The organism is Bradyrhizobium sp. 14AA (assembly GCF_054185205.1).
This window is the reverse complement of the sequence record NZ_JAVAYM010000017.1, coordinates 57,166-113,156: the sequence shown is the minus strand read 5'-3', so window position 1 is coordinate 113,156 and position 55,991 is coordinate 57,166. Positions and strand designations below refer to the sequence as shown.

The 55,991-nt window shown below is 65.0% G+C and carries 53 protein-coding genes and 1 pseudogene (1 of these 54 running past the window's edge); 9 read left to right on the top strand and 45 right to left on the bottom strand.

Translation table 11 applies throughout. The annotated features are described in order from the left end of the window. Positions 1 to 176: 176 nt before the first annotated feature. From RAD15_RS27465 to RAD15_RS27435, 7 genes are all read right to left on the bottom strand, one after another. Positions 177 to 407, bottom strand: a complete 231-nt coding sequence (locus RAD15_RS27465; RefSeq protein WP_458181340.1) for a hypothetical protein — start codon at positions 405 to 407, stop codon at positions 177 to 179. 404 nt (positions 408 to 811) lie between these two features. Next, complete coding sequence (locus RAD15_RS27460) at positions 812 to 2,305, bottom strand: ABC transporter substrate-binding protein (RefSeq protein ID WP_458181339.1); 1,494 nt, start codon at positions 2,303 to 2,305, stop codon at positions 812 to 814. A 56-nt stretch (positions 2,306 to 2,361) separates the two neighbouring features. Continuing rightward, positions 2,362 to 3,366: an ABC transporter ATP-binding protein gene (locus tag RAD15_RS27455; protein WP_458181338.1), complete on the bottom strand. Its 1,005-nt coding sequence runs from the start codon at positions 3,364 to 3,366 to the stop codon at positions 2,362 to 2,364. Continuing rightward, positions 3,363 to 4,376 carry an ABC transporter ATP-binding protein gene (locus tag RAD15_RS27450; protein WP_458181337.1) on the bottom strand — a complete coding sequence of 338 codons (1,014 nt, stop codon included), beginning with the start codon at positions 4,374 to 4,376 and terminating at the stop codon, positions 3,363 to 3,365. The genes RAD15_RS27455 and RAD15_RS27450 overlap by 4 nt, the downstream gene beginning before the upstream one ends. Before the next feature lie 2 nt (positions 4,377 to 4,378). Beyond that, positions 4,379 to 5,272 (bottom strand): ABC transporter permease, encoded by an 894-nt coding sequence (locus tag RAD15_RS27445; RefSeq protein WP_458181336.1) that lies wholly within the window; start codon positions 5,270 to 5,272, stop codon positions 4,379 to 4,381. Beyond that, complete coding sequence (locus tag RAD15_RS27440) at positions 5,269 to 6,219, bottom strand: ABC transporter permease (RefSeq protein ID WP_458181335.1); 951 nt, start codon at positions 6,217 to 6,219, stop codon at positions 5,269 to 5,271. The genes RAD15_RS27445 and RAD15_RS27440 overlap by 4 nt, the downstream gene beginning before the upstream one ends. Positions 6,220 to 6,318: 99 nt before the next feature. Continuing rightward, positions 6,319 to 7,740, bottom strand: a complete 1,422-nt coding sequence (locus RAD15_RS27435; protein WP_458181402.1) for an amidase — start codon at positions 7,738 to 7,740, stop codon at positions 6,319 to 6,321. Between the two features lie 127 nt (positions 7,741 to 7,867). Between RAD15_RS27435 and RAD15_RS27430 the strand changes: the two genes are divergently transcribed. Beyond that, the gene (locus tag RAD15_RS27430; protein ID WP_458181334.1) at positions 7,868 to 8,755 is read left to right on the top strand and encodes a LysR family transcriptional regulator; all 888 of its coding nucleotides are present in this window, start codon (positions 7,868 to 7,870) and stop codon (positions 8,753 to 8,755) included. Between the two features lie 7 nt (positions 8,756 to 8,762). Here RAD15_RS27430 and RAD15_RS27425 read toward each other — a convergent pair whose 3' ends face one another. From RAD15_RS27425 to RAD15_RS27355, 15 genes and pseudogenes are all read right to left on the bottom strand, one after another. Next, a complete protein-coding gene (locus RAD15_RS27425; protein ID WP_458181333.1) occupies positions 8,763 to 9,698 on the bottom strand; it encodes a carbohydrate kinase family protein in 936 nt (311 codons plus the stop codon). Between the two features lie 5 nt (positions 9,699 to 9,703). Next, a complete protein-coding gene (locus tag RAD15_RS27420; protein WP_458181332.1) occupies positions 9,704 to 11,350 on the bottom strand; it encodes an FGGY-family carbohydrate kinase in 1,647 nt (548 codons plus the stop codon). A gap of 39 nt (positions 11,351 to 11,389) precedes the next feature. Then, entirely contained in the window at positions 11,390 to 12,163 is a 774-nt protein-coding gene (locus RAD15_RS27415) for an SDR family NAD(P)-dependent oxidoreductase (RefSeq protein ID WP_458181331.1), read from the bottom strand. 20 nt (positions 12,164 to 12,183) lie between these two features. Further along, the gene (locus RAD15_RS27410; RefSeq protein WP_458181330.1) at positions 12,184 to 13,191 is read right to left on the bottom strand and encodes an ABC transporter ATP-binding protein; all 1,008 of its coding nucleotides are present in this window, start codon (positions 13,189 to 13,191) and stop codon (positions 12,184 to 12,186) included. Positions 13,192 to 13,205: 14 nt separating this feature from the next. Further along, a complete protein-coding gene (locus RAD15_RS27405; RefSeq protein WP_458181329.1) occupies positions 13,206 to 14,036 on the bottom strand; it encodes a carbohydrate ABC transporter permease in 831 nt (276 codons plus the stop codon). A 3-nt stretch (positions 14,037 to 14,039) separates the two neighbouring features. Then, positions 14,040 to 14,912 carry a carbohydrate ABC transporter permease gene (locus RAD15_RS27400; protein ID WP_458181328.1) on the bottom strand — a complete coding sequence of 291 codons (873 nt, stop codon included), beginning with the start codon at positions 14,910 to 14,912 and terminating at the stop codon, positions 14,040 to 14,042. A 96-nt stretch (positions 14,913 to 15,008) separates the two neighbouring features. Beyond that, a pseudogene (locus tag RAD15_RS27395) lies at positions 15,009 to 16,320 on the bottom strand (ABC transporter substrate-binding protein). 304 nt (positions 16,321 to 16,624) lie between these two features. After that, positions 16,625 to 17,575 (bottom strand): sugar-binding transcriptional regulator, encoded by a 951-nt coding sequence (locus RAD15_RS27390; protein WP_458181327.1) that lies wholly within the window; start codon positions 17,573 to 17,575, stop codon positions 16,625 to 16,627. An 8-nt stretch (positions 17,576 to 17,583) separates the two neighbouring features. Next, positions 17,584 to 18,249 (bottom strand): HAD family hydrolase, encoded by a 666-nt coding sequence (locus RAD15_RS27385; protein WP_458181326.1) that lies wholly within the window; start codon positions 18,247 to 18,249, stop codon positions 17,584 to 17,586. Positions 18,250 to 18,433: 184 nt separating this feature from the next. Continuing rightward, on the bottom strand, positions 18,434 to 20,350 hold the full coding sequence (locus RAD15_RS27380; RefSeq protein ID WP_458181325.1) for a VWA domain-containing protein: 1,917 nt from the start codon (positions 20,348 to 20,350) through the stop codon (positions 18,434 to 18,436). 10 nt (positions 20,351 to 20,360) lie between these two features. Next, positions 20,361 to 21,170 carry an AAA family ATPase gene (locus tag RAD15_RS27375; protein ID WP_458181324.1) on the bottom strand — a complete coding sequence of 270 codons (810 nt, stop codon included), beginning with the start codon at positions 21,168 to 21,170 and terminating at the stop codon, positions 20,361 to 20,363. A gap of 63 nt (positions 21,171 to 21,233) precedes the next feature. Next, entirely contained in the window at positions 21,234 to 22,580 is a 1,347-nt protein-coding gene (locus tag RAD15_RS27370; RefSeq protein ID WP_458181323.1) for a cbb3-type cytochrome c oxidase subunit I, read from the bottom strand. A gap of 52 nt (positions 22,581 to 22,632) precedes the next feature. Next, positions 22,633 to 23,085 (bottom strand): c-type cytochrome, encoded by a 453-nt coding sequence (locus tag RAD15_RS27365; protein ID WP_458181322.1) that lies wholly within the window; start codon positions 23,083 to 23,085, stop codon positions 22,633 to 22,635. A 95-nt stretch (positions 23,086 to 23,180) separates the two neighbouring features. Next, positions 23,181 to 23,441, bottom strand: a complete 261-nt coding sequence (locus tag RAD15_RS27360; RefSeq protein ID WP_458181321.1) for a cytochrome C oxidase subunit IV family protein — start codon at positions 23,439 to 23,441, stop codon at positions 23,181 to 23,183. Further along, positions 23,441 to 24,016 (bottom strand): cytochrome c oxidase subunit 3 family protein, encoded by a 576-nt coding sequence (locus tag RAD15_RS27355; protein ID WP_458181320.1) that lies wholly within the window; start codon positions 24,014 to 24,016, stop codon positions 23,441 to 23,443. Before RAD15_RS27355 ends, RAD15_RS27360 begins: the two co-directional genes overlap by 1 nt. Positions 24,017 to 24,143: 127 nt before the next feature. Here RAD15_RS27355 and RAD15_RS27350 point away from each other — a divergent pair, with 127 nt between their 5' ends. Further along, on the top strand, positions 24,144 to 24,299 hold the full coding sequence (locus RAD15_RS27350; protein ID WP_458181318.1) for a hypothetical protein: 156 nt from the start codon (positions 24,144 to 24,146) through the stop codon (positions 24,297 to 24,299). Between the two features lie 121 nt (positions 24,300 to 24,420). On the opposite strand, the gene mmsB is transcribed toward RAD15_RS27350, so the two are convergent. The 16 genes from mmsB to RAD15_RS27270 all read right to left on the bottom strand — a co-directional run bounded on the left by mmsB (position 24,421) and on the right by RAD15_RS27270 (position 42,318). Then, a complete protein-coding gene (gene mmsB, locus RAD15_RS27345) occupies positions 24,421 to 25,611 on the bottom strand; it encodes a multiple monosaccharide ABC transporter permease (protein ID WP_458181317.1) in 1,191 nt (396 codons plus the stop codon). Then, positions 25,608 to 27,185 carry a multiple monosaccharide ABC transporter ATP-binding protein gene (mmsA, locus tag RAD15_RS27340; RefSeq protein WP_458181316.1) on the bottom strand — a complete coding sequence of 526 codons (1,578 nt, stop codon included), beginning with the start codon at positions 27,183 to 27,185 and terminating at the stop codon, positions 25,608 to 25,610. Before mmsA ends, mmsB begins: the two co-directional genes overlap by 4 nt. Positions 27,186 to 27,337: 152 nt before the next feature. Continuing rightward, complete coding sequence (gene chvE / locus RAD15_RS27335) at positions 27,338 to 28,411, bottom strand: multiple monosaccharide ABC transporter substrate-binding protein (protein WP_458181315.1); 1,074 nt, start codon at positions 28,409 to 28,411, stop codon at positions 27,338 to 27,340. A gap of 72 nt (positions 28,412 to 28,483) precedes the next feature. Next, the gene (locus tag RAD15_RS27330; RefSeq protein WP_458181401.1) at positions 28,484 to 29,362 is read right to left on the bottom strand and encodes an SMP-30/gluconolactonase/LRE family protein; all 879 of its coding nucleotides are present in this window, start codon (positions 29,360 to 29,362) and stop codon (positions 28,484 to 28,486) included. Next, complete coding sequence (locus RAD15_RS27325) at positions 29,362 to 30,438, bottom strand: aldose epimerase family protein (RefSeq protein WP_458181314.1); 1,077 nt, start codon at positions 30,436 to 30,438, stop codon at positions 29,362 to 29,364. Before RAD15_RS27325 ends, RAD15_RS27330 begins: the two co-directional genes overlap by 1 nt. Positions 30,439 to 30,440: 2 nt before the next feature. After that, positions 30,441 to 31,367: a Gfo/Idh/MocA family protein gene (locus RAD15_RS27320; protein ID WP_458181313.1), complete on the bottom strand. Its 927-nt coding sequence runs from the start codon at positions 31,365 to 31,367 to the stop codon at positions 30,441 to 30,443. After that, on the bottom strand, positions 31,364 to 32,140 hold the full coding sequence (locus tag RAD15_RS27315; RefSeq protein ID WP_458181312.1) for a FadR/GntR family transcriptional regulator: 777 nt from the start codon (positions 32,138 to 32,140) through the stop codon (positions 31,364 to 31,366). The genes RAD15_RS27320 and RAD15_RS27315 overlap by 4 nt, the downstream gene beginning before the upstream one ends. Beyond that, positions 32,137 to 33,117: a galactofuranose ABC transporter, permease protein YjfF gene (gene yjfF, locus RAD15_RS27310; RefSeq protein ID WP_458181311.1), complete on the bottom strand. Its 981-nt coding sequence runs from the start codon at positions 33,115 to 33,117 to the stop codon at positions 32,137 to 32,139. The genes RAD15_RS27315 and yjfF overlap by 4 nt, the downstream gene beginning before the upstream one ends. Then, positions 33,114 to 34,106, bottom strand: a complete 993-nt coding sequence (locus tag RAD15_RS27305) for an ABC transporter permease (RefSeq protein WP_458181310.1) — start codon at positions 34,104 to 34,106, stop codon at positions 33,114 to 33,116. Before RAD15_RS27305 ends, yjfF begins: the two co-directional genes overlap by 4 nt. Next, complete coding sequence (locus tag RAD15_RS27300) at positions 34,103 to 35,647, bottom strand: sugar ABC transporter ATP-binding protein (protein WP_458181309.1); 1,545 nt, start codon at positions 35,645 to 35,647, stop codon at positions 34,103 to 34,105. Before RAD15_RS27300 ends, RAD15_RS27305 begins: the two co-directional genes overlap by 4 nt. A 117-nt stretch (positions 35,648 to 35,764) precedes the next feature. Next, positions 35,765 to 36,730 carry a galactofuranose ABC transporter, galactofuranose-binding protein YtfQ gene (gene ytfQ / locus RAD15_RS27295; protein ID WP_458181308.1) on the bottom strand — a complete coding sequence of 322 codons (966 nt, stop codon included), beginning with the start codon at positions 36,728 to 36,730 and terminating at the stop codon, positions 35,765 to 35,767. 414 nt (positions 36,731 to 37,144) lie between these two features. Next, entirely contained in the window at positions 37,145 to 38,317 is a 1,173-nt protein-coding gene (locus tag RAD15_RS27290; RefSeq protein WP_458181307.1) for a fumarylacetoacetate hydrolase family protein, read from the bottom strand. A gap of 137 nt (positions 38,318 to 38,454) precedes the next feature. Next, positions 38,455 to 39,432, bottom strand: coding sequence for a HEAT repeat domain-containing protein (locus RAD15_RS27285; protein WP_458181306.1), 978 nt, complete (start codon positions 39,430 to 39,432; stop codon positions 38,455 to 38,457). Between the two features lie 2 nt (positions 39,433 to 39,434). Then, positions 39,435 to 39,668 (bottom strand): 4Fe-4S dicluster domain-containing protein, encoded by a 234-nt coding sequence (locus RAD15_RS27280; protein ID WP_008141081.1) that lies wholly within the window; start codon positions 39,666 to 39,668, stop codon positions 39,435 to 39,437. A 31-nt stretch (positions 39,669 to 39,699) separates the two neighbouring features. Next, positions 39,700 to 41,442 carry a fumarate reductase/succinate dehydrogenase flavoprotein subunit gene (locus RAD15_RS27275; RefSeq protein WP_458181305.1) on the bottom strand — a complete coding sequence of 581 codons (1,743 nt, stop codon included), beginning with the start codon at positions 41,440 to 41,442 and terminating at the stop codon, positions 39,700 to 39,702. Positions 41,443 to 41,544: 102 nt separating this feature from the next. Then, positions 41,545 to 42,318, bottom strand: a complete 774-nt coding sequence (locus tag RAD15_RS27270) for a ferredoxin--NADP reductase (protein WP_458181303.1) — start codon at positions 42,316 to 42,318, stop codon at positions 41,545 to 41,547. Positions 42,319 to 42,522: 204 nt separating this feature from the next. Between RAD15_RS27270 and RAD15_RS27265 the strand changes: the two genes are divergently transcribed. The 5 genes from RAD15_RS27265 (at position 42,523) to RAD15_RS27245 (ending at position 47,364) form a co-directional block, all read left to right on the top strand. Continuing rightward, the gene (locus RAD15_RS27265) at positions 42,523 to 42,819 is read left to right on the top strand and encodes a gamma-butyrobetaine hydroxylase-like domain-containing protein (protein ID WP_458181400.1); all 297 of its coding nucleotides are present in this window, start codon (positions 42,523 to 42,525) and stop codon (positions 42,817 to 42,819) included. A gap of 397 nt (positions 42,820 to 43,216) precedes the next feature. Next, the gene (locus RAD15_RS27260; RefSeq protein ID WP_458181302.1) at positions 43,217 to 43,993 is read left to right on the top strand and encodes a Crp/Fnr family transcriptional regulator; all 777 of its coding nucleotides are present in this window, start codon (positions 43,217 to 43,219) and stop codon (positions 43,991 to 43,993) included. Between the two features lie 181 nt (positions 43,994 to 44,174). Then, entirely contained in the window at positions 44,175 to 45,596 is a 1,422-nt protein-coding gene (locus tag RAD15_RS27255; protein ID WP_458181301.1) for an ABC transporter substrate-binding protein, read from the top strand. Continuing rightward, positions 45,593 to 46,495, top strand: coding sequence for an ABC transporter permease (locus RAD15_RS27250; protein ID WP_458181300.1), 903 nt, complete (start codon positions 45,593 to 45,595; stop codon positions 46,493 to 46,495). The genes RAD15_RS27255 and RAD15_RS27250 overlap by 4 nt, the downstream gene beginning before the upstream one ends. Beyond that, on the top strand, positions 46,492 to 47,364 hold the full coding sequence (locus tag RAD15_RS27245) for an ABC transporter ATP-binding protein (protein WP_458181299.1): 873 nt from the start codon (positions 46,492 to 46,494) through the stop codon (positions 47,362 to 47,364). Before RAD15_RS27250 ends, RAD15_RS27245 begins: the two co-directional genes overlap by 4 nt. Positions 47,365 to 47,568: 204 nt before the next feature. Here RAD15_RS27245 and RAD15_RS27240 read toward each other — a convergent pair whose 3' ends face one another. The 7 genes from RAD15_RS27240 to RAD15_RS27210 form a co-directional block, all read right to left on the bottom strand. Beyond that, positions 47,569 to 48,627 (bottom strand): YeiH family protein, encoded by a 1,059-nt coding sequence (locus RAD15_RS27240; protein WP_458181298.1) that lies wholly within the window; start codon positions 48,625 to 48,627, stop codon positions 47,569 to 47,571. 111 nt (positions 48,628 to 48,738) lie between these two features. Beyond that, positions 48,739 to 48,957, bottom strand: a complete 219-nt coding sequence (locus tag RAD15_RS27235) for a hypothetical protein (protein ID WP_458181297.1) — start codon at positions 48,955 to 48,957, stop codon at positions 48,739 to 48,741. A gap of 163 nt (positions 48,958 to 49,120) precedes the next feature. Further along, positions 49,121 to 49,834, bottom strand: coding sequence for an ABC transporter ATP-binding protein (locus RAD15_RS27230; protein ID WP_458181296.1), 714 nt, complete (start codon positions 49,832 to 49,834; stop codon positions 49,121 to 49,123). Continuing rightward, positions 49,831 to 50,586: an ABC transporter ATP-binding protein gene (locus tag RAD15_RS27225; protein WP_458181295.1), complete on the bottom strand. Its 756-nt coding sequence runs from the start codon at positions 50,584 to 50,586 to the stop codon at positions 49,831 to 49,833. The genes RAD15_RS27230 and RAD15_RS27225 overlap by 4 nt, the downstream gene beginning before the upstream one ends. A gap of 2 nt (positions 50,587 to 50,588) precedes the next feature. Next, the gene (locus tag RAD15_RS27220; protein WP_458181294.1) at positions 50,589 to 51,608 is read right to left on the bottom strand and encodes a branched-chain amino acid ABC transporter permease; all 1,020 of its coding nucleotides are present in this window, start codon (positions 51,606 to 51,608) and stop codon (positions 50,589 to 50,591) included. After that, positions 51,605 to 52,507 carry a branched-chain amino acid ABC transporter permease gene (locus tag RAD15_RS27215; RefSeq protein WP_458181292.1) on the bottom strand — a complete coding sequence of 301 codons (903 nt, stop codon included), beginning with the start codon at positions 52,505 to 52,507 and terminating at the stop codon, positions 51,605 to 51,607. Before RAD15_RS27215 ends, RAD15_RS27220 begins: the two co-directional genes overlap by 4 nt. A 90-nt stretch (positions 52,508 to 52,597) precedes the next feature. After that, positions 52,598 to 53,857, bottom strand: a complete 1,260-nt coding sequence (locus RAD15_RS27210) for an ABC transporter substrate-binding protein (protein ID WP_458181291.1) — start codon at positions 53,855 to 53,857, stop codon at positions 52,598 to 52,600. 171 nt (positions 53,858 to 54,028) lie between these two features. On the opposite strand from RAD15_RS27210, the gene RAD15_RS27205 reads away from it, so the two are divergent. Next, positions 54,029 to 55,522: an AMP-binding protein gene (locus tag RAD15_RS27205; RefSeq protein WP_458181290.1), complete on the top strand. Its 1,494-nt coding sequence runs from the start codon at positions 54,029 to 54,031 to the stop codon at positions 55,520 to 55,522. Next, positions 55,519 to 55,991 carry the 5' portion of a TetR/AcrR family transcriptional regulator gene (locus tag RAD15_RS27200; RefSeq protein ID WP_458181289.1) on the top strand. Its footprint extends 169 nt past the window's final position, so only the first 473 of its 642 coding nucleotides appear in the window; the start codon lies at positions 55,519 to 55,521; its stop codon lies beyond the right edge, outside the window. The genes RAD15_RS27205 and RAD15_RS27200 overlap by 4 nt, the downstream gene beginning before the upstream one ends.

Below are 55,991 nucleotides of genomic sequence, written 5' to 3'. Positions count from 1 at the left end.
GCACTTGGCATTTCGTTGTCTCGTGCTTGATCTAAATCAAGCGGCCAGCGCGCAGCGACAATTGATCGCGTAGGTTCCCGACAGGAACCGAAAGCATCTGGCTGGCGCGGCGCCGCCGGATGAAAGGTTGTCCCCGCGAATTCAACTCGCGGGATTCGCGCACCGACACGCACGTTTCATTTGTCTTTAGGGCGCTGCGGCTTTCCCCTTCCAGCAGCCTGCGAGGTTCGGCTTGTGGGGGCCTCAAACACCGCGATTCGGCGGTCGAGCTGCCATAGCTCAACGTCGTTGACATCAACCAGTTGCGCAGCACGTTCTCGTGCTTCCTGCTCGTCGGCACACTGCAACTTGGCCACGCTTATGACGCGGTGGTGCTGATCCAAAAGGTAAGCTCGGTAGTGCGTCATCCCCACGCCTCCCCAACCGGCTGTTCTTAATTGTTGGGGAATTGGAACGGAGCGGGCTTTCTCCGTCTGTTCGAAAAGCGACAAACGGATGCTCTTTTGCTCGCAAGTGTGGGAATCGAGATACAGGCGCGCATCGCGAGCCGTGTCTACCGGCGTCGCGGCCCTCTCCCCAACAAGGCAGGGCTATCGCATATGAAAAGAGGAGTTACGGATAGCTCGCGCACAACGCATCCTTTGAGACGCCCGCCGATGGCGGGCCCTCAGGATGAGGGCGGCGTGCGCGGCAGCTATTTCAAACGGGGCCAATGCTGCTCAGCCTCATCCTGAGGAGACCGCTGGAAGCGGTCGTCTCGAAGGACGAGGCGCTTGCGCAGGCCGCCACCAAGACGCCATCTGCGATAGCCCTACTCCCAATACCAGGTCGAGAAATCGTTCTCGAACTGCGGGACTTCCTTCCAGACGCCCTTCAGCTTCTTGTTGGTGACAGTCGGCCATTGCGGCTGGAACAGGTAGGCGGAGGCGGCGTCGGTGGCCAGCATGCGCTGGGCATCGCCGAGCAGTTTTGCGCGGGCGGCTTCATCCGGCGTCGAGACGATCTGCTTGTAGAGCGCGTTGAACTTCTCGTTGTTGTAGCCGAGATAGTAGTCCGGCTCGGTGATCTTGACGAGGTCGAACGGCTCGACATGGCTGACGATCGTGAGGTCGAAATTGTGCGGACCCGTGGGCCCGAACACCTGCGACAGCCACTGCGCCCATTCGACGTTCTCGATCTTGGCGACGATGCCGACCTTGGCGAGCTGGGCTGCGACGATCTCACCGCCCTGCCGCGCATAGGGCGGCGGCGGCAGCTTCAGCGACAGCTCGAGCGGCGTGGTGACACCGGCCTCGGCCAGAAGCTTCTTGGCCTTCTCGGGATCGTAGGGGTTGATGGCGGTGGTGTCGACATAACCGACCGATCCCGGCGTGTAGAAGCTGCCGATCGGCGTGCCGAACCCCTCGACGGCGCCGTCGATCAATGCCTTGCGATCGATCGCAGCGAGGATGGCGCGGCGAACGCGGACGTCATCCAGCGGCTTCTTGCGGTGGTTGATCGCGACGATGGTCTTGGCCCTGGAACCGCCGATCAGCACCGTGAAGCGCGGGTCAGCCTTGAACTGAGCAACGACGCGGGTCGCGATGCGCGGAAACGCGTCCACATCATTCGAGAGCAGCGCCGCGGCCTGGGCGGCCGGATCGGAGATGAAACGGATCGTCACCTTCGAGAGCTTGACCGCGGCGGCGTTGCGGTAGTCGGCCCATTTGGTCAGCGTGATCGAGGAGCCCTTGGCCCAGGCACTGAGCTGATAAGGCCCGGTCCCGACCGGCTGCGTGACGTTCGTCGCCGCGCTCTTCGGCTCGACGATCGAGCCGCTCGCCTGTCCGAGCAGGAACGGCAGGTTCGGCTCGGAGTTCTTCGAGGTGATCACGATCGTGTCGGCGTCGGGCGCGGCAACGGACTCGAAGCTCTGGAACAGGCTCTTGTCCTTGTTGGTGCTGGTGGCGACCGCGTTGCGCTCGAACGAGAACTTCACCGCGGCCGAATCGAACGCCTCGCCATTGTGGAATTTGACGCCCTTGCGCAGCTTGAACGTATAGGTCTTCAGGTCGGGCGAAGCCGTCCAGCTTTCCGCGAGGAGCGGCGAGACCGAGCCGTCCTCGCTGATCTTGGTCAGGGTCTCGTAGATGTTGTAGAGCGTGACCTCGGCAATCGCGGCGGCCGCGGCGTTGGTGGGATCGAGTCCCGGCGGCTCCAGCGTCATGGCCATGACGACGCTGTCCTTCTTGCTCTGCGCCAGCACCGGCAACGGTGCCGCAGCAAGGGCGGCGGCAAATGCGACGATCGATAGCTTCCTGAACATCTCGTAACTCCCCGGCCTGCTGTCTTCGTGAGCCTACGCCAATCCTGCTCCGGACACTAACCTTCCATGGCCGCCTGCGGCAACGCCATCACGGCCTCCGCCTTGTGGCAGGCGGCAAGGTGCCCCTCGCCGACCTTGCGTAGCTCAGGCAGGACCTCGCGGCAATGCTGGTCGGCAAGCGGACAACGCGCCACATAGGGGCATCCGGCAGCCGCCGCCGATTGCGAGGCGATCGCCTGGGCCCCGCGCCGCCGCCGGCCGCCGCCGGCGCGCGCCCGCGGCACGGCGTCCAGCAGCGCCCTTGTATAGGGATGAGCGCAATGTTCGAACAGGTCCTCGGGACGGCCCTGCTCGACGATCCGGCCAAGATACATCACCGCGACCTCGTCGCAGAGATAGTCGACGACGGCGAGGTCATGGCTGATCAGGATGTAGCTTAGGCCGAACTGCTCCTGGAGGTCCTGCATCAGGTTCAGAACCTGGGCCTGCACGGAGACGTCGAGCGCGGAGACCGGCTCGTCGGCGACGATCAGTTTTGGTTGCGTGATCAGCGCGCGCGCAATGGCGATGCGCTGGCGCTGGCCGCCGGAGAATTCGTGCGGGTATTTGTCCATGTCGGCTTCGCGCAAGCCGACCTGCTTCAGCACCGCGGAGACGCGTTCGCGGAATGTCGCGCGATCGGCGCCCTCCAGAACGGTCAAGGGCTCGGCGACGATGCGCGCGATGGTCTGGCGCGGATCAAGCGATCCATAGGGATCCTGGAACACCATCTGGAAATCGCGGCGCGCGCGACGCAATTCGTCCGCCGGGATGCGGTTGAGATCGCGCCCGAGCAGCGCGACCTGGCCCGAGGTCGGTCGCTCCAGCGCCATCACGACCCGCGCGAAGGTCGACTTGCCCGAGCCGGACTCGCCGACGATGCCGAGGCTCTTGCCGGCCTGGACCTGCACGCTGACGCCGTTGAGCGCGCGCACCTGGCCGGGCGGGCGAAACAGGCTTTCGCGCGGCAGCGTGTAGCGCTGCTCGAGGTCCTTCACGTCGAGAAGAGGTTCGGCGCTCATGCGGACAGCGCTCCGACATTCGCGGCCATCGAGACATCGGTGCGAACACAGCGCACGACGTGACCGCCGCCGACCTCGACCATCTGCGGCAGCGCGGCGCGGCATCTGTCCTCGACCAGCGGACAGCGATCGCCGAAGGTGCAGCCGGCCGGCAAATCCGCGAGCTCCGGCACCGTGCCCGAGATCGTCTTCAGCCGTGTTCCCTTGCGCGCACCGAGCTTCGGGCGGGCGCGGAAGAGCCCTTGCGTGTAGGGATGGCCCATGCGGCGGAACACCTCTTCGGTCGGGCCGCTCTCGACGACGGTGCCGCCATACATCACCATCATGCGCTGCACGTTCTCGGCGATGACGCCGAGATCGTGCGAGATCAGGATCATCGACATGCCGCGCTCCTCGACGAGATCGGCGATGAGATCGAGGATCTGGCCCTGAATGGTGACGTCGAGCGCCGTGGTCGGCTCGTCCGCGATCAACAGATCGGGCTCGCAGGCGAGCGCCATCGCGATGGTGATGCGCTGGCGCTGGCCGCCGGAAAACTGGTGCGGATAGGCATCGACGCGCCTGGCCGGATCGGGCAGCCCGACGCGGTCGAGCAAGGCGATCGTTTCTCGCCGGGCCTGCGAGGCCGAGTATTTCTTGTGACGCCGCAGCGGCTCGGCGACCTGATCGCCGATCGTGTGCATCGGATTGAGCGCGGTCATCGGCTCCTGGAAGATCATGCTGATGCGATTGCCGCGCAGGCGGCAGTAGTCCGCATCGGGCAATCCCGCGAGCTCGCTGCCGTCAAGCTTGATACTGCCGGTGACGAGCGCGCTATCAGGCAAGAGCCCCATCAGTGACAGCGCGGTGACCGACTTGCCGCAGCCGGATTCGCCGACGAGCCCCAGCGTCTCGCCGCGCTTGAGCGCAAAGCTGACGCCATGCACGGCCTGTGCCGGTCCGCGGCTGGTGTTGAGACGGACGCCGAGATTGCTAACCTCGATCAGCGGCATGGTCTGTCGCTCGCCCATCGTCATCGCTCCCGCGCCAGGCGTGGATCGAGCAGATCGCGCAAGCCATCGCCGAGCAGATTGAGGCCGAGCACGGCGATCGCGATCGCAGCCCCCGGATAGACCGCAAGCATCGGCGACTGGAACAGCAGCGTCTGCGCATCGTTCAGCATCCGCCCCCAGGACGGCTGCGGCGGCTGCGTGCCGAGGCCGAGATAGGACAGCGCGGCTTCGGCGAGGATGGCGAGCGCGAACTGGATGGTGACCTGCACGATCAGGATCGACAGGATGTTCGGCAGCACGTGCTCGATGGTGATGCGGAAGGCGCCCTTGCCGGCCGCGCGCGCGGCCAGCACGAACTCGCGCGCCCAGATCGCATTGGCCGAGCCGCGGGTCAGCCGGGTCAGCGTCGGGATCTGGAAAATGCCGATCGCGATGATCGAGGTCACCATGCCGGGACCCGCGACCGCCGCGAGCATGATCGCGGACAGCACGGCCGGAAAGGCGAAGGTGAAGTCGGAGAAACGCATGATGATCTCTTCGGTCCAGCCGCGCCGGGCCGAGGCGATCAGGCCCAGCGTGACGCCGAAGGTGAGGCCGATGCTGACCGCGATGACACCGACCATGATGGTGGAGCGGGCGCCGGCGAGCAGCAGCGAGACGATGTCGCGGCCGAAGGAATCGGTGCCGAGCCAATGCGCCGCCGATGGCGGCCGGAGTTTCGAGGCGATGTCGATCTCGTAAGGCGACCACGGCGTCCACACCAGCGACAGCAGCGCCGAGGCAAGGACGAGCAGGCTCAGCCCGCCGCCCAGCACGAAACTGCGGTGGCGTAGCGCGCGGCCCCAGAAGGTTTTGGCCGGCAGACGGCGCGTGGCGACCGGTGCGTCAATGGAAGTGGTCAAGGGCGCGCTCACAGGTCGTGAACCTTGATGCGGGGATCGATGGAGGCATAGAGCACGTCGACCACGAAATTGACGATGACGACCATGGTCGCCAGCAGCATCACGCAGTTGCGCACCACGATCAGGTCGCGGTTGGCGATCGACTGGAAGATCAGCCGGCCGAGGCCCGGCAGATAGAACACGTTCTCGATCACGATGGTGCCGGCGAGCAGATTGGCGAATTGCAGCCCCATCACCGTCATCACGGGGATCATGGCGTTGCGCAGCACGTGGCTCCACAGCACCTCGCGCTTGCCGAGCCCTTTTGCACGCGCTGTGCGCACGAAGTCTTCGCGCAGCACCTCCAGCACCGCCGAGCGCGTGACGCGCGCGAGGATCGCGGCCTGCACCACCGCGAGCGAGACCGCCGGCAGCAGCAGCGACTTCACGGCGAGCCAGATGCCGTCCTCCCAGCCGGCAAAGCCGCCCGCCGAGAGCCATTGCAGGCGCACCGCGAACAGCAGCACCAGCAGGATCGCGAACCAGAAGTTCGGCAGCGCGATGCCAACCTGCGTCAGCGACATCACGCCGACGTCGCCGAGCTTGTTGTGGTTGGCGGCGGTGTAGATGCCGGCGGAGAGCGCCAGCGTCACCGTGATCGTCATGGCCATGATCGCGAGCGGAATGGTCAGCACCAGCCGCTCCGCGATCAGGCTGGCGACCGGCGTGCCGTAGACATAAGAGTTGCCGAGATCGCCGACGAGCAGGCCCTTGATCCATTGCAGGTAGCGAACCGCCAGCGGCTGGTCGAGCCCGAGCTTGACGGTGAGCGCGCGCACCGCGTCCGGGGAGGCATCGGCGCCCATCAGCATCTGCGCGGCGTTGCCGGGCAGCGCATCCAGCACCAGGAAAATGATCAGCGATGCGCCGACCAGCGTCGCCAGCAAGGTCAACAGACGTCGGAGGACAAATACGCTCATGCGCGCTCGGCTTCAGGGCTTGACCGCGGCACGATCAACATGTCCGGGGGCCGGAGGCAAGTCCTTTGCGCACAAGCCTTTTGCTGCGTGTGCATGTCGTCATTCCGGCCAGCGGGACAGGAGGCCCGCGGAGGCCTCGAACAACGCGCTGACGCGCAGCAATTCGGCATCGGCCCGGAAGCGGCCGACGAGCTGAAGGCCGATCGGCAGGCCGTCGCGGGCAAAGCCTGAGGGAAGGCTGACGGCGGGATGGCCGGTCATGTTGAACGGCATGGTCCAGGGGAACCAGTTTGGCCGGACGCTGTCGAAATGCGCCCCGTCGATCTCGATGCTGCCGAACAAGTCCTGCTTGATCGGCAGCGCGGTGCGCGTGAGGGTCGGCATCGCCAGGAAGTCCCCGCGCGCAAGCAGTGATTGCACGCGGCGAAACAACGCGGTGCGCGCGAACATCGCCTCCTGGTAGTCGACGCCGCTGACTTCGGTTGCGAGCGCGAGCTGCTTGAGAAAGGCCTCGCTCAGCTCGTCCTTGTGCTCGGCCGCAAGCTTTGCAAAGCGCGTGCGCCAGACGGTGTGGTTGATGGCGCGCCAGATCGGCTCGATGTCGAACCCCTCGCCGGAGAATTCCTCGAGCTCGGCGCCGAGCCCTGCCAGAAGGTCGAGGCTCGCCCTGAAATTGGCGGCGACCTCGGCGGACACCGGACGGCCCGGCGGGGTCAGGCAATACAAAATCCTCTGCCCGCGCAGATCGCCATGCGGAGCGGCGGTGCCGATGAAGTCGGGCACGGGCACGCCGATCGACCAGGGATCGATAGGATCCTCGCCGGCCATGGCCTGCATCATCAGCGCGGTGTCGGCAACGGTCCGCGTGGTCGGCGTGACATAGGTCTGGTTGCCGAACACGTCCAGCGCCTGGCTGTGTGGGATGACACCATTGCTCTGCTTCAGCCCGACCACGCCGTTGCAGGCGGCGGGAATCCGTGTCGAGCCGCCGCCGTCGGTCGCGATCGCCAGCGGCGCGATGCCGCTCGCCACCGCCACCGCCGCGCCGCCGCTGGAGCCGCCGGAGGATCGGCAGGCGTCCCAGGCATTGCGGGTGCGGCCGAACAGCGGCGAATCCGTCAGGCACTTGCTGCCGAATTCCGGCGTCGTGGTCTTGCCGATCAGGATCGCGCCTTCGGCGTGCAGCCGCGCGACCGCCACCGCATCCTCGGTCGGGACGTTGTCCTTGTAGGGAACGGCGCCGAAGGTGGTCTTGACGCCCTTGGTGTTGACGATGTCCTTGACGGTGACGGGGATGCCGTGGAGCAGGCCGAGCGCCTCGCCCGCCATCATCTTGCGCTCGGCGGCGCGGGCCTGCGCCATCGCTTCGTCGCCGCACAGCGTGATGAAGCAGTTCAATTCGCCCTGGAGCGCCTCGGCGCGCGCAATCACGGCGCTGACGATCTCGACCGGGGAGATTTTCCTTGCGGCCATGAGGCCGCGCAGCTCGGTTGCGGACAGGAGACAGGGATCGCCGTTCATCGTCACATCACGCTCCCAAGCCGGCCTTCGTTGGCCCAGCCATTGCATTGACAGCGAGAATGACAGTTTTGTTAACTCGCCGTCCAATACGTTTTTGGACGTCAACCCATACGGTTTCGGTATGCCAATGGATCTTCGCCGGCTCCGCTATTTCGTCGCCGTGGCCGAGGCGCGCAGCGTCGGCAAGGCCGCTGAACGGCTGCGCATGGCGCAGCCGCCGCTCTCGGTGCAAATCCGCAAGCTGGAGGCCGAAGTGGGCGCGCCGCTGTTCCGCCGCGGCACGCGCGGCATGGACCTGACCGAGGCCGGCCAGGCGCTGCTGGCGCGCGCCAGCGAGGCGCTGGCGCTGGCGGCCGACGGGATCGAGGCCGCGCGCGCGGTCGCGGCCGGCAAGCGCGGGCGGATCTCGGTCGGCTACATGTTCGTGCTGGCCAATGCGATCCTGCCGCGGCTCATCCCCGAGCTGCGCCGCTCGGTGCCCGGCGTCGACCTGGAGTTCGCCGAGCTCAGCGCCTCGACGCGCGAGGCCCGGGTGCTCGATCGCAGCGTCACGGTCGCGCTGTGCATGCCGGCCATCAACCATCCCGAGATCCAGGTGGCGCGGATCGGTGCGCAACGCTTCATGCTGGCGATGCCGACCAGTTCGCCGCTCGCCCGCCTGGGCTCCGTCCCGATGGCCCGGCTGCACGGCCGTCCGCTGATCGCGCTGCCGCATCCGGACCATGGTCCCGCATCGTCCGCCGTGGTCCCCCTGCTGCGCCGGCACCAGGTGGTGATGCCGATCGCGAGCCGGGTGGAGACGGTGCATTCGGCGATGAGCCTGGTTCTGGCCGGCGAAGGCCTTGCCATCCTGCCGGCCTGCGCGCAGCTCGGCGCGCCGCGCGGCATCGTGTTCAGGCCGCTGCGCGATGCCACCGACTCCCTCGACATCGCAGTGTGCTGGCGGAGGGATTCCCAGAGCCCGCTGATCGGAACCTTCATCAAATGCGCCGAGAAGGCCGTCGCGCGGATGTGAAGCGGCGCTACGGGTTCCAGCCGATCTCATGGATCCAGGGCGGATCGGCGCCCGGTCGCGTGCAGGTCATGCCGGCGCAGTTGGCGGCAAAGGACAGTGCGCGGCGGAGTTCGTCCGCGCCGATGTCCTTCAGCGTCGCGCGGGCGAGACGTCCCTGCTTGTGCAGGGCAAACAGCAGCGCCGCCTGAAAGCTGTCGCCGGCGCCGATGGTGTCGGCGACATCGACCTTGGGCGCGGCAACCTCGATCTGCCCTGCCCCGGCGTGCCAGGCAATGGCGCCATTGTTGCCGCGGGTGATGACGACGAGGCGCGTGCCCTGCCCCAGCAGCGCGCTCGCGCGTTGCGCATAGGGCTCGTCGCCGAAGAGATAGGCGAAGTCGACGTCCGACATCTTGATGAGGTCGGCGCTGCCGGCGAATTCCGCCATGCGCGCGAGATAGGCCGGCTTGTCCTTGACGAGGTTGGGGCGGCAGTTCGGATCGAAGGAGATCGTCGATGAGGCCCGCGCATCCGCGATCAGCGCCTTGGTCTCGGCGGCGCCCTGGTCATTGACCAGCGTGGTCGAGCCGACATGGACGGCCTCGACCGTATCGAACGAAATGGTGCCGCGCCGGTAGCTCCAATTCCGCGTCGCGGTCTCGGCATCGTAGAACGCGTAGTGCGACTCGCCCGCGACGATGCGGACGAAGGCGAGCGTGGTCTGGTGATCGCTGCGCGTGGCGAGATCGAGCCCGACGTGCGAGGCAGCGGCGTGATCTGCGATCATGCGGCCGAACAAATCAGTCGAGATGCCGCCGACGAAGCCGGTCGGCGCGCCCAGGCGCGCCATGCCGATCGCGACGTTGAGGCAGGAGCCACCGACGGCGGGCATCACCGCCTCGCGTCCCTCCGTATTTCGGGTCGGGACGAAATCGATCAGCGCATCGCCGCAGGCAATCAGCATGTCTTTCAACCTCTCGCGCTATCACGCATCGCCGCGCGGCTGCCGCGATCGACCTCGCGCAGCAGCTTGTACACGTCGCGCTTACGGGCGTGAAACGCGGCCATGTCCGGCGCGGTCGGCTCGCTCTTGCGTCCCAGCGCCGACATCCTTGCCATGGTCTCGCCGATCGAAGCATAGGCACCGCCGGCGACGGCTCCCAGCATCGCCGCGCCCAGCAGCACCGGTTCCTTCGTCTGCGGCAGCGCGACGGTGAGACCCGTCGTATCCGCCATGATCTGCCGCACCAACGGGCTGCGGCTGGCACCGCCACCCATGATCATGAGGCTGGAGCGGACGCCATGCGCGGCAAACACCTCGATCACCTCGGCAAGCCCATAGGCCAGCCCGCACAGGCCGGCAACGAACAGCCGCTCCATCGAGGCGATGTCGGTGTCGAGATCGAGGCCGGCGATCACGGCGCGCGTGTCGGGGTCGGCGTAGGGCGAGCGATTGCCGATGAACTCCGGTAGAACATGGATGTCGCGCGCGAGCAGCGCGGCGCGGCTGGCATCGCCGGCGCGCGCGATGATGCGGCGCTCCAGGAAGTCGATGAGGTCGAGGCCCTCGCCGCGTGCGGCCGCGCTCGCCTCGGCGAAGCCGGGATGCGATTTGAGGAGATGGTCGATCGCGGCGCCCGCAGCCGACTGCCCGCCCTCGTTGAGCCAGACGTCCGGCACCATGCCGGAATAATAAGGACCCCACACGCCCGGCACGAAGCACGGCTCCTTCGTCGTCGCCATGATGCAGGCCGAGGTTCCCATGATGTAGGCGAGACGATCGCTGACATCGCTCGCGCCGCCCGAGCCGTCACGTCCGCCGATCGCGCCGATGCCGCCGGCATGGGCATCGATCAGCGCCGCACCGACCGGCGTGCCCGGTGACAGGCCAAGCTCGGCCGCGGCTGCGCGGGTGAGACCGGCGCCGAGCCGCGTGCCGGGCGCGACGATCTCGGTGCCGATGCGCGCGTAATTCTCGGCGACGAAGTCGGAGAGACCAATGCGCTTGAAGAACTGCGCGCTCCAGCCGCCGCCGTCATGGGCGAGATAGTTCCACTTGCAGGTGACGGTGCAGGTCGAACGCTGGAACGCGCCGGTCGCGCGCCAGGTCAGATAGTCCGCCAGATCGAAGAAGTGACCGGCGGCGTCGAAGCTCGCGCGCAGATGCCGCTTCAGCCACAATAGCTTCGGCATCTCCATCTCGGGCGAGATCGAGCCGCCGACATAGCGCAGCACGGCATCCTCGGTCTCGTTGATGAGACGCGCCTCAGCGGTGGCGCGGTGGTCCATCCAGACGATGACGTTGCGCTGCGCCTCGCCGGAGGCGCTGACGGTGAGCGGCTCGCCTTGCCTGTCGAGGACCACGAGCGAACAGGTGGCGTCGAAGCCGATGCCGCCGATGCTGTCGGGCGCGATGGCTGCTTCCGCCATCGCCGCACGCACCGATTTGACGCAGGCCTCCCAGATATCCTGGGATGACTGCTCGACGATGTCGCCGGCCTCGTGCCAGATTCTGATCGGATGCCGCGCGGTCGCAAGCAGCGTGCCGGCCTCGTCAAACACTCCTGCCCGCGTGCTCGTGGTCCCCACGTCGACGCCGATATACGCTCGCGGCATTGTTGCTCCCGGTCGCTTTCCGTCAGTTTTGACGCAAGCCTACCAGCAAGTGTAGCCGCCATCCACCAGCACGATGCTGCCAGTCATCAGGCTCGCGGCCTCGGAAGACAGGAACAGCACGACGGAAGCAATCTCCTCGACCTGCCCCATCCGCGCCATCGGGGTTCCACCGATCCAGGCGTCATACATCTTGGCGTTGCTCTTCACGAAAGCGTTGAGCGGCGTCTCGATATAGGTCGGCGCCACCGCATTGACGCGAATGCCGCGCGCGCCCCATTCGGCGGCCAGCGACTTGGTCAGATGGTGCACGCCGGCCTTGGAGGCGTTGTAGAAGCACTGCTCCTGCGGCTTGTTGACGATGAAGCCGGACATCGAGCCGACATTGACGATGGCCCCGCTCCCGGCCTTCAGCATGTGCTTGCCGAATTCGCGGCAGCACCAGAAGGTGCCGTTGAGATTGACGTCGATGACGTTGAGCCAGTGCTCGTCGGTGACGGTCTCCGCCGGGGTCTCGCTGCGCGCGATGCCGGCATTGTTGACGAGGATGTCGACCTTGCCATGGCGGGCGACGAGGTCGTTCGCGACTTCGGCCACGCGTTTGGTGTCGGTGACGTCCATGATCGCGGTCTCGACGTCAAAACCCTTCGCCTTCAGGCTGGCCTTTGCGCTGTCGGCGACCTTGCTGTCGCGGTCGCCGATGATGACTTTGGCGCCCGCTTCGGCCAGCGCTTCCGCGCAACCAAGGCCAATGCCCTGCCCGCCGCCGGTGATGAACGCGGTCTTGCCGTTCAGCTTGAACTTTTCCAGGTACATGGTGGTATTCCCGTTTCTTGTTAGTTCCGAAGCGCGTTGCCGCGCTCATCGAAGCGATGGATGCGCGCGGGATCCGGCACCAGCGACACGCGGTCGCCGGCGTGAAGGCTCAGCTCGCCGATGTAACGCGCCGTCAGCATGCCGAGCGGACCGGCATCGACATAAAGAAAGGTGTCGCTGCCGAGATGCTCCGCCACCGCGATCGTTCCTTGCCAGCCGCCGGCGCCGTCGCGCTCGATTTTCAGATGCTCCGGACGTACGCCGATCGTTGCCGCACCCTTCTGCAAGGCGTGCTCGCCGGTGACGAAATTCATCTTGGGTGAGCCGATGAAGCCGGCGACGAAGAGGTTGGCGGGCTTCTCGTAGAGCTCCAGCGGCGAACCATATTGCTCGATCTTGCCGCCGTTGAGCACCACGATCTTGTCGGCCATGGTCATGGCCTCGACCTGGTCGTGGGTGACGTAGATCGCCGTGGTGCCGAGCTGCTTCTGGAGCCGCGTCACCTCGATGCGCATCTGCACGCGCAATGCTGCGTCGAGGTTGGAGAGCGGCTCGTCGAACAGGAACGCCTTTGGCTCGCGCACGATGGCGCGGCCGATCGCGACGCGCTGGCGCTGGCCGCCGGAGAGCTCGCGCGGCTTGCGGTCGAGATAGGGCGTGAGATTCAGCGTCGCGGCGGCCGCCTCGACCTTGCGGTTGATCTCGTCCCTGGCAAGGCCCGCCAGCTTCAGGCCGAATCCGATATTGCCGCGCACGCTCATATGCGGATAGAGCGCGTAGGACTGGAACACCATGGAGAGCCCGCGCTTGGCCGGCGGCGTGTCGACGACGTTCTTGCCGTCGATCAGAATCTTGCCGCCGGAGACGTCCTCGAGGCCAGCGATCAGCCGCAGCAGCGTGGTCTTGCCGCAGCCGGAGGGGCCGACGAACACGACAAAGGAGCCGTCGGCGATTTCGAGATCGGCGCCCTTGATGATGTGCACGGGACCGAAGGATTTCTGCACGCCCTGAAGTGTGATCTGACCCATGATCCGGCAGCCCTTTACTTCACCGCGCCGAAGGTGAGCCCGCGCACGAGCTGCTTCTGGCTGAACCAACCGAGGACGAGAATGGGCGCGATCGCCAGCGTCGAGGCCGCCGACAACTTGGCCCAGAACAGCCCTTCCGGGCTCGAATAGGACGCGATGAACGTGGTGAGCGGCGCGGCGTTCGAGGTCGACAGGTTGAGCGTCCAGAACGCCTCGTTCCACGCCAGGATCAGATTGAGCAGCATGGTCGATGCGAGCCCCGGGATCGCCATCGGCGTCAGCACGTAGACGAGCTCGCGGCCGATGGTGGCGCCATCCATGCGCGCGGCTTCCAGGATATCGCGCGGGATCTCCTTGAAATAGGTGAACAGCATCCAGATCACGATCGGCAAATTGCCGAGGCACAGGATGAAGACGAGGCCGATGCGGGAATCGAGCAGGCCGAAAGTCTTGAAGATCAGGTAGATCGGCACCAGCACGCCGACTGGCGGCATCATCTTGGTCGAGAGCATCCAGAGCAGGATGTCCTTGGTGCGCTTGGTCGGCGAGAACGCCATCGACCACGCCGCCGGGATCGCGATCAAGAGCGCAATCAGCGTCGAGCCGCCGGCGATGATGATCGAGTTCATCGCGTGGTGGAAATAGTCGCTGCGCTCCTGCACCGTGGCGTAGTTCTCCGTGGTCCAGTGGAAGAACAGGAAGGACGGAGGGATGGCGAAGGCCTCCAGCTCGGTCTTGAAGCTCGCCAGCACCATCCAGAGGATCGGGAAGAAGATCAGGAAGCCAAAGAACCACGCCCCGATCGTCGAGACCACCACCTGCCGTGTCGTCGCCATCCGTGCCATGTGTCACGCCTCCAGATTGCGGCCGACGATGCGGACGAGGAAGAAGGCCACGACATTGGCGATCACCACCGCGACGAGACCACCCGCGGAGGCACTGCCGACGTCGAACTGGATCAGCGCCTGCGAATAGATCAGGAAGGCGATGTTGGTGGTCGACAGTCCCGGGCCACCGCCCGTGGTGACATAAATTTCCGCGAAGACCGTGAGCAGGAAGATGGTCTCGATCAGGATCACCACCGTGATGGGCCGCGCGAGGTGCGGCAGGGTGATGTAGATGAAGGTCGAGACGGCACTGGCGCCGTCCATCTCGGCGGCCTCCTTCTGCTCCTCGTCGAGCGATTGCAGCGCGGTGAGCAGGATCAGCGTCGCGAAGGGCAGCCATTGCCACGTCACGATCAGGATGACGGCAAACAGCGGCACGTCGTTGAACCAGTCGATCGGCGTCAAATGGAATAGCGAGGCGAGCCAGGCGAACAGGCCGGACACCGGATGCATCAGCAGATTCTTCCAGACCAGTGCGCTCACCGTCGGCATCACGAAGAACGGCGCGATCACCATCAGCCGCACGAAATTGCGCCCGATCACCGGCTGGTCCATCAACAGCGCCAGGGGAATGCCGAGCAGGATGGTCAGCGCCAGCACCGAGCCGACCAGCACCAGCGTGTTCTGGAGCGAAGCAAGGAAGGCGGGATCGGTGAGGAAGTAGCGGAAGTTCTCGAGGCCAACGAACGTCTCGGAGCCGGGATCGAGCAGGCTGTAATGCAGCGTCGAGAAATAGATCGTCAGCGCGAGCGGGACGATCATCCAGATGAACAGCAGCCCGACCGCAGGCGTCAGGAGCGAGCGCGCAAGGAACTGCGTCTGTCGGGTGGCCATCCCTGACTTCTCCGCTTGACGGAAGAAGGCGGCCATCCATCCGGGGCTGACTGAGTGGATGGCCGCCAGTTTGAGCTCAGGAGGAAGAGCTCGGGTTCACTTGATGTAGCCGGCGCGCTTCATCTCGCGCTCGGTCGCCGATTGCGCCGCGGTGAGCGCGGCATCGACCGTCATCGATCCCGCGAGCGCGGCGGAGAATTGCTGGCCGACCTGGGTGCCGATGCCCTGGAATTCGGGAATCGCAGCATATTGCACGCCGACATAGGGCACCGGCTTCACCGTCGGCTTGTTCGGATCGGCCGCGTCGATCGAGGCCAGCGTCAGCTTCGCGAACGGCGCAACCTTGAGATATTCTTCGTTCTGGTAGAGCGAGGCGCGCGTGCCCGGCGGCACGTTGGCCCAGCCCTCCTTCGACGCCACGAGCTTGGTGTAGTCCTTGCTCGTCGCCCAGGCGATGAACTTCTCGGCCGCTTCCGTCTTCTTGGAGCCGGCGGGGATCGCGAGATTCCAGGCCCACAACCAGTTGGCGTTCTTGCCGAGCCCGGTGTTGGGCGCGAGTGCGAAGCCGACCTTGTCGGCCACCTTGGAGTCCTTCGGGTTGGTGACAAAGGACGCGGCGACGGTGGCGTCGATCCACATCGCGCATTTGCCGGCGTTGAACAGCGCCAGATTTTCATTGAAGCCGTTCGAGCTCGCGCCGGGAGGGCCCGCTTCCTTCATCAGATTGACGTAGGTCGTGAGCGTCGCCTTCCATTCCGGCGTGTTGAACTGCGGCTCCCACTTCTCGTCGAACCAGCGCGCCATAAGAATTGGCCATGGCCGAGAGGAACGCCATGTTCTCGCCCCAGCCGGCCTTGCCGCGCAGGCAGATGCCGTAGGTGCCGGCGCTCTTGTCGGTCAGCTTTTTGGCCGCGTCGATCACGAAGTCCCAGGTCGGCTTTTCCGGCATCTTCAGGCCGGCCTTCTCGAACAGGTCAGTGCGGTACATCACCATCGAGCTCTCGCCATAGAACGGCGCGGCGTAGAGTTTGCCGTCGGCGGAGACCGCATCCTTGATCTTTGGCAGGAGGTCGGCGACGTCGTAATCGGCACCGAGATTGGCGAGCGGCACCAGCCAGCCCTTCTTGGCCCAGATCGGCACCTCATAGGTGCCGATGGTGAGGACGTCGAACTGGCCGCCCTTGGTGGCGATGTCGGTGGTGACGCGCTGGCGCAGCACGTTCTCTTCCAGCGTCACCCATTTCACGGAAATGTCCGGGTTCTTCTTGGTGAATTCAGCCGTCAGCCCCTGCATGCGGATCATGTCGCCATTGTTGACGGTGGCGATCGTCAGGGTGGTTTCGGCCATCACGGGGACGGCCAGCAACAGGACGGACGCGCCGCAGACGGCGCCGAGGAATTGTTTCACGGTGACCTCCCTCAATTCGCGTTTTGAGCATATGCCCACGCGTTGGGCGTATGTTCAACGGAGGGGCGGTGCTTGTCAAGCAGGCGCGCGGGCGTTTGCGCAACTTATGAGTGCTGCGGTGCGGGAGTGATGGGGATGCTGCCTCGCCCACGGCTGTCATGCCCCGCGAAAGCGCGGCATCCAGTACTCCGTGTCGTCCATTGGTTTGCCCCAAGCGGGGCCGCGGCGTACTGGATCGTCCGCCCCAGTGCGCAATTGCGCACAAGGCGGACGATGACAGCGGAGCAAGTCGCGAGTTTGCGCTCTACCGCTCCAAAATCGCCGTTGCGGTCGTCTCGTCCGTGATCAGCCCGTTGATCAGGCCGCCGTTGAGCGCCGCAGCGATGGCCGGAACCTTGGCCGCGCCGACCGCGGCGGCGATCGTCGTGGTCTTCGCCGGCACCTCCGGCGGGATGCTGGTGAGGCGCTTGTTGGTGCCTGATTTGAGCAGGCGGCCCTTGGCATCATAGGCCCAGCCGGTGATCTCGCCGATGGCACCTAACCGCATCATCTCGAACAATTCGTCGCGGGTGACGAAGCCGTCGATGTGGACCTGGGCCTTCTGATCCATCTGGCCGATGCCGACGAGGCGCAAATCCGCCTTGGCCGCAACGGCCTTCACCTTGGCGATCGGCTCGATCCGCACCATCTTGTTGCGCTCGTCCTCCGACGACATCAGGAACGGCAGCGGCATCGGATAATGCCGCGCGCCGGTGCGGTCGGCGAGCCGACCGACGGTGTCGTAGAAGCTCGCCGAACCGTCGGCGGAGATGTTGCCGACCAGTGAGACGATCTGGTGGTTGGGCCGGTCGATCGGCGTGACGCGTTCCACGGCGGCGCGCACCGCCCGCCCCGTGCCGAGCGCAACGATGACCGGCGTCTCCGAACGCAGCGTGGAATCGAGCAGATTGGCGCAGCGTTCGGCAATGCCCGCGGTGGCCTGCGGCGCGGCGGGATCGGCCGGCACGACTTCGCAATGGACGAGATCGAACCGCTCCTTCAGGCGCCCGGCCAGCTCCATGCAGGCGGCAATGGGATGTTCGAGCCGGAACGTGATGAGACGCTCGGCGAGGCACAGCGAGACCAGCCGCTGCGCGGATGCGCGCGAGACCTGAAGCATCTTTGCGATCTCGTCCTGGGTGTGGCCGGCAATGAAATAGAGCCAGCCGGCGCGCGCGGCATCGTCGAGCCTTGATTTGTCGTTCTCGGCGGCCATGGCGGGCCTCACGCGTCCTTCCAGAAATCGGTCATGCGCGCGAAGACCCGGTCGGCCCCCGCGGCGGACAATATAGCCTGCCCGTCGCGTCCGCGATAATGGCTGCCGCCGACAAATCCCCAGGCCATCATGCCAGCAGCTTTCGCCGCTTGCACACCGCTGACGCTGTCCTCGATCACCAGCGTGCGCGCGGGCGAGACGCCCATCTTGTCGGCCGCGTACAGAAAGAGATCGGGAGCCGGCTTGCCTTGCCTGACCATCTGCGCGGTGTAGAGCCGGCCGTCGAAATGCGACGCGAGGCCGGTCACGTTGAGGGAGAGCGAGACGCGGTCGATGTCGCTGGACGAGGCGACGCAGAACGGAGCGCGTAGTTCGGATATCACGGCCGGGATGCCCGGGATCGGCTGCAGCGCCTTCGCGAACGTCGTCAGCACATGCGATTTCAGGCGCTGCAGAAAGTCGCCCGGCAAGACCTGTCCGAGATCGCGATAATGCTGCTCGACCGCCTTCGTGCTGCGCCCGAGAAAGAGCTCGAGCGCCTGCGCCTGGCTCAGCGCGATCCCGAATTCGGCCAGCACCTCGGACAGGCACTGGCAGCTCACCAGCTCACTGTCGACGAGCACGCCGTCGCAATCGAAGATGATCAGATCGGGTTTTGGCCGGATTTGGTCCATCGGTCCATTCGATCATATACCCATCCTGTGAGCAATAGTTCACGGACGCATGCAGCCTGACCGCCCGGGATGCAGGCTATTCCCCCGGCCATCCACGACCTTCCTTGGCGGCGCCGAAGAACGTGGATGCCCGGGACAAGCCCGGGCATGACGTTCATCGTGCGATGGCTCTCGTGTCGCTCCGTCAATGCGCCACCTGGCGGTAGATCGCCGGCAGCGCCGCGGGCAATCGCTTGATGTTGCCGACGATGGCGTAGCCGCCGCGCCCGAACAGGGTCGGGAAATAGGATTGCGCCGTCGCATCGACCGTCACGCCGAAAACCGCGAGGCCGAGCCGGCGCGCTTCCTGCACGGATTTGCGGGTATCTTCGAGCGCGAAGCGTCCCTCATAGTGATCGACGTCGTTCGGCTTGCCGTCGGTGAGGACGAGCAGCAGCTTCTTGCGCTGCGGCTGGCGGGCGAGCTCGGCCGCGGCGTGGCGCACCGCCGCGCCGATCCGCGTGTAATAGCCCGGCCGCAGCGCGCCGATGCGGCGCTCTACCGCTCCGCTCATCGGCTCGCCGAAGGCCTTGACGGTTTCGAGCCGCACCCAGGAGCGCCGGCGCGAGGTAAAGGTGAGAATGCTGTGGTGGTCGCCGCAGGCCGACAGGCCGTGGGCAAGCACCAGCAGCGCCTCCTTCTCGACGTCGAGCACGCGATAGCCATCGACCCAGGCGTCCGTCGAGAGCGAGACGTCGACCAGCAGCGTGACCGCGAGATCGTGCCCTTGCGGGCGCATCGCGACATGGATGCGATCGAGACCGCTGCTGCTGCCGGCGCGCAGATCGCACCGCGCGCGCACCAGCGCGTCGAGGTCGAGGTCGTCTCCATCGGCCTGGGCGCGCAACAATTCGTGACGCGGCCGCAGCACCTCGAAGCGGCGGCGCACCTGGCGGATGTGCCGACGCATGGCCTCGTCAGGCGTCCAGCTCTCACCCTGCTCGGAGGCCGCACCCGCGAGCACGCGGCAATGATCGGGCAGATAGGCGCCGCTGCGGTAATCCCATTCGGGATAGGTGAGGTCCGCATTCAACTGGGACGCATCGAGGGCTTCCGGCGGCAGGTCGAGATCGAACTTGAACCGGCTCGCCGGCTTGCCGCTGCGACGGCTCAGCGTGATCTCCTCGAGATCGTCGGCCGCCTTCTGCGCGTCCTCGTCGTCGCTGTCGTCGGCGGGACGGTCGACGTTGACCATCTCGGCCATCGCCAGGATCTTCTCGAAGCGGTTGAGCACGAAGGGGTCGCGGCGATTGGCATTGTCCTCGCGCTCACGCACGGCAAAACGCTTGCGATTGTCCTGGGCCGCCGGTTCCGCGCCATCAGCGCACGCGTCTTCGCCCGCATGCGCGGGCGAGAGCTCGCGCGTCCAGCATTCGCCCCAGAGCGGACATGGCAGGACCGGATGATAGCCCGGCGGCGCCTTGTCCGGCAGCGGGCCCGTTCCCATCATCGCCGGCCATAGCGTGCCCGCGGGCGCCTTGCCGGCGCCGAGCAGCGCGAGAGCGATCTGCTCGACCTCCTGCTCGACACGCGGCAAGGGACGTTGCGGCCGGGCCTCCGCAGTCGCCGCGGCAAGCTGCGCATAGTCAGCGACGAGGCCGGGAAATTGTGTGAGCACAAAGACCGCCGTCTCCGCGGCGCGGCGCAGCACGAGCAGGTCGCGCCTGAGTGGATCGGATTCGGTGATCGTCTCGATCGGCGCAACCGCGAACCATGCCGCGAGCCAGCGATAGAGCGATGCGTTCAGCGCACGATCGGGAAAAAGCGCGATGCGATCGGGCAGGAAGATGGTTGCGGCGTCGCGGCCCGGCTGCTCGAGACGTTCATCGCCGAGACCGATGCGTTGCCGCCAGCCGAGACGGTGTCCCGATTTTCGCGCACCTGCGCTCGCGATCTGCACGCCGGTCTCGCCGCCAAGCGCGCGGAACATGACCGCGAGCCGGCCTCTCACCTCGGTAAGCGAAACCGCGTGATCGTCGTGAACCGGATAGCTCGTGGTGCCGCCGACCATGCGGTGCCAGGCCCGGCCGACCGTCTCCTCCAGTTCCAGGAAGTCGAGCATGGCAGCGGCCTCACCCGATCACGGCGCGCGCGACATCCAGCAGCGCCGCCTTGACGTCGGCATCGTCGGTCAGCGGCTCGATCATGCCGGCAAGCACGGCGTCGGCGGTCGGCGTGCCGGCGGCAATCAGGGTCGCGCAATAGACCACGAGCCGGGTCGAGACGCCCTCCTCCAGATCGTGGCCCTTGAGCGCGCGCAACCGGCCGGCCAGCCCGACCAGCGGCCGCGCGCGCTCCGGCGACAGTCCGCTTTCGGCGGACACGACGGCAATCTCCTGCTCGGGTGGCAGGAAGCCGAATTCGATGGCAACGAAGCGCTGACGCGTCGAGGGCTTGAGCGCCTTGAGCAGCGTCTGGTAACCGGGATTGTAGGAGACCACGAGCATGAAGCTCTTGGGCGCGGCGAGCTCCTCGCCGGTGCGCTCCAGCGGCAGGATGCGGCGGTCGTCGGTCAGCGGATGCAGCACAACGGTGACGTCCTTGCGCGCTTCCACGACTTCGTCGAGATAGCAGATGCCGCCTTCGCGCACCGCGCGGGTCAGCGGACCGTCAGTCCATACGGTGTCGCCGCCCCGCAAAAGATAGCGGCCGGTGAGATCGGCGGCGGTGAGATCGTCATGGCAGGCGACCGTGTGCAGCGGCAGGCCCAGCCGGGCCGCCATATGCGCGACGAAGCGCGTCTTGCCGCAGCCGGTCGGGCCCTTCAGCAGCACCGGAAGCTGATTGCGCCAGGCGTGCTCGAACAGCGCGCATTCGTTGCCGCTCGCGACATAGGCCGGCAGCGCGGGCGCCGAGGTCACGGTGTGAAGGGCAGGTTTCATGATGTCTCTCCGGACTTTCCAGGGAAGCAGGCGGCCGCGGCGAACCGCGGCCGCCATTTGCGTTTACTCGGCCGGCTGCAGCGCGGCGGGAATGGCCGCCTGCTTCTCGCGGCCCGGCACCAGCACGGCCCAGACGAACATCAGTGCGGAGATCGCGACGAATACGCCGGAGCCGAGCCGGACCCAGTAGAACATCGCGAGCTGATCCTGCACGTCCATGTAGCTCTGGCCGAGCACGCGCTGGAGATGGACCTGGACCACGCCGGCGAAGGTCAGCGCGAAGGTCATCGTCATCATCGCCGTGCACATGACCCAGAAGCTCGTCATGCTGAGCCACTGGTTGTAGGGCGCGCGTCCCTTGAGCTGGGGGATCGCATAGGCCATCACCGACAGATTCAGCATCACATAGGCGCCGAAGAAGGCGAGATGGCCGTGTGCGGCGGTGACCTGGGTGCCATGGGTGTAGTAGTTCACCGAGGACAGCGTGTGCAGGAAGCCCCAGACGCCGGCGCCGAGGAACGCCATCACCGAGCACCCGACCGACCACAACAGCGCAGCGCGGTTCGGATGCTTGCGGCCGGCCTTCCAGGTCATCTGCACCGTGAAGATCACCATGGTGAAGAACGGCGCCACCTCGAGCGTGGAGAACAGCGAGCCGATCCACTGCCAGTAGCCGGGCGCGCCGATCCAGTAGAAATGGTGGCCGGTGCCGAGGATGCCGGAGAACAGGGCGAGGCCGATGATGACGTAGAGCCACTTCTCAACGACCTCGCGGTCGATGCCGTTGAGCTTGATCATGAGATAAGCGAGAATGGAGGCCATGATCAGCTCCCAGACGCCCTCGACCCAGAGATGGACGACGTACCACCAGTACATCTTGTCGACGGCGAGGTTCGCCGGATTGTAGAAGGCGAACAGGAAGAAGATCGCAACGCCCCACAGGCCGAACAACAGGATGTTGGTGACCGTGGTCTTGCGGCCCTTGAGCGCCGTCATGGTGACGTTGAAAAGGAACATCAGGCAGACCACGACGATGCCGACCTTGATGATGAAGGGCTGCTCGAGGAACTCGCGGCCCTCGTGGTAGTGGAAGAGATAGCCGACCACGGCGACGCCGGCAGCTCCGAAAAACATCCAGAACTGGATCTTTGCGAGCAACGGGCTGTACAGCTCGGTCTCGGTTTCCTCAGGCAGCAGGAAGTAGGTCGCGCCCATGAAGCCGATCAGCGACCACACGATCAGCGCGTTGGTGTGGATCATCCTGACGATGTTGAACGGCAGCAGCACCGACAACGTGTTGGGCAGGACGTAGATGGTCCCGGCGAGCAGGCCGAACACGACCTGGGCCAGGAACAGGGTCAGCGCGCCGTAGAAATACAGCATCGCGACTTTCTGGGTTTGGTATTTCATCTCGGGTTCTCTCTGTCTTGAAAGAGGCAAGGTCTTGAAGGAGGCATGCGCGTCAGCCCGCCTTGTTCGGCGGCCAGCTCTGGCGCTTGATCTTGCTGGCCCATTGCAGGAAGTCGGCGAGATCGTTGAGCTCCTGGTCGGTGAGGTTGAACTGCGGCATCTGCCGCCGTCCCTCTGCGCCCGATGGCTGCGACTGCATCCAGGCCCTCAGCGTCTCGCGCGCGGCGGCCGGATCCTCGTTGCCGCCCCAGCGATCCCAGACATTGCCGACCTCAGGGGCGAAATAGGCGCCCTCGCCGAGCAGCGTGTGGCAGTTGATGCAGGAGTTCTTCTCCCAGACGTGCTTGCCGCGGGCGACCGACGACGTCAGCGTCGTCGCGTCCGTCGAGGTCGTCGCCATGTAGTAGTGGCTGTGCGCCGTCAGCCCTATGAAAATGGCGAAGAAGAAGGCCGAGCCGCCGTAGAAGACGTTTCGAGCGGCCGACTTGGTCAGGCGTTCAGCCATTGCCAATCCTTTCCGTTTAATTCCTCAGAAAATGCGATGCGGTGATTTATTGCCGCTTTGCCCGGCCGGTTCTTTGTCAGGGCGCAATGAGCGCGTCAGATCAGGGCGACGGCGGCGGAGGCGAGCCAGGCGAACAGCAGCACGATGACGACCCAGGCGCTGACGAGGCCGCGCCAGAGCGCGGGCACGGCGCGGAGATCCATGAAGTCGAGCGCGATGCGGCGGCCCTTGATGGCGGCGAGCGCCAGCAGCACGGCGTTGCCGAGCAGCGGCCGCGGCATCAGGGGCGGCAGCAGGATGGTCGCGAGCGCGAGACCGATCAGCACGATCCAGGTGATGTCGAGGCGATCGGGCATCATTTCACCAGATAGAGAATCGGGAACATGACGATCCAGACCAGATCGACCATGTGCCAGAAGGCGGCTCCCGTCTCGACGCCTGATATCTCGGCGCGGCGGCAGACCACAGCCAGGATGATGATGCCAAGGCCGACATGCAGCAGATGGAAGCCGGTCAGGAGGAAGTAGAGCGTGAAGAACGGGCTGGTCTCCAGGCCGACGCCGCGTCCAATCTCTTCGGCATATTCCGTGAGCTTGATCGCGATGAAGAAGCCGCCGAGCGCCATGGCGATGAGAAGCCAGCGGCGCGACACCCGCTTCTCACCGGCTCGCGCGGCCCTGGTCGCCCGGGCCGCCGCCCAGCCGCTGGTCACCAGCACGACGGTATTGAGGCCGGCGAGCTGCGGATCGAGCGCCGCCTGCCCGGCCGCGAACACCGCCGGATGGATCGCACGCGCGACAGTGAAGGCCCCGAGAAACAGGCCGAAGGCGACGAGCTCGCTGAAGATCAGCACCCAGATCATGGGATCGCCGGGGAGATCTTCCAAAATTCCCCAGCCGGTTCCCTGTTGTTCGCAATCGGCCGTGGACATCGTCTTTCCGGATCAGGACACCGGCCAGCCTTAGCTCACCCGTCCAGTTCGGAATTTGTCGCAGGACAAACTGGGCGGCAGTGGAGCGCGGTAAGAACCGCTTCAGCGTTCCACGGGGTGCTATAGGATGAGCGATGCACAACTCGGACTGATGACCGCGACACCGATCATCATCGTCTTCGCGATCGCCCTGAGAAAGATGGGCGTGCTGTCAACCGTGGCAACGGTATCGGCGGTGAGCCTGTCCGTCGCCATCGCGACGGTGCTGTTCACAACGCAGTAACAGGTGCCGTAGGTGGGCAAAGCGGCCGCCGCAGGCGGACGTGTGCCCACGATCGGTCGTGATCATGGAAAGATGGTGGGCACGGCGCGTTGCGCCTTTGCCCACCCTACGAGATCGTCGACTATCGCCGCTGGTTGTACACGTCGATGCAGACTGCCCCGAGCAGCACCAGGCCCTTGATGACCTGCTGGTAGTCGATGCCGATGCCGAGGATGGACATGCCGTTGTTCATCACGCCCATGATCATGGCGCCGACCACGGCGCCACCGACGCGCCCGACGCCGCCATAGGCCGACGCGCCGCCGATGAAGCAGGCGGCGATGACGTCGAGCTCGAAGCCGAGGCCCGCCTTCGGCGTCGCGGTGTTGAGGCGCGCGGCGAAGACGAGGCCGGCGAGCGCGGCCAGCACGCCCATGTTGACGAAGGTGAAGAAGGTCAGCCGCTCGGTCTTGATGCCCGACAGGCTTGCCGCCTTGGCATTACCGCCGACCGCATAGACCTGCCGGCCGATCACGGTGCGGCGGGTGACGAAGCCGTAGAGCGCGATCAGCGCGGTCATGATCACCAGCACGTTGGGCAGGCCGCGATGCGAGGCGATCAGGTAGGTGAAGTAGAGCACCGCGCAGGCGAGCAGAACGCTCTTACCCAGGAAGAACGCATAAGGCTCGACCTCGATGCCGTGCGCCTGCTCGCGCGACCTTCCCTTGGCGCTGGCATAGACGAGACCGAGCGCGAGCACGGCACCGATCAGCATCGAGGTCGGATGCAGCGTGCCGGCCTCGGGCAGCAGTTCCGGAATGAAGCCCGATGACAACTTCTGGAACGTCGGCGGGAACGGTCCGAGCGACTGGCCCTGCAGCACCGCGAGCGCGAGGCCCTTGAACACCAGCATGCCCGCCAGCGTCACGATGAAGGACGGAATCTTGAAATAGGCCACCCAATAGCCCTGCGCCGCGCCGATCGCAGCGCCGAGCAGCAGGCAGGCGATGAAGGCGAGCGTGTAGTCGACCTTCCAGCTCACCATCAGCACGGCGGCCACCGCGCCGACGAAGCCGGCGACCGAGCCAACCGACAGGTCGATATGGCCGGTGACGATCACCAGCAGCATGCCCAGCGCCATGATGACGATGTAGCTGTTCTGGAGCACCAGATTGGTGAGGTTGAGCGGCTGCAGCAACGTACCGCCGGTCATCACCTGGAAGAACAGCATGATCGCAATCAGCGACATCAGCATGCCGTAGTTGCGCAGATTGTTCTTGATGAAGCTGCCGTGCCGGCGCTCCTCGGGCAGCGAAACCGTCTTGTCGGTCATGGCTGCGATCCTCTCATCTCCGCGGCCTCAGGCACGCTGTTTCCGTTGCTTCTCTGGTTGCGCATGATGGCACGCATGATCTTCTCCTGCGTCGCGTCCGTCCCCTTGAACTCGCCGACAAAGGCGCCGTCGTTCATGACGCAGATGCGGTCGCAGATGCCGAGCAGCTCGGGCATCTCCGAGGAGATCACCACGACGCCGCGGCCGGCTTCGGCCAGCTCGTTGATGATACAGTAAATCTCGTATTTGGCACCGACGTCGATGCCCCTGGTCGGCTCGTCCAGGATCAGCACCTTGGGGTCGGTCATCAGCCATTTCGACAGCACCACCTTCTGCTGGTTGCCGCCGGAGAGCTGGCCGGTCTCCTGATAGACGTCGGAGCAGCGGATGCGCATCCGGTTGCGGTAGTCGCTGGCGACCTTCAGCTCGGCGATGTCGTCGATCACCCTGCCCGGCGCAACCTGGTCGAGGCTCGCCAGCGTGATGTTCTTGCGGACGTCGTCGGCGAGGATCAGGCCGAGCTGCTTGCGGTCCTCGGTGACATAGGCAAGGCCGGCATCGATCGCGGCCGCGACGCTCGGCAGCACGATCTCGCTGCCTTCGAGCCGAATATGACCGCTGATATTGGTGCCCCAGGAACGGCCGAACAGGCTCATGGCGAATTCGGTGCGGCCGGCGCCCATCAGTCCGGCGATGCCCACGACCTCGCCGCGTTTCACGCTGAAGTCGACGCTCTTGATCACCTGCCGCTCGGGATGGATGGGGTGATAGACCGACCAGTTCCCGACGGTGAGCACAGGCTCGCCGATCTTCGCGCTACGCTCCGGGAAACGGTGAGCCATATCGCGATTGACCATGCTGCGGATGATGCGGTCTTCCTGGATCGGCTCGGCACGGCAATCGATGCTGTCGACGGTGCGTCCGTCGCGCAGCACGGTGATGTGGTCGGCGACCTTGGAAACCTCGTTGAGCTTGTGCGAGATCAGGATCGAGCCGATGCCCTGCTCGCGGAACGCCATCAGGCGTTCGAGCAGCGCGGCGCTGTCGGCCTCGTTGAGGCTCGCGGTCGGCTCGTCCAGGATCAGCATGCGCACCCGCTTGGAGAGTGCCTTGGCGATCTCGACCAGCTGCTGCTTGCCGACGCCGAGATCTGTGATCAGCGTATCCGGGGATTCCTTCAGGCCCACCTGCGCGAGCAGCTCGCGCGTGCGCCGGTACACCTCGTCGCGATCGATCACGCCGAATTTGGACGGCGGATGCGACAGGAAGATGTTTTCCGCGATCGACATCAGCGGGATCAGCGCCAGCTCCTGGTGGATGATGATGATGCCGAGTGCCTCGGAATCGTTGATGTCGCGGAAGCGCCGCTCCTCGCCCTCGAAGACGATGGTGCCCTCGTAGCTGCCCGCCGGATAGACGCCGCTGAGCACCTTCATCAGCGTCGACTTGCCGGCGCCGTTCTCTCCGACGAGCGCGTGTATCTGCCCGGCGTGAACCGAGAAATTGACGTCACGCAGCGCCTGCACACCGGCAAAGCTCTTGCTGACGTTGCGCATCTCCAGCATGGCGGTCATGGCACTGGTATCCTTGGAACGTTTACCCCTCCGCCGTCATTCCGGGGCGATGCAACAGGACCGCGAAGCGCGGCCTGGAGCATCGAACCCGGAATCTCGAGGTTCCGGGTTCGCCCCTTCGGGCGCCCCGGAACGACGGAGCACTCAATATCCTACTGGAACTGCGACTTCTTGTAGTAGCCGCTGTCGACCAGGGTCTTCTCCCAATTGTCCTTGTACACCACGACCGGCTTGAGCAGATAGGACGGCACCTTCTTGACGCCGTTCTCGTAGGTGTTGGTGTCGTTGACCGTGACCTGCTTGCCGGCAAGCGCGGCGTCGACCATGTCGGCGGTCACCTTGGCGAGATCGCGGGTGTCCTTGAAGATGGTCGAATACTGGTCGCCGCGCAGCATCGCCTTGATCGAGGGGACCTCGGCGTCCTGGCCCGAGATAACAGGCATCGGCTGATCGGCGCTGCCGTAGCCGACACCCTTCAGCGAGGAGATGATGCCGATCGAGAGGCCGTCATAGGGCGACAGCACGGCGTTCACTTTCTTGTTGCCGTAATAGGCGCTGAGCAGATTGTCCATGCGGGCCTGCGCAGTTGCGCCGTCCCAGCGCAGCGTCGCGACCTTGTCCATGCCCATCTGGCCGGACACGACGACGAGCTTGCCGCTGTCGATGTAGGGCTTCAGCACGCTCATCGCGCCGTTGTAGAAGAAGTAGGCGTTGTTGTCGTCGGGCGAGCCGCCGAACAGCTCGATGTTGAAGGGACCCTTGCCGTCCTTGAGGCCGAGGCCCTGCACGATCGATTCCGCCTGGAGCACGCCGACCTGGAAATTGTCGAAGGTGGCGTAATAGTCGACGTTCGGCGTGCCGCGGATCAGGCGGTCGTAGGCGATCACGGTGATGCCTTTTGCCTTCGCCTGCTTGAGCACGTCGGACAGCGTGGTGCCGTCGATGGCGGCGATCACCAGCGCCTTGGCGCCCTTGGTCACCATGTTCTCGACCTGCGAGAGCTGGTTCGGGATGTCGTCCTCGGCATATTGCAGGTCGGTGTTGTAACCGCGCTCCTTCAGCACCTTGACCATGTTGTTGCCGTCGTCGATCCAACGCGCCGACGACTTCGTCGGCATGGCGATGCCGACAGTCGCCTTGTCCTGGGCGGAGGCGGTGAGGCCCGTGGCCATCGTCGCGGCACCGGCCAGCGCCAGCGCTAGGAATGTGGTCTTCAGTTTCAGCATGTTTCACTCCCTTTGGGTGTCAGACAGTTTCTTCGTTTCGTCGCGAACGGAGGTCGGTTGCTATGAGGTCTCCTATGCGAGCTTGACGTCGGGCTCCGCACGACCGCGCGCGGAGGCCTCCAACAGAAAGGTACAGCCGGCTTGCGGATCGGCGGCGCGCGCCGTTGCATCCATGTCCTGCCAGGCGGAGGTGACAAGGAGACGCGACAGATCCGGCCCGACGAAAGCGGGGCAACTCGATTGCTTTGCCGGCACGCTCAGCGAGCGCAGGCGCTCGCCTTGCGGAGAGTAGACATCGATGCGGCTCGCGCCCCAGCACGCGTTCCAGATGTTTCCGTCGGCATCGCACACCGAGCCGTCGAGGCCGCCGATGCCGCTGTGACGCAGCAGCACCTCGGGCTCGCCACGCGGCAGGCCGGTCGCGGGATTGAGCGGCACGGCATAGAGCACGGCGCGCGGGGTATCGGTGAAGTAGCCGATCGCGCCATCCGGCGAGAAGCAGATCGAATTGGGGATGCTGATGCCGGGAAAAAGCGTCGAGATCTTGCCGCGATTGAGCGCGTAGATCGCCCCCGCCTTCGGCTCGGCCTTCTTGCCCATGGTCCCGATCCAGAACGTGCCGGACTGATGCACGCGGCAATCATTGGAGCGCGTGGCGGAATTGTCCGCTTCGAGCGGAAGGAACAGCGTCATCGCACCGTCGGCGAGCCTGCGGATGTAAAGCCCGTCCTCGGTGACGATCAACTGGCGTGCGGCATCGATGCGCCCGAGCGCGCTCGCCATCCGGCCGAGCACGTGGACGCGGATGCTGCCACTGCCGAGCTGCGCCTCGAACAGGCGTCCCTCGCGAATGTCGAACCACCAGGCGGTGTCGGTGGTCACGTCATAGGTCGGCCCCTCGCCGAGATGGCAGGGATCGTCCGAAAGAACGGACGTCGGTACCTGTTCCATCATGAGGACCTCACACCGAAGCGATAGACCGTGTGATGCCGATAAACTCCGCCGGGATCGAGGCGCGGGCTCGGAAAATCCGGTCGGTTCGGCGCATCGGGCCAGATGTGCGGCTCCAGGCACATGGCGTCCGATTGCCGGATGAGCTTGCCGCCCTTCCCCGAGATCGTGCCGTCGAGATAGTTGCCGGAATAGACTTGCAAGCCGGGCTGGTCGGTCAACAGCTCCATGACGCGGCCCGAGCGTGGCGCCTCCAGCCGCGCCGCGAGCGCAAGCTTGCCGTCGCGCGCGAGGCAGTAGGTGTGGTCGTAACCTCTGCCGTTGCGCAATTGCTCGTCGCTCTGCCGGATGCGCTGGCCCACGGGACGCGGCTCGCGGAAGTCGAACGGAGTGCCGGCCACCGCGCGCGGCGGTCCGGGCAGCGGAATGGCGGTGGGGTCGATGGCGAGGAAATGCTCGGCGGCGACCGTCAGCTTGTGATCGAGAATGGGCGTGCCTGACGTGGCGCCTTCCAGATTGAAGAAGCTGTGGTTGGTCAGGTTGACGATGGTCGGTCGATCGGTCCGCGCCTCCATGGAGAGCGACAGCTCGGTCGGGCCGGTGACGCGATAGGTCAGGCGGACGTCGAGCCGGCCGGGATAGTTCTCTTCGCCGTGCGGGCTCGTATAAGTGAGCGTCACCGCGGGTGCAGCGCCCTCGTCGATCTCCGCGATCGTCCAGAGCTTGCGGTCGAATCCGTCGAGGCCGCCATGCAGCGCGTTCGGGCCGTTGTTGACGGGAAGCTGCACCGTCTCGCCGTCTAGCGAGAACTGTCCCTTGGCGATGCGGTTGGCATAGCGGCCGACGGTGGCGCCTAGAAACTTCCGTTCGGCGAGATAACCGGCGAACGCGTCATGGCCGAGCACGACGTCGTCGTGACCGCCCTTCGCATCCGGCGCAACCAGCGCCTGGATCACCGCGCCGTGGGTGATGATGCGCGCTTCGAAGCCGCCCTCGCCGCGCAGCACGACGCGCTCGACCTTGCGACCGTCAGGCAGTGTTCCGAAGACGTCTTTTGTTGTTTTCGAGCCAGCCATGATCAATCCACAAACGGTTCGACGATCGTGCGCCTGCCGAGCAGGAAGGCGTCGGCGACCAGACGCAGCGGCGCCAGGTCGACGTCGCTCGCGCCTGTTGCGGCGAGCGCGACGAAGCGCCGGTAAAGCTCCCGATATTCCTCATCGGGCGCCTCGGCAACGGTCTTGCCGTCGATCGCCATGTGCCTGCCGCCGCCGGACAGCGTCAGCCCGCCCTGATCGGTTTCGACGAGGATATCCCAGCTCTGCGGTCCGGTCTGGCGGAAATCGAACTCGGCGGTAACAGCAAGGCCGTCGATGTCGGCGAGCTGCAGGTTCGCGGCGATCGGCGCCTGGCAATTGGCGGGAAAGGCGAGCTCGGCCGCGGTGACGAACACCGGCTTCGGCAGGATTTTGGTCAGGATCGACAGCGCATTGATGCCGGGGTCGAACACGCCGAGCCCGCCCGGCTCCCAGATCCAGCCTTGCCCGGGATGCCAGACGCGAACGTCCTCTTTCCAGTTGATGTGCACCGACTTGATACATCGCTTCGTGAGCCATTGTCGCGCCGGCTCGACCGCCGGCGCATGGCGCGAATGCCAGGTCGCAAACAGCGTGCGCTTCATCTCCGCCGCCATCGCGATCAGCGGATCGAGCTCGGCAACACCGGTACCGGGCGGCTTCTCCAGCATCACATGTTTGCCGGCGGCGAGCGCGGCCACCGCCTGGGCGCGGCGCACCTGCGGCGGCGTGCAGAGCGACACCGCATCGATCGGCGGCCCCTTCTCCAGCAACTCCTCGATGGTGGCAAAATGCGGCAATCCCGGCAACGAGGCGTTGCGGCTCGCAACGGCCGCAAGCGTCGCGCCCGGCACCGCGGCGATCGCGCCGACATGCTGGTCGCGCGCGATCTTGCCGAAACCGACGATGGCAATGCGAAGCTCAGTCACGATCTTTCTCCGGATTCCGCGGATGGCAATGTCCCGGCCGGCGCGGTCTCGATCACCGTATCATCGTGGCGGCTCATGCCGTTGTGAATGACATAGACCATCGCCTCCGAGGCGGCGTCGGCATCGCCCGCCGCGATCGCATCGACGATCTTCTGGTGCCAGAGCAGCACCGTCTCGCGGTCCTCCGCCTCGACCGGCGCGCTGAGCAGGAACGAGGCGCGAAGCGCGGCCTCGATGACGTGTCCGATCGAGCGCATGAACAGATTGCCGGAGGCGCGCGCCACGGCCACGTGCAGCGCGAGGTCGGCATCAGCAAAGCCGACGGAATCGGAGGCTTCGAGCCGCATGCGCTCCATGCTGCGGCGCAGCTCGGCGATGTCAGCTTCCGACCGCTGCTTCGCCGCGAGCGCGGCCGCGCGCGGCTCGACCGCGAGACGGATCTCGGCGAGGTCGTTGAGGAAACGCTTGTCGATGCCGGCGTCCAGGTGCCAGGCCAAGACGTCGGCGTCGAACATGTTCCAGGCGGCGCGCTCGCGCACGACGGTGCCGACCCGCGCCTTGGTGGTGAGCAGGCCCTTGGCGACCAGCGTCTTCACGCTCTCCCGCAGCACCGGCCGCGACACGCCGAACATCGCGATCATCTCGGCATCACCCGGCAGGCGCGTGCCCTCCGCGTAACGGCCGGCGATGATGTCGACGCCGATCGAGCGGGCCACTTCCGCATGATTGGAATGGGCCCGCCGCGTCGGGATGACGACGATGCGTGAGGTCATGAGGCCGCTCCCACGCTCTTCGCCACCGGCCGGCGCGCCAGCGCCACCAACCCCTGCTGCAAGGCGATGAAGGCGAAGAGCAGGACGCCGGTCGCGATCTTGGTCCACCAGCTCGACAGCGTTCCGTCGAAATTGATGTAGGTCTGGATCAGGCCCTGGATCAGCACACCGAGGAAGGTGCCGATCACCGAGCCCTGCCCGCCCGTGAGCAGCGTGCCGCCGATCACGACGGCCGCGATGGTGTCGAGCTCGACTCCGACGGCGGAGAGCGAGTAGCCGGCGCTGGTGTAGAAGGAGAACACGATGCCGGCAATGCCTGCGAGCAGGCTCGACAGCATGTAGATTTTTATCGTCATCTTGCCGACGGCAACGCCCATCAAGCTTGCGGTCGCCCGGCTGCCGCCGAGCGCATAAACGTTGGCGCCGAACCGGGTGAGATGCAGCAGCAAGGCGCCGCCGATCACGATCACCAGCATGATGATCGCAACCGCCGTCAATCGGCCCCCGCCGGGCATGCGCAAGGCAAAGTCCGATACGGTGGAATAGACCGGCGCGGTGATCGGCACCGATTCCGTCGAGAGCAGGAAGCTTGCGCCACGGGCCAGGAACATGCCGGCGAGCGTCACGATGAAAGGCGGCAGATCGAAGACATGGATGACCGCCCCCATCGCCGCGCCAAAGGCCGCCGACAGCGCCAGGACGGCGACGAAGGCGACCAGCGGCGGCACGCCCCAGCGCTCGATCGCCAGCGCCACGAACACGGTGGTGAAGCCGATCACCGAGCCGACCGAGAGATCGATACCGCCGGAAATGATGACGAAGGTCATTCCGGTCGCGACGATGCCGAGGAAGGCGTTGTCGGTGAGGAGATTGCCGACCACGCGGGTCGAGGCGATGTTGGGGAACTGCACCGCGCAGAGCGCGAAGCCCGCAACGAGCACGATGGCCGTGATGAGGACCGGCGGCAGGCCTTTCATGCTTTCGTCCTCCGCAGCCGCGCGGCGATCCCGGCGAGACCCGAGAATTTCGGCGATTGCAACAACAGCACCGCGAGCACCACCACCGCCTTGACCAGCAGGTTGAACTCGGGCGGATAGCCGGACAGCAAAATGCCGGTATTCATGGTCTGGATAATCAGCGCACCCAACACGGCGAGAACAAGGCTGAAGCGGCCGCCGAACAGCGAGGTGCCGCCGATCACCACCGCAAGGATGGCATCGAGCTCCAGCCAGAGGCCGGCATTGTTGGCATCCGCCCCCATGATGTCGGCCGCCGCAATCACGCCGGCGAGCGCGGCGCAGACACCGCACCAGACATAGACCGACAGGATCATGGCGCGGGTGCCGACGCCGGCCAGATCGCTCGCCCGCGCGTTGCCGCCGGTCGCCTCGATCAGGAGCCCGAGCGCCGAGCCGCGCACCACCGCGCCGGTGAGGATCAGCATGCCGAGCGCGATCGCGACCGGCACCGGCAGGCCGAGCACCGAGCCATTGCCGAGCCAGACCAGATCGGGCGAGGAGAAGGTCACGATGCGCCCCTCGGTGATGAGCTGGGCGATGCCCCGTCCCGCCACCATCAGGATCAGCGTCGCCACGATCGGCTGCATGCCGAGGACCGCCACGAGGAAGCCGTTCCACAAGCCGCAGACAAGACCGGCGCCAAGCGCGGCGGCCAGCACGACCGCTAGGCCGTGGCTGTCGGCGAGGCTCGCGGCGATCGCGCCCGAGATCGCCATGATCGCACCGACCGAGAGATCGATGCCGCGCGTCGCGATCACCAGCACCATGCCGAGCGAGAGCAGCGCCACCGGCGTGCCGCGGTTGAGCACGTCGATCAGGCTGCCGAACAGACGGCCGTCCTGGAGGCGCAGGTCGAAGAATTGCGGCGACACCACGCGGTCGACCGCGAGGATGACGATCAGCGCCAGGATCTGGGCGACGCCGCGGCGCGGCAACAGCGCTGTCATGTGTGGGCCTCGAGCGCAACAGCGACGCTATCGGCGGCAATGGCGGCGAGAATGTTGCCGACGTCGATCGCCTCGCCTTCGAGCTCCTCGACATGCGCGCGGTCGCGCAGCACGACGACGCGATCGGAATAGGTCACGATCTCATCGAGCTCGGAGGAGATCACGAGCAGCGAAAGCCCGTCGTCGCAGAGCTCGCGGATCAGGCGGATGATCTCGGCATGCGCGCCGACATCGATGCCGCGCGTCGGCTCGTCCAGCACGAGCAGCCGCGGCGAGGTCGCGAGCCAGCGCGCCAGCAGCACCTTCTGCTGATTGCCGCCGGACAGCAGGCCGACAGGACGCTCTGGATCGGGCGGGCGGATGTCGAGCATTTTGACGTAACGGCGCGCGATCTCGTCCTGCTCACGGCGCGACAGCGGGCGGTGCAGGCCGCGCTTGGCCTGGAGCGCGAGCACGATGTTCTCGCGCACCGTGAGCTCGGCGACGATGCCGTCGGTCTTGCGCTCCTCCGGGCAATAGCCAAAGCCGTGGCGCACGCCGTCGCGCGGCGACTGCAGCCGCACCGGCACGCCCTCCACCCTCGCCTGCCCGCGATCGGCGCGCTCGGCGCCGAACACCAGCCGCGCCGTCTCGGTGCGGCCCGAGCCGAGCAGGCCGGCGAGACCGACGACTTCGCCGTGGCGCAGCTCGAGATTGAACGGGGCGACATAGCCGGCCTTGCCGTAATTCTCGAAGCTGGCGCAGACCTCGCGCGTCTTCTGTTCGCCGGCAGAGGCCCGAACGCTGGTGCTCTCGGCCAACTCGCGGCCGAGCATCAGCCGGATCAGCTCGAGTCGCGGCAGCGAGGCGGTCTCGCGCTCGCCGACCAGGCGGCCGTTGCGCAAGACCGTGATGCGATCGGAGATCTCATAGACCTGGTCGAGGAAATGGCTGACGAAGACAATGCCGATGCCGCGCCTGGCGAGCTGGCGCATGATGCCGAAGAGAATTTCGACCTCGTGGCGGTCGAGGCTCGCGGTCGGCTCGTCCAGGATCAGCACGCGCGCGGAGAGATCCACCGCGCGCGCAATCGCGGTGACGTGCTGAATGGCCACCGAATAGTTGCCGAGCGGCGCGGCGACGTCGATGTCGAGACCGAAATCCGCAAGCAATGCCTTTGCGCGGCGGCGCATCTCTCCCTCGCGCACGATGCCGAAACGCATCGGCTGGCGGTCGAGGAACAGGTTTTGCGCCACCGAGAGGTTCGGCAGCAGATTGACCTCCTGGTAGACGGTGGCGATGCCGGCCCCAAGCGCAGCCTTGGCCGAGCGCGGCGCGATCTCCTCGCCACCGATCCTGACGACACCGGCATCGCGCGGGAACACGCCGGTGACGACCTTGATCAGCGTGGACTTGCCAGCGCCGTTCTCGCCGAGCAGCGCATGGATCTCGCCGGCGCGCAGCGTGAAGTCGACCTCCTGCAACGCGCGCACGGCGCCGAAGCTCTTGCTGATCCCGCGCACCTCAAGAAGGGGCAGAGCAGGATCGGGGCCGTTCTGCATGGCAAATTCACTCCCACCAGCGTCCGCTTATGCTGCGGACACCCAGCCTAGTCGTTCGCGCCGCGGTTTCGAAGGGGGTTGCCGGACCACAAGGCGCGGTCCGGCAATGCGCTCGCCTCAGTAACCGAGGCCCTTCTTGCTGTCGTAGATCTTCTGCGGATCGTCGGCGGCGGTGTAGAGCTTGGAGTCGGTCTGGATCCATTTCGGCGGCACCGTACCCTTGGCCTTGAAGGCCGCGATCGCATCGAGCGCGGGGCCCGCCATGTTCGGCGTCAGCTCGACGGTGGCATTGGCCTCGCCGGCGGCCATCGCCTTGAAGATGTCGGGGACTGCGTCGATCGAGACGGTGAGGATCTCCTTGCCCGGCTTGAGACCGGCTTCCTTCATCGCCTGGATCGCGCCGACCATCATGTCGTCGTTGTGCGCATAGACGGCGCAGATCGACTTGCCGCCGCCTTCGGCCTTGATGAAGCTCTCCATGACCTCCTTGCCCTTGGCGCGGGTGAAGTCGCCGGTCTGGCTGCGCGCCACCTTCAGGTTCGCATGCTTGGCGATGGCGGTGTCAAAACCCTTCTTGCGGTTGGCGGCGACGCTGGCGCCGACCGTGCCCTGCAATTCGACGATGTTGCAGGCTTTGCCGCCGACGGTCTTGGCGAGCCAGTCGCCGGCGACCTCGCCTTCATGCACGCTGTCGGAGGTGACGGCGGTGAGATAGAGCTCCTTGCCGGAGGGATCGATGTCGCGGTCGAGCAGCACCACCGGGATCTTGGCCTCCTTGGCTTCCTTCAGCACAGAATCCCACCCCGTCGAAACGACGGGCGCGAGGAAGATCGCGTCGACGTTCTGCGCGATGAAGGAGCGGATCGCCTTGATCTGGTTCTCCTGCTTCTGCTGGGCGTCGGCGATCTTGAGATTGACCTTGCGCTTGGCGGCCTCCTGCTTGGAGACCGAGGTCTCGGCCGCGCGCCAGCCGGATTCCGATCCGATCTGCGAGAAGCCGATGGTGAGCTCGGCGGCATTCGCCGGCAGCGCGAGCAGCAAGGCGGTGGTGGCGCTGGCCGCAAAGAGGGCTTTGAGGGTCATCAGGCGTGTCTCCCAAATGTTTATCTCTGGCGCCGTTCGGTAACATGGCACCTAAAGGCCGTCCTTTGAGGCGGCGGGAGGCACTATTTCACGGAAGAATGGTTCCGTATAGTCATATTATTTGACTATTTGCGGAAAGGCGCGGCTTGGCGCGATGGGCAGACAGATGACACGCCCAGAGCGATTTTGTTCCGTCGATGCAACGAGGGGATGAAGGAAATTTGTGCACCTTGGCTGGCGCCCACCCATCATGGCCGGGCTTGTCCCGGCCATCCACGCCTTGCCACGCGGCACGAAGAACGTGGATGCCCGGGCCTCCGCCTCGCCGAAGCGGCTTCGGCCGCGCAGGCGGGACAGGCCCGGGCATGACGACCTTCCACAAATTGTCTTGTTCGAATTAAAACCGAACGGGCGCTAGATCAGCTTGCGCTGCGCGAGGTTCTTCATCAGCGCACCGATGCCGAAGGTCCAGGGTTCGCACTCGTCGCTGGTGCGCATGCGGTTGACGAGCTTGCCTAGCTCCGGCGCGGCGATGGTAACGATGTCGTCGCGCTTGTGCGTAAAACCCTGCCCCGGCGCGTCGCGATCCTTGACGGGTGCGAACATCGTGCCGAGAAACAGCACGAAGCCATCAGGGTATTGATGGACCTTGCCGATGGTCTGTTCGACCAGATCGGTCGGATCGCGGCTGATCTTGCTGATCGAGGAATGGCCGTCGAGGACAAAACCGCCCGCGCCCGTCACGTTCAGGCTGATGTCGAGCTTGCGCGCATCGTCGAGCGTGAAGCTGTCATCGAACAGGCGCAGCAGCGGACCGATCGAACAGGAAGCGTTGTTGTCCTTCGCCTTCGACAGCAACAGCGCCGAACGGCCCTCGAAGTCGCGCAAATTGACGTCGTTGCCGAGCGCGCCGCCGACGATCTTGCCGCGGCTGGAGACGAACAGCACGAGCTCGGGCTCGGGATTGTTCCAGGTCGACTTCGGATGCAGCCCGGCGTCCATGCCGGTACCGACCGAGGACATGGTCGGCGCCTTGGTGAAGACCTCGGCATCGGGGCCGATGCCGACCTCGAGATACTGGCTCCAGGCGTTCTGGTCGATCAGCACCTGCTTCAGGTGCATCGCCTGATCCGAGCCCGGCTTGAGCTTGGAGAGATCGTCGCCGATCAGCCGCGTCACTTCTTGGCGGATCGCTTCGGCCGAGGCCGGATTGCCCTTCGCCCGCTCCTCGATCACGCGTTCCAGCATCGAGATCGCGAAGGTGACGCCGGCGGCCTTCAGGGTCTGGAGATCGACGGGCGCGAGCAGCCAAGGCTTCTTCGGGTCGCGGCCATCGGGCGCGGTATTGGCGACGATGGCTTCGAGATCGCCGATGCGCTCGCCCTTGACCGCGGCGAGCGCATTGGCCGGACTGTCCTCTTCGCAGAGGGCGCTGATCGTCGGGAATTTGGCGGTGACGTCGAATACGCCCTCAGTGCGCACGGCGACCACGGCTGGACCGTTCGCCTGCGGCAGCCAGACGCGGCCGACCAGCGTTCCCTTCGTTCCATCCTCGGGGAGAAGGTCTTTAACCGTCAAACTCGTCATGGCCGGCGTCCTCGCTGTTTCTTTGGGATCGGCCGCTCTCACGGCAGACCGATCCCATTGGCGAAGACCAATAAACGTCTGGCGGGGGAAGTCCAGACCGGCAGCGAAGAGCCGCTATGCCCCTGCCCGCGCCTTTTTTATGCGCCTGCGCGCGCTTTGCGGGCCGCGATCTGCTGGAGCGCCCAACGCGCGTTCTTGCGGACATCGGGATCGGCATCGTCGGCGATGACGGCCAGGAACGCCTCACCATCGGGATGGGCGATCTCGCCGAGCGCCGCGGCGGCTTCTTTCCGCAAGTTCGCCTGGTCGTGGTTGATACAATTGCCGATCGGCCGCACCGCGCGCTCGATCTTCATCCGGCCCAGGCTCCGGATCGCCTTCAGCCGCACCTGCCAGAACTCGTCTGCAAGCGAGCCGACGAGTTGATCCGCGGCGAGCGAACCGTTGACGTTGAGGCCGAGCGTTTCCGCCGCCATCTCGCGGACCATCCAGTCGGTATCCCTCAGCGCGCGCGTGATGGTCTCGGCCGCAGGTTTCATCTGCGAGAACGCCAGCGCGCTCACGGCGGCGCGGCGGACATGGGCGTCGGGATCGTTGATCAGCGCCGTCAGCGCCGGGATGGATTCTTCCAGCTTGAGGAATCCGATCACGCCGATCGCCTGCACGCGCACGGCAGCGTCCGCATCCTGCAGCGCTTCCAGCGCCGGCTTCAGCGTGTCCTTGCAGCGCAATTCCTTCAGCGCGCGTAGCGCACCCATGCGAACGAAGGCGTGGGCATGCTTGACCAGCGGCAGGATGATTGCCGCGCAGGCGGGATCCTTGAACTCGGCCATGCTGTCGGCCGCGGCGGATGCGACGATCCTTTCGGGATCGACCAGCAGCTTGACCAGCGCAGCTGCCGCCTCCGGCCCGTCGAACTCGCCGAGCGCCATCGCCACCTGCTGGCGCACGCCGGCGTCGGGATCGGCGACCATGTTGGCGAGATGCGGAACCGCGGCCGGGTCGCCGGAATGGCCGAGCGCGATGATGGCAACGCGGCGCTCCGCGGGATCGGCGGCCTGAAGCCGCTCGTCGGCGTCTTCGAGATCGTCGTAGGATTCGAACGGGCTCGACATGACTACCTCAGGAGATAGGGAATGTTGACGGTGACGGCGCCGGTCGGGCAATCGGCCTCGCAAGGCATGCAGTACCAGCACTCGTCATAGGCCATGTAGGCCTTGCCGGTCATGTCGCTGATGCGGAGCACGTCGAGCGGGCAGACGTCGACGCAGACGGTGCAGCCCTTGTCGGCGATGCATTTGGCGTCGTCGACCACCACCGGAACCGATGTCTGATAGGAAGCGAGAGGCATTTGATGTCTCCTGTTGCTATGGTGCGGTGGATCAGGCGGTGGCGCGAATGCGCTGCTTGTCGTAGAGGTCCTTCTCGTCGTCCGCGATCGGTACGACGTAAGGTTCGACCGCACGCTTCTCGCTGGTCATCTTGCCGTTCTGCTTGCTCAGCAGCGTGTGGCAGAACCAGTTCTCGTTGTCCTTCTCCGGGAAATCGGTGCGCCAGTGATAGAGGCCCCAGCGGCTCTCCTCGCGGTAGAGCGAGGCGTGCACGGCCATGTCGGCGCAGTCCATGATCGACTGCACTTCGAGCGCGCGGAGCAGCTCGTGCGCGTTGCGCGCGATCATGTGCTCCTGCATGTCCTGCCGCGTCTCGGCGAGACGGCGCATGCCGAGCTCGTATTTGCGAGTGACCTTCGGCGGCTGGAGATAGTCGTTGACGAGACGGCGCGTCTTGTACTCGACCTGGTTCGGCGGGATGCCATCCTCGCGCCTGGTCGGCGCCAGCACGCGGTCGCGCTCCAGCGCGACGTCGGCGGCGTCGAACTCCGCGAAATCGTGGCTGTCGGCGAACTCCATCGCATCAATGCCGGCGACCGAGCCGTTGGTGAAGGCGCCCAGCATGTAATTGTGCGGCACGCTCGCCATGTCGCCGGCGGCGTACAGCCCAGGCACGGTGGTGCGGGCATTGTCGTCGACGAACACGCCGGAGGCGCTGTGGCCGGAGCAGAAGCCGATCTCGGAGATGTGCATCTCGATCGACTCGCTGCGGTAGTCGACGCCGCGCCCCTGTTGGAACAGACCGCGCGTCGGACGCTCCACCTTGTGCAGCGTGGACTCGATCTCCGAGATGGTGTCGGGATGGAGATGCTTGAGCTGGAGGAACACAGGCCCCTTGCCGGACAACAGCTCGTTGTAGAACTCCAGCATCATCTGGCCGGACCAGTAGTCGCATTCGATGAAGCGGGAGCCCTCGTTGTTGGCGGTGAAGGCGCCGAAGGGACCGGCGACATAGGCGCAGGCCGGGCCGTTATAGTCCTTGATCAGCGGGTTGATCTGGTAGCATTCGAGGTTCGCGAGCGCGGCGCCCGCGTGATAGGCCATCGCATAGCCGTCGCCTGAGTTGGCGGCGTTCTCGTAGGTGCCGAACATGTAGCCGGAGGTCGGCAGGCCCAGGCGGCCGGCGGCGCCCATGCAGAGGATCACGGCCTTGGCCTTGATGACCAGGATCTCCGCGGTGCGGGTGTTGACGGAGATCGCGCCGGCAATGCGTCCGTCGGACGATTTGAGCAGCCGCGTCGCCATGTAGCGGTTCGAGATCAGGATACGGGCGCGGCGGAGCTGGCGGTAGAGCGCCTTCTTCACGGTCTCGCCGTTCGGCATCGGCAGAACGTAGGTGCCGATGTGGTGCACCTTCTTGACGGCGTAATCGCCGTTCTCGTTCTTCAGGAAGCGGATGCCGAAGCTGTCGAGTTCTTCGATGATCTTGTAGCAATTCTGGGCGTATTTATAGACCGCCTTCTGGTCGACGATGCCGTCGTTCGCGATGGTGATTTCCTTGGTGTACTGCTCCGGCGTCGCGTAACCGGGGATGACGGCGTTGTTGAGCCCGTCCATGCCCATCGAGATCGCGCCGGAGCGCTTGACGTTGGCCTTTTCGAGCAGGACGACGTTGGCCTTCGGGTTCTTCAGCTTCGCCTTCAGCGCCGCCATTGGGCCGGCCGTGCCGCCGCCGATCACCAGCACGTCGCAGGAAACCTCCGAAAGTCCGTCGACGATCTGATCTAGTGCCATCGCTTGCTCCTGGTTCGCCGATCTCCGGCGCATTTGCATCAGATTTGTTCAGGTGGGTGTCCGGCGATAGCAATTAGTTGTCGCCGGGACGCGATTTGCGCCTCAGCGCTCGACGAAGGCCTTTTCGATGACGAAATGGCCGGGCTGGCTGTGATTGCCCTCGACAAAGCCTCGCGCGGCGAACATCGCGGGGAGTTCCTCGAGCATCGCCGGGCTGCCGCACAGCATGATGCGGTCGGTCTCGATATCGAGGCTGGACTGGCCGATATCGTCAAACAGCTGGCCCGAGGCGATCAAATCGGTGATGCGGCCGCGGTTGCGGAACGGCTCGCGGGTGACGGTGGGGTAGTAGACCAGCTTGTCGCGGATCAGCGGTCCAAAGAATTCATGATTGCGGAGGCCCTCGACAAGATGCTCGCCATAGGCCAGTTCGGAAACCTGGCGGCAGCCATGGGCAAGCACGATGGTCTCGTAATTCTCGTAGACGTCAGGGTCCTTGATCAGGCTGGCGAAGGGCGCAAGGCCCGTCCCGGTCGAGAGCAGCAACAGGCGCTTGCCCGGAATGAGGTTGCCGGTGATCAGCGTGCCCGTCGCCTTGCGGCCGACCAGTATGATGTCGCCTTCCCTGATCTTCTGCAGGCGCGAGGTCAGCGGGCCGTCCTGCACCTTGATCGAGAAGAATTCGAGCGCTTCCTCATGGTTGGCGCTGGCCATGCTGTAGGCCCGCATCAATGGCTTGCCTTCGACTTCAAGTCCGATCATCGCGAATTGGCCGTTCTGGAAACGAAAGCCGGGATCGCGCGTCGCGGTAAAGCTGAACAGGGACTCGGTCCAGTGCCTGACCGACAAAACCGTTTCCTTCTGAAATGCACTCATGCTCTCTCCTTCGCCGCGATAGCGCACAAGGTTTCGGAGAGAGAAGAGTCCGGCAATTCGGAAGTGAAATTCCCGGTCGATTAGTTTCACATTTTGCGGGCGATGATCGAAGAGGAGGCAGAGGGCCACGTCCGCGCCGGCAATTAGTTGCTATTCGTGCGCGCCCGCGCCGACGTAGAAAGACGTCGGAGGTTTGTCATGACCATGACCCTGGTGGCACCGACCGTGGCCGACTATGAAGCCACCGCCGATCTCTCGGCGCTTCTCGTCCGCACCGCGCAGGACGACACGCTGAGCGTCCCTGCCGAACAGCTCCGCCTCTCCTGCAAATGCGCCCACTGCACCCGCGCCCGCTTCGACGGCCGCTTCCCCGGAGCATTTCCAGGCATCGCCATCACAGAGATCGGCGATCTCGGCTACGGGCTGAACATCGCGTTCTCGGACGGGCACAATCGCGGGATTTACCCAAAGCCGTATTTGCTGAGTCTGGCGGGGCGGTAAGCCACCGATGTCGTCCTGGCGAAAGCCAGGACCCATTACCCCGACAGCTTGTTGCGAAAGTCGGCTGTGGCCACATGGCCGCTCAACAACCAGGATTTGTGGCAATGGGTCCTGGATCTGAACTCGCTATTGGACAACGCTGCGCGTTGCCAAGCGCTCGCTTGTCCAGGACGACGGCGTTGGTGAGGCGCGCGCACCGAACCACAAACTCCACTGTCATTCCCCGCGAAGGCGGGGAATCCAGTACGCCGCGGCCTCTCCGTATCCCATTGACATCTCTGAGGTACTGGATCGTCCGCCCCAGTGCGCAAGTGCGCACAAGGCGGGCGATGACAGCAGAGTGAATCTGGCACGGACATTGCTCCTCTTTAGAACGATTTGAACGTTCCGGAGGCAGATGATGTTGCAGGCGGCCAATGTGGTGCGCGGGGCTGTTCCACCGGTCGCCCGGCCTGCCGGCAGCTCCTCGCTGCTGCTGACCGAGAACCAGCAATGGATCGGCGGACCGCCGGCGCTGATGGACAAGCTCTCACCGCGCGAGCGGGAGCTGGTGCTGAAGCAAGGTCGGCGAAAAGTGCTCAACCGCGGCCAGACGCTGTTCAGCCAGGGCGGCAAGCATGACGGCATCTGGCTGATCGAGAGCGGCCGCATTCGGGTGTTCTACACCTCGCCGCAGGGGCGCGAGATCACGCTAGCCTATTGGCACGTCGGCAATTTCGTCGGCGGTCCCGAGGTGTTCGAGGGCACCGTGCATCAATGGTCCGGCGTCGCATCCAGCAATTGCAGTGTCGTGCACCTGCCCGGAAAGGAACTGCGGTCGCTTGCCGCGGAGATCCCGAACCTCGCGATCGGCCTGATCGAGGGCCTCACCTTCAAGGGCAAATGCTATTCGGCGCTGGCGCAGATGCTGGGAACGCGCTCGATCACCCAGCGCCTCGCGCATCTGCTGCTGCACCTGGTCGAACTCTACGGCGTCGAGGATGCCGATGGCCGGGTGATCGCAGCCGCCTTCACCCATGCCGACATCGCCCACATGGTCGGCGCAACCAGGCAATGGGTCACGATCAGCCTGAAGCGCATGCAGGAAAAGGGAATCGTGCTGACCAAGCGGTCGCAGATCGTGGTCTGCCGCACCGACGTGCTCGAGGAGATGCGAGGCCACGCACCTGATTAGGACAGATTGCGACCAAGGCCGGTGCACAGGCAAGCGGCTTTATAGTGCAGGACTGCTCAAGGAGTATGCAATCAGCTTTTCCCGGCAACTAATCGACTGCGGTCATCATTCCGGATTTGCCCTGCCCACGCCCTCACCCAATCATGGCAACCACAGCACATCCAACCGAATGAGGATGAGAATGGTCCGCCATCTTCCCACGCTCTCAATCGCGATGTCGGTGACGTCGCTGGCGCTTTTCCTGGCGCAGCCGGCTTCGGCGGAAACCGTCACCCTGGGCATCGGAACGCAGGACACCACGACCAACACGGTGACCGCCGGCGTCGTCATCCGGCAACTTCATCTCCTCGAAAAATACCTGCCGAAGGATGGCAAATACGCCAACATCAAGTTCGAACTGGAGTGGCAGAATTTCACGTCCGGCCCGCCCGTCACCAATGCGATGATGGCGAACAAGCTGCAGATCGGCATGATGGGCGACTATCCGCTGATCGTGAACGGCTTCACCTTCGAGAGTAATCCTGAAAGCAAGAGCCGGCTGATCGGCATCGCTGCCTACAGCCTGTCCGGCTCCGGCAACGGCCTCGTCGTCCACAAGGACTCGCCCTACTACGATCTGGCCGACCTCAAGGGCAAGCTGGTCAGCGTTCCCTTCGGTTCCGCCGCGCACGGCATGGTGCTGAAGGCGATGCAGGACCGCGGCTACACCTCCGATTTCTTCCAGCTCGTCAGCCAGAGCCCGGAGGTCGGCTCGACCAATCTCCAGGAGAAGAAGATCGACGCGCACGCCGATTTCGTGCCCTTCGCCGAGCTGCTGCCGTTCCGCGGCTTCGCGCGCAAGATCTTCGACGGCGTCGAGACGAACTTGCCGACCTTCCACGGCATCGTGGTCCGCACCGATTTCGCCGAGAAGTACCCCGAGGTTGTCGTTGCCTACTTCAAGGCGGTGATCGCCGCCAATCAGTGGCTGCGCGACGATCCGAAGCTCGCGGCCGAAAAGATCCAGGAATGGACCGGCATCAGCAAGGAGGTCGTTTACATCTTCCTCGGCCCGAGCGGCAACATGACCACCGATCCCACGGTCAAGCCGGCGCTGATCGAAGCCGCGACCGCCGACGTCAAGGTGCTGCAAAATCTCGGCCGCATGAAGGAGTTCGATCCGAAGAAGTGGGTCGACGACAGCTACATCCGCAAGGCCTATGCCGAGATGAAGCTCGACTACGACACGCAGCTTGGCAGCACGAAGAACTACGAGATTTCGGGCGAGGACTCATTCTGCAAAAAGTCGATCACCGATCCGCGCAAGGCCGGCGAGGTGTGGGTGGACGACGCCGGCATCATGCCCTTCTCGTCAGCCAGCTGTACTCTCGGTGCCTACGCCGACTTCAAGGCCAAGGGCAAGAAGATCAACGTCGCCTATGTCTTCGACACCACGCGCGGCATCAAGCTGTTCGCCGACCAGGCCTTCTTCGCGGTCGGCAATGGTGCGATTGCGCCGTTCCTGCTCAAGAAAGACGCGGAAGCCTACGCCGCCAAGATCAGCGGCAAGGTGCTCGGCTTCGATGACGCCGTGAAGGCGGCTGTCGGCGGAGGCAAGACGTGAGCAGTCCCGCCCTCGTCAGACATCCCGAGGACAGCATGCCGGCCATTGCAGAGGCGGGCCCCGCGCCCGCCGACACGCCACCCGCGGCGCCGCCCTCCTTCGGCACGCTTGCGCTGCGCTGGTACCGACTCAACCGAGGCGGGCTGCGTGCCACCGCGATCGGCATCATCTCCCTGCTCGCCTTTCTGCTGGTCTGGCACCTGCTCACGACCTATCGCGTCGTGTTCTTCGTGCGCTTCACCAACGTGCCCTCGCCGCTCGCGGTCTATGCCAGCTTCGTCAAGGCGATCCACGATCCCAAATTCCTGTTGCATATCGTGCTAAGTTGCCGGCGCATCCTCATCGGCTTCTCGCTCGCAGCGATCATCGGCGTGCCGCTCGGCCTGATCATGGGCCGCTTCAAGCTCGTGCATGAGATCATCTTCCCAGTCGCGGAAGTGCTACGGCCGATCCCGGCGATCGCCTGGGTGCCGATGGCGATCATGCTGTGGCCGACCAACGAGCAGAGCATCGTCTTCATCACCTTCTTGGGCTCGTTCTTCCCGATCCTGGTCAACACGCTGCATGGCATGACGCTGGTCGATCCCGTGCTGGTGCGCGCGTCGCAATGTCTCGGCGCGCGCGAGCGCTCGATCTTCCTCGAGGTGTATTTTCCGGCCTCGCTGCCGCACATCTTCACCGGACTCACCGTCGGCATGGGCGTCGCCTGGGTGTCGCTGATCGCCGCCGAGATGATCTCGGGCCAGTACGGCATCGGCTACTTCACCTGGGAGGCCTATTCGCTGGTCCAGTATGCCGACATCGCGCTCGGCATGATCGCCATCGGCGTGCTCGGTCTCGGATCGAGCCTGCTCATCAGGGGCGCGGGACAGTTGGTCATGCCGTGGAGATCAAGATGAGCGAAATCGCCACCAAAGCACCGCAAGGCCATATCGAGGTCAGGAACTTCTCCCTCAGCTATGACAGCATCGAGGGGCCGGTGCAGGCCGTCACCGACACCCAGATCCATGTGAAGCCCGGCGAGTTCGTCTCGATCGTCGGCCCCTCCGGCTGCGGAAAGTCGACCCTGCTCAATGCGGTCGCGGGCTTCCTCAAGCCGACCACGGGCATCGTCACCGTCGACGGCGAGCGTGTGAACGGCCCCAGCGCCGAGCGCGGCATGGTGTTCCAGCAATATTCGCTGTTTCCCTGGAAGACGGTGCGGGAGAATGTCGAGTTCGGCCTGAAGATGCGCGGCATGCCGCGCTCGCAGCGCGAACGCGCCGCACGCACGCTGCTCGGGCTCGCGGGGCTCGAGGCCTTCGAGAAGCACTATCCGGAAAAACTCTCCGGCGGCATGAAGCAGCGCGTCGGCATCGTCCGGGCGCTCGCGACGGGGCCGAAGGTGCTGCTGCTCGACGAGCCTTTCGGCGCGCTCGACGCGCAGACCCGCGTCATCATGCAGCAGATCCTCACCAACATGTGGCAGCGTCTGAAGATCTCGGTGCTGTTCGTCACCCACGACATCGACGAGGCGATCTTCCTGTCCGACCGCGTCTACTGCATGACCGCGCGCCCCGGCTCGATCAAGGCGGAGATTCCGATTCCGCTGGAGCGGCCGCGGCAGCAATCCATGATGATGTCGTCGGAATTCCTGGCGCTGCGCCGCGGGCTGATGTCGCTGATCCGCGAGGAAAGCCTGAAAGCGATGGGCGGTGAGATCAACGACATGGGCATGCAGGGGTTGAACATCGAGCTGCACGGGCACTCGCTGGCGGATGTGATCTAGCGATCCATCTCGACGATTGCGCTCTTACTTCCCTTCTCCCCTTGTGGGAGAAGGTGCCTTGCCGAAGGCAAGGCGGATGAGGGGTCTGCTTCGGCAAACTCCCCTCTCACTTCGGACTCGCGGATAGAACCCCTCATCCGGCGCTTCGCGCCACCTTCTCCCACAGGGGGAGAAGGAAGAGGAACTCGCAGCAGCGTTCCAGTCTCACTTAAACCAGTGCACCAGCGCGATGCTGATCCCTAGCAGCAGCATCAGCGACAGCGTCACGGCCGCCGTCACCCGGCCGCCGACATTGGCGAGCACGCGCACGTCGACGCCGAGGCCGAGGGCCGCCATCGACACCACGGTGAGGAACGTGGTGATCTTGGTCACCGGTGCAACCACCGTGCCCGGCACGATCTCGAGGGAACGCAGGGTCGCGAGCGCGAGGAAGCCGAGGATGAACCACGGGACCACGCGGAAGAAGCCGACATTGGTCTTCTTGGCATCGCTCTGCCAGCGCGAAGCGACCAGCGAGAGGCCGACGACCACCGGCCCGAGCATCAGCACGCGCATCAGCTTGACCAGCGTACCGATCTGCGTCGAGACGAGGCCGGCCGGCACCGTCGCGGCCAGCACCTGCGGCACCGCATAGACGGTCAACCCTGCGAGGATGCCGTATTGCGTGGCGGACAATTGCAGCAGCGGGATCAGCAGCGGCAGACCCAGCACCATCATGACGCCGAGGATCGCAGTAAAGGAGATCGAGGACGCGATCTCGTCGTTGTTGGCGCCGATGATCGGCGCCACGGCCGCGATCGCGGAATTGCCGCAGATGGAATTGCCGCAAGCGATGAGGATCGAGAGTCGCGTCGAGAGGCCGAGCAGCCGGCTGAGGCCGAAGGAAACGCAGAGCGCGACAACGACGACGGCGGCAATGGAGGCGAGCAGCGCGATGCCCGAGGCCGCGATGGCGGCAAAGCTGATGGAGGCGCCCAGCAGCATGACGGCGACTTCGAGCAGCTGTTTTGCGCTGAAGGCGATGCCGGCCTGCCAGCGCGGGGAGGGTTTCCAGAAGCTGCGGAGCGCCATCCCGAGCAGGATCGCCATCACCAGCGCCTCGACATAGGGATGCTCGAACACGCCAAGTTCCGCCCGCTCGAGCAGGGCCGAGACACCGGCGACGAGAACGCAGAGGAGAATGCCCGGAATCAGCGCCGCAATGCGGCTGACGGCGGTGGTCGGCTTGGCGTCGGCCCGGCTGGATGCTTGATTCTGCGACACAAATCTCTCCCGGAGGAGAAGGATTTATACGCAGCGCGACCCGATTGGGAAATATGTTTTCGACATATCAGGGCCGAGGGAAGTTCTATCCTCGACCCGGAATAATCGGGTTCAGAAGATCAGGCTTTTCGCCAGCGAGGCGACCCGGCTGAAGCCGTCATAGATGCCCGGCTCGAAGAAGGCCGCACGCGCCAGCACGATTCCGGCGACCAGCGACCAGAATAGCGTGGTGCCGGCCCGCAGCAGGAGCTTTGAGGCGCGCGACTTCGGCTGGGCGTCCGTTGCGGACACCAACTGCTCGCCGAAGGGCTCAAATCCGATGCGTTCCATAGCTGCCGATCCATCAATTTCTGGCAGAAATGTCGTCGTTTCGGCCCCAAACAGCAATGGAAGCGATTGGCGTTTTTACCCCCGTGAGGGGAAACTCCTTCCTCGCGACAGGGCCGCGGCAATAGTTTTCTTCTTCCGGCCTATTCGAGCACCGGCGGCCCGGCTAAAGCGCCAGATAACGCCGGCGGATGGCCTCGTTGGCCTTCAACTCGTCGATTCCGGCGGCATAGACGATCTGGCCCTTGTCGATGACCGTGGCGTGGCTCGCCAGCCCCAGGCAGAAATGCATGTTCTGCTCGGCGATCAGCACGGTCGATCCGAGTTGGCGAAGCTGCCGCAACAATTCGCCGATGCGTTGTACGATGATCGGCGCCAGCCCCTCGCTCGGCTCGTCCAGCAGCAGCAGCGCCGGATTGCCCATCAGCGTGCGCGCGATCGCCAGCATTTGCTGTTCGCCGCCGGAGAGGCGTCCGGCGATGCGATGGCGCAGCGGCTCCAGCAGCGGGAACACTTCATAGACGCGCTCAATCGACCATTCGTCTTCGCCATCAGGACCGCGCTTCTTCCCGATCACGAGATTGTCCTCGACTGTGTGCTCCGGAAAGATCTGGCGATCCTCGGGCACGAAGCCGAGGCCGGCGCGCGCGATGTGGTGCGGCTTGAGGCCGGAGATCACCGCGCCGCGCAGGCTGACCTTGCCCCGCCGGGGCGGCGCCAGCCCCATGATCGCCTTCATGGTCGTCGATTTGCCCGCGCCATTGCGGCCGAGCAGCGCCATGGTATCGCCCTGTCGCACCGAGAGGCCGACGCCGAACAGGATCTGGCTGGTGCCGTAGTAAACGTCGAGGTCGGCGACTTCGATGACGACGGCGCTCATGCGGCGGCCCCCGCATGCTCGGTGCCGAGATAGGCGTCGATCACGGCGCTGTTGTTGCGGATCTCGTCGGGCGTGCCGGTCGCGAGGATGCGGCCATAGCAGAGCACGACGATCTTCGGGGCGATCTTGAAGACGATGTCCATGTCGTGCTCGATGAAGACGACCGTGATCTTCTGGCTCTCCCAGAGCTCGCGCACCTTGTCGATCATGCGCCAGCGCTCTTCCGGCCCCATGCCGGCGGTCGGCTCGTCCAGGAGCAGCACTTTGGGCTCGAGCACCAAAGCCAGGGCGATATCGAGCAGCTTCTGGTCGCCATGCGACAGCGTCGCCGCGGTGCGGTTGCGTTTGCTCGCCAACCCCAGCAGCTCCATCACATGCTCGGCGCGGTCGCGCGTCTCGGGCAAGGGAAAGCGCTTGTGCAGCACGGCGGACGAGCGCTGGTCGGCGCTGACGGCGGCGAGCATGGTCTCCTGCACCGTCAGCGACTTGAAGATGCTCGCGACCTGGAAGGCGCGGCCGATGCCGTGACGGACGATCTCCGGCGGTGAGCGGCCGGCGAGATCGACGCCGTCGAGCAGCACCTGCCCGGAATCCGGCCTCAACGCACCCGTGATCAGATTGAAGAACGTGCTTTTGCCCGCACCATTCGGGCCGATCACCGCGGTGAGCGAGCCATCGGGAAAATCGAGCGTGACGTCGTTGGTCGCCTTCACGCCGCCAAAGGACTTTGCGAGGTTGCGGATCTCCAGCATGGCTAGCGCCCCTCGCCTGCGTCGCGCCGGTGTGCGAACCATTCGGCGACGAAATCCAGCAGGCCTTTGCGCAGGCCCAGCGCAAAGAACAGAATGACGACCCCGAGCACGATGCCGTGGTACTCGGTGAACCGCGTCACGGTGTCGTTGAGCAATAGCAGCAGCACGGTGCCGACCATCGGACCCAAAAAGGTCGAGACGCCGCCGAGCATGTTGATGAAGATGGCCTCGCCCGAGATCGTCCAATAGGCGAACTCCGGATAAGCGCCGGAGACGAACAGCGCCATCACCATGCCGCCCATCGATGCAAACAGCGCCGCCAGCACGAACACGGTGAGCTTGGCGCGCCAGACGTCGATGCCGAGAAAGCTCGCGCGCGCGGCATTGTCGCGGATCATGCGCAACGTGTAGCCGAACGGCGATTGCGCGATCTGGCGCATCGCCAGCAGGCCGAGGATCAACAGCGCGCAGCTCGCGATGTAGAGATGGATGTGGTTTGCAAGGTTGATACCGAGGAATGCGGGGCGCGGAATGCCGCCGCGCAGGCCCTGGTCGCCGCCGGTGAAGGAGGCCCACGACAAGATGGTCGAGTGGATCAGCATCTGGAAGGCGAGCGTGACGAAGGCGAAATAGATTTCCTTCAGCCGGACGCAGATCGCGCCGATGATGGCCGCGATGAGCGCCGTGATCGCCAGCGTCGCGACGAACGCCACCGGAATCGGCACGCCCAGCTTCTGCATGATCAGGCCAAAGCTGTAGGCGCCGAGACCGAAGAACATGCCGTGGCCGAACGAGGTCAACCCGGTGTAGCCGACCAGCAGGTTGAGCGAGGTCGCGAACAGGCCGTAGGCCGAGCAGCGGATGACGAAATCGAGCAGCGCCTTGCTGCCCGTGAACAGCGGCAGGCTCGCCAGCACCGCGAACGCGATCAGCGCGATCAGGACGTCGCGATAGCGTTGAAGCATGGCACGACTCCGCGCCGGCACCAGCGCCTGCGCGCGTCCGGCCTCGAGCTCGGTCATGCCGCCTCCTTGCCGAACAGGCCGGTGGGCTTGGAGACCAGCACGATCACCATGAACAGGTACATCAGGCCTTCCGTGAACAGGGGAAAGCCGAGCGAGCCGAAAGAACGGATCAGGCCGAGCAGCAGCGCCCCGATCAGCGCGCCCAGGATCGAGCCCATGCCGCCGATCACGGTGACGATGAAGGATTCGATCAACACTGAAAATCCCATGCCGGGTGTCAGCGATCGCACCGGCGCGGCCAGCGCGCCGGCAAGCCCCGCCAGCATGCCGCCAAGCGCGAACACGCCGCCATAGATCAGGCCGGTGTTGATACCGAGCGCAGAGACCATGCCGGGATTGTGCGCAGCGGCGCGGATCACCTTGCCGATGCGGCTGCGCGACAGCCCGATGCCGAGCACGACGGCCGCGGCGAGCGCGACGCCGATCAGCAGCAAATAGTACGGCGGCACCACGCCGCCGGCGATGAACAGCGGCATCACCTGGAACGCCGCGGGCATGCCCATCGACTTGAATTCCGGCCCCCAGATGAGGCGCACGACATCGTCGAAGATCAGCACGAAGGCGTAGCAGACGAGCAGCTGCATCAACACGTCCGCGCCGTAGACGCGGCTCATGAAGACGCGCTCGAAGATCAGGCCGAGAATGGCCGTCGCGGCCGCGCCGGCCAACATCGCGAGCGCAAAGCTCTCCGTGAGGTGGTAGGTCGTCATCGCGAAATAGGCACCGAACATGTAGAAGGCGCCGTGGCTGAAATTGACCACCTTGAGCACGCCGAAGATCAGCGTCAGCCCGACCGCGACCAGGAACAGCAGCATGCCGATGATGAGGCCGCTGGTGGTTTGCGTCACCAGGCAGGCGGAGCTGGAGAGGCAGCCGGCAAGCGCGTCGAGATCCACGGGAGCACTTTCATCGTCATGCGCCGGAGACGGCGCGAAAACCGCAACGACGAAGGCGGAGACGGTTGCCCGTCCCCGCCTTGCGCGTGATCAGGTGTAACCCTTGCTCTTTTTCCACTCGGCTTCGAGTTCGAAAATGGTCTTCCAGTCGCCGGCCTTGACCTCGGGCACGTAAGGCTCCTGCGGAATCGTGGTGCCCCAGCCGATGGCATAGCCGACCAGCGTGTGGTCGTCACCGCGCATCGTCACGGTGCCGTCGGCACCGAACGGGCACTTGATGGTGAGGCCCTTCAGCGCCTCGGCGATCTTCTTGCCGTCGGCGGAGTTCGCCTTCTTTGCGGCTTCCGCCATCAGCATGATGGCGGTGGCGTTCTCCCACGACCAGTTGGTCGGATATTCGTTGTACTTCGCCTTGTAGGCATCGCCCCAGGCGGCGTTTTCCGGCGTGGTCGGGAATGACTTGATGTAGCGGTTGCCGGAGTGGATGCCCTTGGGCAGGTTCTTCACCACGGTGAGCGCGGTGTAGTCGGCCATGTTGACCGCGAACACCTCCATCTGGCCGAACATCGCGTAGATGTTGGCCTGGTCGATATAGGAGGTGAGATCGCCGCCCCACAGGCAGGAATAGAGCGCCTGGGGTTTGGCTTGCAGGATCTTCGTCACCACCTCGGTGTAATCGGGCTGGAACAGCTTGGGCCAGGACTCGCTGATGATCTCGACCTCGGGCGCAAAGCGCTTCAGGTACAGCGTGAACTCCGCCGTTGTGTCGCGGCCGTAGGCATAATCGGGCGAGCAGGTCGCCCATTTCTTCAGACCCTTGGTCTTGGCGATCGCCGCGGCATAGCTGCCACCGATGATGGAATCGTGCACGCCCTGTCGCGCAGTGCGGAAGGCATTGGGAATGTGCTGCTTGGGGTCGGCAGTCAGCGACGAAGTTTCCGAATTGGTGTGGATGCAGAACACGCCGAGATCGCGTGCAACCTCATGCACCGCGAAGGCGCCGGACGAAGCTTCGGCGTCGATCAGCAGCTCGCAGCCATCGGTATTCACGAGCTCGCGGGCGACACGGGCGGCTTCCTGCGGCTGGCCCTTGGAATCGCGGATCACCATCTCGATCTGCCGGCCGGCGAGACCACCCGCGGCGTTGACCTTCTCGACCTCGAGCATCACGGCGTTGCGCGAGGACGTGCCGAGCTGCGCGACGCGGCCCGACAGGATCGTCGGCATGCCAATCTTGACGGTCTTGGCTTGCGCGCGCGCCACCCAGGGCGCGGCAACACTCATCGCACCGGCGCCCATCAACGCCAGCGTTGAACGGCGGCTGATGCCCGGTGTGCGGGTCCTCGTCATTTTTCCCTCCCTCTGTCGGGTCGGCGTTTCCAAATCCCTGCCGGAGATCGTCTCGTCCCCGTGTTCCCAAGGATTTCAGAGGTAGGGGGTGACGTCAAGCCAAAGATGAATTATGAGTCAGAATTCATAGATGGAGGAAGCGAGGCCGATAACCGGCCCAAGAACCGCAAAATGATCAACCTTTCGAGCTTCATCGCCTTTCATGCCCGGCGCACGCCAGGGCGGCCCGCGCTGAAATATCGCGGCGAGGAGATTTCCTACGCCGGGTTCGACGCGCGCATTCGCAAGGTCGCCGGGTGGCTCGCGGGACAGGGCATTGGCGCCGGCGATGTCGTGGCCGTGCTGTTGAAGAACAGTGCGGCGTTCCTGGAGCTCGTCTTCGCCACCAGCCATCTCGGCGCGGTGTTCTTGCCGATCAATTTTCGACTCTCGCGCGACGAGGTAAGCTACATCGTCGGCAATGCCGGCGCACGGCTGTTGATCGTCGATGAAGAACTTGCCGCGAATGCAGCCGGCGCCATGACTGTCGTGCTGAACGACGCCGCACAGCAAAGCGTTACACGTCTCGCTGGCGACGCGGTGCCCGCGCCGATGCATATCCGCGCGACATCCGACCTGATGCGGCTGATGTACACTTCGGGGACGACCGACCGCCCCAAGGGCGTGATGCTCACTTACGACAATTTCTATTGGAAGTCGGTCGACCAGACGATTGCGCTCGGCCTCGGCGCCGACACGCGCCTCCTGGTCGTCGGCCCGCTCTATCACGTCGGCGCGCTCGACCTGCCCGGCATCGCCGTGCTCTGGCATGGCGGCTTCATCCGCATCGAACGCAATTTCGAGCCGGAGGCCGCGCTCGCGGCGATCGCCGAGGACCGGCTCAACGCCGCCTGGTTCGCGCCTGTGATGACCACCGCGATGCTCACCTGCCCCACCCGCGACCGCTACGACGTATCGAGCCTGCAATGGGCGATCGGCGGCGGCGAGAAGACGCCGGAGCTGCGCATCCGCGCCTTCTCCGACTACTTCCGCAACGCGCGTTACATCGACGCCTATGGTCTCACCGAGACCGTCGGCGGCGACACCTTCATGGAGAAAGGCCGCGAGATCGAGAAGATCGGCTCGACCGGGCGCGCCATTGCCCATGTCGAGATCGAGATCCGCGACGAGGACGGCAAGACGCTGCAGCCGAACGTCAACGGCGAGATCTGCCTGCGCGGTCCCAAGATCACGCGCGGCTATTGGAAGGATCCCGAGAAGACGGCGTTCGCCTTCTTCGGCGACTGGTTCCGCAGCGGCGACGTCGGCTATCTCGACGAAGAGGGCTTTCTCTACCTCACCGACCGCAAGAAGGACATGATCATCTCCGGCGGCGAGAACATCGCTTCCTCCGAGGTCGAGCGCGTCATCTACGATTTGCCCGGGGTGCGCGAGGTCGCGGTGATTGGCCTGCGCGATGCGCGCTGGGGCGAGCGGCCGGTCGCCGTCGTCGTGCTGACTAAGGGCGCCAGCCTCGAGCTCCCTGCCCTCGCCGCACATTGCCGCGCGCGGCTCGCAAGCTTCAAGGTGCCGAAACAGCTCGTCATCCGTGACAGCCTGCCGCGCAACCCGAGTGGAAAGATTCTCAAGCGCGTGCTGCGCGCCGAGCTGGAGACGTCTGAATGACGCAAGCAAACGCCAAGGTGACAAAACTCAACCGCGTCGAACGCAACGCCTGGACCAAGCAGAAGATTTTTGAGGCCGCGACCAAGGTCGTCGGCAAGCATGGCTATGCCGAAGCCTCCGTGGCCCGCATCACCGAGGAAGCCGGCGTCGCCCAAGGCACCTTCTACAATCACTTCGAGAACCGCCAGGAATTGCTCGATCAGCTGCTGCCGAAGATCGGCCTCGACATGGTCGAGTTCATCCGCGCCCGCACCGGTACGGCGGATGCGGCGCGGCAGGAGATCGAACGTTTCGCCGCCTTCTTCGACTTCATCCGCGAGGTGCCGGAATTCCTGCGCATCCTCAACGAGGCCGAGTTCTTCGCGCCAATCGGCTACCAGAAGCACCTCGACAACATCTCGGTCGCCTATGTCCGCATTTTGCGGCGCGCGCGAACGGCCGGCGCGATCGCGGATTACAGCGACGAGGA

What these genes read in the sequence shown, in the direction of transcription:
- RAD15_RS27265 (WP_458181400.1), top strand. Translation starts at nt 42,523, where the DNA reads ATGACCCTGGTGGCACCGACCGTGGCCGACTATGAAGCCACCGCCGAT.
- RAD15_RS27255 (WP_458181301.1), top strand. Translation starts at nt 44,175, where the DNA reads ATGGTCCGCCATCTTCCCACGCTCTCAATCGCGATGTCGGTGACGTCG.
- RAD15_RS27380 (WP_458181325.1), bottom strand. Translation starts at nt 20,350, where the DNA reads ATGCTCGACTTCCTGGAACTGGAGGAGACGGTCGGCCGGGCCTGGCAC.
- RAD15_RS27355 (WP_458181320.1), bottom strand. Translation starts at nt 24,016, where the DNA reads ATGTCCACGGCCGATTGCGAACAACAGGGAACCGGCTGGGGAATTTTG.
- yjfF (WP_458181311.1), bottom strand. Translation starts at nt 33,117, where the DNA reads ATGAAAGGCCTGCCGCCGGTCCTCATCACGGCCATCGTGCTCGTTGCG.
- RAD15_RS27460 (WP_458181339.1), bottom strand. Translation starts at nt 2,305, where the DNA reads ATGTTCAGGAAGCTATCGATCGTCGCATTTGCCGCCGCCCTTGCTGCG.
- chvE (WP_458181315.1), bottom strand. Translation starts at nt 28,411, where the DNA reads ATGCTGAAACTGAAGACCACATTCCTAGCGCTGGCGCTGGCCGGTGCC.
- mmsB (WP_458181317.1), bottom strand. Translation starts at nt 25,611, where the DNA reads ATGACCGACAAGACGGTTTCGCTGCCCGAGGAGCGCCGGCACGGCAGC.
- RAD15_RS27365 (WP_458181322.1), bottom strand. Translation starts at nt 23,085, where the DNA reads ATGGCTGAACGCCTGACCAAGTCGGCCGCTCGAAACGTCTTCTACGGC.
- RAD15_RS27225 (WP_458181295.1), bottom strand. Translation starts at nt 50,586, where the DNA reads ATGCTGGAGATCCGCAACCTCGCAAAGTCCTTTGGCGGCGTGAAGGCG.
- RAD15_RS27210 (WP_458181291.1), bottom strand. Translation starts at nt 53,857, where the DNA reads ATGACGAGGACCCGCACACCGGGCATCAGCCGCCGTTCAACGCTGGCG.
- RAD15_RS27450 (WP_458181337.1), bottom strand. Translation starts at nt 4,376, where the DNA reads ATGGGCGAGCGACAGACCATGCCGCTGATCGAGGTTAGCAATCTCGGC.
- ytfQ (WP_458181308.1), bottom strand. Translation starts at nt 36,730, where the DNA reads ATGACCCTCAAAGCCCTCTTTGCGGCCAGCGCCACCACCGCCTTGCTG.
- RAD15_RS27370 (WP_458181323.1), bottom strand. Translation starts at nt 22,580, where the DNA reads ATGAAATACCAAACCCAGAAAGTCGCGATGCTGTATTTCTACGGCGCG.
- RAD15_RS27315 (WP_458181312.1), bottom strand. Translation starts at nt 32,140, where the DNA reads ATGACCTCACGCATCGTCGTCATCCCGACGCGGCGGGCCCATTCCAAT.
- RAD15_RS27350 (WP_458181318.1), top strand. Translation starts at nt 24,144, where the DNA reads ATGAGCGATGCACAACTCGGACTGATGACCGCGACACCGATCATCATC.
- RAD15_RS27440 (WP_458181335.1), bottom strand. Translation starts at nt 6,219, where the DNA reads ATGAGCGTATTTGTCCTCCGACGTCTGTTGACCTTGCTGGCGACGCTG.
- RAD15_RS27360 (WP_458181321.1), bottom strand. Translation starts at nt 23,441, where the DNA reads ATGCCCGATCGCCTCGACATCACCTGGATCGTGCTGATCGGTCTCGCG.
- RAD15_RS27270 (WP_458181303.1), bottom strand. Translation starts at nt 42,318, where the DNA reads ATGAGTGCATTTCAGAAGGAAACGGTTTTGTCGGTCAGGCACTGGACC.
- RAD15_RS27455 (WP_458181338.1), bottom strand. Translation starts at nt 3,366, where the DNA reads ATGAGCGCCGAACCTCTTCTCGACGTGAAGGACCTCGAGCAGCGCTAC.
- RAD15_RS27330 (WP_458181401.1), bottom strand. Translation starts at nt 29,362, where the DNA reads ATGGAACAGGTACCGACGTCCGTTCTTTCGGACGATCCCTGCCATCTC.
- RAD15_RS27285 (WP_458181306.1), bottom strand. Translation starts at nt 39,432, where the DNA reads ATGTCGAGCCCGTTCGAATCCTACGACGATCTCGAAGACGCCGACGAG.
- RAD15_RS27435 (WP_458181402.1), bottom strand. Translation starts at nt 7,740, where the DNA reads ATGAACGGCGATCCCTGTCTCCTGTCCGCAACCGAGCTGCGCGGCCTC.
- RAD15_RS27290 (WP_458181307.1), bottom strand. Translation starts at nt 38,317, where the DNA reads ATGACGAGTTTGACGGTTAAAGACCTTCTCCCCGAGGATGGAACGAAG.
- RAD15_RS27430 (WP_458181334.1), top strand. Translation starts at nt 7,868, where the DNA reads ATGGATCTTCGCCGGCTCCGCTATTTCGTCGCCGTGGCCGAGGCGCGC.
- RAD15_RS27305 (WP_458181310.1), bottom strand. Translation starts at nt 34,106, where the DNA reads ATGACAGCGCTGTTGCCGCGCCGCGGCGTCGCCCAGATCCTGGCGCTG.
- RAD15_RS27325 (WP_458181314.1), bottom strand. Translation starts at nt 30,438, where the DNA reads ATGGCTGGCTCGAAAACAACAAAAGACGTCTTCGGAACACTGCCTGAC.
- RAD15_RS27465 (WP_458181340.1), bottom strand. Translation starts at nt 407, where the DNA reads ATGACGCACTACCGAGCTTACCTTTTGGATCAGCACCACCGCGTCATA.
- RAD15_RS27375 (WP_458181324.1), bottom strand. Translation starts at nt 21,170, where the DNA reads ATGAAACCTGCCCTTCACACCGTGACCTCGGCGCCCGCGCTGCCGGCC.
- RAD15_RS27220 (WP_458181294.1), bottom strand. Translation starts at nt 51,608, where the DNA reads ATGACCGAGCTCGAGGCCGGACGCGCGCAGGCGCTGGTGCCGGCGCGG.
- RAD15_RS27235 (WP_458181297.1), bottom strand. Translation starts at nt 48,957, where the DNA reads ATGGAACGCATCGGATTTGAGCCCTTCGGCGAGCAGTTGGTGTCCGCA.
- RAD15_RS27410 (WP_458181330.1), bottom strand. Translation starts at nt 13,191, where the DNA reads ATGGGTCAGATCACACTTCAGGGCGTGCAGAAATCCTTCGGTCCCGTG.
- RAD15_RS27405 (WP_458181329.1), bottom strand. Translation starts at nt 14,036, where the DNA reads ATGGCACGGATGGCGACGACACGGCAGGTGGTGGTCTCGACGATCGGG.
- RAD15_RS27390 (WP_458181327.1), bottom strand. Translation starts at nt 17,575, where the DNA reads ATGGCCGCCGAGAACGACAAATCAAGGCTCGACGATGCCGCGCGCGCC.
- RAD15_RS27415 (WP_458181331.1), bottom strand. Translation starts at nt 12,163, where the DNA reads ATGTACCTGGAAAAGTTCAAGCTGAACGGCAAGACCGCGTTCATCACC.
- mmsA (WP_458181316.1), bottom strand. Translation starts at nt 27,185, where the DNA reads ATGACCGCCATGCTGGAGATGCGCAACGTCAGCAAGAGCTTTGCCGGT.
- RAD15_RS27425 (WP_458181333.1), bottom strand. Translation starts at nt 9,698, where the DNA reads ATGCTGATTGCCTGCGGCGATGCGCTGATCGATTTCGTCCCGACCCGA.
- RAD15_RS27400 (WP_458181328.1), bottom strand. Translation starts at nt 14,912, where the DNA reads ATGGCCACCCGACAGACGCAGTTCCTTGCGCGCTCGCTCCTGACGCCT.
- RAD15_RS27245 (WP_458181299.1), top strand. Translation starts at nt 46,492, where the DNA reads ATGAGCGAAATCGCCACCAAAGCACCGCAAGGCCATATCGAGGTCAGG.
- RAD15_RS27280 (WP_008141081.1), bottom strand. Translation starts at nt 39,668, where the DNA reads ATGCCTCTCGCTTCCTATCAGACATCGGTTCCGGTGGTGGTCGACGAC.
- RAD15_RS27230 (WP_458181296.1), bottom strand. Translation starts at nt 49,834, where the DNA reads ATGAGCGCCGTCGTCATCGAAGTCGCCGACCTCGACGTTTACTACGGC.
- RAD15_RS27205 (WP_458181290.1), top strand. Translation starts at nt 54,029, where the DNA reads ATGATCAACCTTTCGAGCTTCATCGCCTTTCATGCCCGGCGCACGCCA.
- RAD15_RS27275 (WP_458181305.1), bottom strand. Translation starts at nt 41,442, where the DNA reads ATGGCACTAGATCAGATCGTCGACGGACTTTCGGAGGTTTCCTGCGAC.
- RAD15_RS27385 (WP_458181326.1), bottom strand. Translation starts at nt 18,249, where the DNA reads ATGGACCAAATCCGGCCAAAACCCGATCTGATCATCTTCGATTGCGAC.
- RAD15_RS27420 (WP_458181332.1), bottom strand. Translation starts at nt 11,350, where the DNA reads ATGCCGCGAGCGTATATCGGCGTCGACGTGGGGACCACGAGCACGCGG.
- RAD15_RS27300 (WP_458181309.1), bottom strand. Translation starts at nt 35,647, where the DNA reads ATGCAGAACGGCCCCGATCCTGCTCTGCCCCTTCTTGAGGTGCGCGGG.
- RAD15_RS27260 (WP_458181302.1), top strand. Translation starts at nt 43,217, where the DNA reads ATGATGTTGCAGGCGGCCAATGTGGTGCGCGGGGCTGTTCCACCGGTC.